Source organism: Krasilnikovia sp. MM14-A1259 (genome assembly GCF_047159535.1).
Taxonomy (GTDB): domain Bacteria; phylum Actinomycetota; class Actinomycetes; order Mycobacteriales; family Micromonosporaceae; genus Actinoplanes.
This window is the reverse complement of sequence record NZ_BAAGAJ010000002.1, coordinates 5,760,508-5,817,448: the sequence shown is the minus strand read 5'-3', so window position 1 is coordinate 5,817,448 and position 56,941 is coordinate 5,760,508. Positions and strand designations below refer to the sequence as shown.

Annotated in this window: 50 protein-coding genes and 1 tRNA gene (2 of these 51 running past the window's edge); 26 read left to right on the top strand and 25 right to left on the bottom strand. The window is 71.8% G+C overall.

Features of this window, described 5'->3' with window-relative positions; translation table 11 throughout:
• Positions 1-500 carry the 5' portion of a PP2C family protein-serine/threonine phosphatase gene (locus ACMCNK_RS26320; RefSeq protein WP_412739040.1) on the bottom strand. The gene continues 697 nt to the left of window position 1, outside the view, so the window shows 500 of its 1,197 coding nt (coding positions 1-500); its start codon is at positions 498-500; its stop codon lies beyond the left edge, outside the window.
• A complete protein-coding gene (locus tag ACMCNK_RS26315) occupies positions 497-997 on the bottom strand; it encodes a hypothetical protein (RefSeq protein ID WP_412739039.1) in 501 nt (166 codons plus the stop codon). Before ACMCNK_RS26315 ends, ACMCNK_RS26320 begins: the two co-directional genes overlap by 4 nt.
• Before the next feature lie 75 nt (positions 998-1,072).
• On the opposite strand from ACMCNK_RS26315, the gene ACMCNK_RS26310 reads away from it, so the two are divergent.
• Positions 1,073-3,481: a M28 family peptidase gene (locus tag ACMCNK_RS26310; protein ID WP_412739038.1), complete on the top strand. Its 2,409-nt coding sequence runs from the start codon at positions 1,073-1,075 to the stop codon at positions 3,479-3,481.
• A gap of 4 nt (positions 3,482-3,485) precedes the next feature.
• Here ACMCNK_RS26310 and ACMCNK_RS26305 read toward each other — a convergent pair whose 3' ends face one another.
• Complete coding sequence (locus tag ACMCNK_RS26305; RefSeq protein ID WP_412739037.1) at positions 3,486-3,770, bottom strand: Smr/MutS family protein; 285 nt, start codon at positions 3,768-3,770, stop codon at positions 3,486-3,488.
• Positions 3,771-3,900: 130 nt separating this feature from the next.
• On the opposite strand from ACMCNK_RS26305, the gene ACMCNK_RS26300 reads away from it, so the two are divergent.
• A complete protein-coding gene (locus tag ACMCNK_RS26300; protein ID WP_412739036.1) occupies positions 3,901-5,094 on the top strand; it encodes a PQQ-binding-like beta-propeller repeat protein in 1,194 nt (397 codons plus the stop codon).
• Between the two features lie 19 nt (positions 5,095-5,113).
• Here the strand turns inward: ACMCNK_RS26300 and ACMCNK_RS26295 are convergent, their stop codons facing one another.
• Entirely contained in the window at positions 5,114-5,500 is a 387-nt protein-coding gene (locus ACMCNK_RS26295; RefSeq protein ID WP_412740999.1) for a tetratricopeptide repeat protein, read from the bottom strand.
• 157 nt (positions 5,501-5,657) lie between these two features.
• Here ACMCNK_RS26295 and ACMCNK_RS26290 point away from each other — a divergent pair, with 157 nt between their 5' ends.
• The 4 genes from ACMCNK_RS26290 (at position 5,658) to ACMCNK_RS26275 (ending at position 11,507) form a co-directional block, all read left to right on the top strand.
• Positions 5,658-6,389, top strand: a complete 732-nt coding sequence (locus tag ACMCNK_RS26290) for a response regulator transcription factor (protein ID WP_412739035.1) — start codon at positions 5,658-5,660, stop codon at positions 6,387-6,389.
• The gene (locus ACMCNK_RS26285) at positions 6,367-7,983 is read left to right on the top strand and encodes a sensor histidine kinase (RefSeq protein WP_412739034.1); all 1,617 of its coding nucleotides are present in this window, start codon (positions 6,367-6,369) and stop codon (positions 7,981-7,983) included. Before ACMCNK_RS26290 ends, ACMCNK_RS26285 begins: the two co-directional genes overlap by 23 nt.
• A 216-nt stretch (positions 7,984-8,199) precedes the next feature.
• Complete coding sequence (locus ACMCNK_RS26280) at positions 8,200-9,264, top strand: 3-deoxy-7-phosphoheptulonate synthase (RefSeq protein ID WP_412739033.1); 1,065 nt, start codon at positions 8,200-8,202, stop codon at positions 9,262-9,264.
• Between the two features lie 131 nt (positions 9,265-9,395).
• A complete protein-coding gene (locus ACMCNK_RS26275; RefSeq protein ID WP_412739032.1) occupies positions 9,396-11,507 on the top strand; it encodes a PKD domain-containing protein in 2,112 nt (703 codons plus the stop codon).
• A 27-nt stretch (positions 11,508-11,534) separates the two neighbouring features.
• Here ACMCNK_RS26275 and ACMCNK_RS26270 read toward each other — a convergent pair whose 3' ends face one another.
• A complete protein-coding gene (locus tag ACMCNK_RS26270; RefSeq protein WP_412739031.1) occupies positions 11,535-11,933 on the bottom strand; it encodes a hypothetical protein in 399 nt (132 codons plus the stop codon).
• 176 nt (positions 11,934-12,109) lie between these two features.
• Between ACMCNK_RS26270 and ACMCNK_RS26265 the strand changes: the two genes are divergently transcribed.
• The 4 genes from ACMCNK_RS26265 (at position 12,110) to ACMCNK_RS26250 (ending at position 17,174) form a co-directional block, all read left to right on the top strand.
• Positions 12,110-13,300 carry a Fic family protein gene (locus tag ACMCNK_RS26265; protein ID WP_412739030.1) on the top strand — a complete coding sequence of 397 codons (1,191 nt, stop codon included), beginning with the start codon at positions 12,110-12,112 and terminating at the stop codon, positions 13,298-13,300.
• A 75-nt stretch (positions 13,301-13,375) separates the two neighbouring features.
• Complete coding sequence (locus ACMCNK_RS26260) at positions 13,376-15,679, top strand: ArnT family glycosyltransferase (protein WP_412739029.1); 2,304 nt, start codon at positions 13,376-13,378, stop codon at positions 15,677-15,679.
• Positions 15,680-15,735: 56 nt separating this feature from the next.
• Positions 15,736-15,876 carry a hypothetical protein gene (locus ACMCNK_RS26255; protein WP_412739028.1) on the top strand — a complete coding sequence of 47 codons (141 nt, stop codon included), beginning with the start codon at positions 15,736-15,738 and terminating at the stop codon, positions 15,874-15,876.
• Between the two features lie 65 nt (positions 15,877-15,941).
• Complete coding sequence (locus ACMCNK_RS26250; protein WP_412739027.1) at positions 15,942-17,174, top strand: glycosyltransferase; 1,233 nt, start codon at positions 15,942-15,944, stop codon at positions 17,172-17,174.
• Between the two features lie 22 nt (positions 17,175-17,196).
• Here ACMCNK_RS26250 and ACMCNK_RS26245 read toward each other — a convergent pair whose 3' ends face one another.
• The 7 genes from ACMCNK_RS26245 to mptB form a co-directional block, all read right to left on the bottom strand.
• The gene (locus ACMCNK_RS26245) at positions 17,197-18,288 is read right to left on the bottom strand and encodes a DNA glycosylase AlkZ-like family protein (RefSeq protein WP_412739026.1); all 1,092 of its coding nucleotides are present in this window, start codon (positions 18,286-18,288) and stop codon (positions 17,197-17,199) included.
• Between the two features lie 49 nt (positions 18,289-18,337).
• A complete protein-coding gene (locus tag ACMCNK_RS26240; RefSeq protein WP_412739025.1) occupies positions 18,338-18,949 on the bottom strand; it encodes a GNAT family N-acetyltransferase in 612 nt (203 codons plus the stop codon).
• Between the two features lie 106 nt (positions 18,950-19,055).
• A complete protein-coding gene (locus ACMCNK_RS26235) occupies positions 19,056-20,486 on the bottom strand; it encodes a glycosyltransferase family 2 protein (protein ID WP_412739024.1) in 1,431 nt (476 codons plus the stop codon).
• A 29-nt stretch (positions 20,487-20,515) separates the two neighbouring features.
• A complete protein-coding gene (locus ACMCNK_RS26230; protein WP_412739023.1) occupies positions 20,516-21,724 on the bottom strand; it encodes a HEAT repeat domain-containing protein in 1,209 nt (402 codons plus the stop codon).
• Between the two features lie 42 nt (positions 21,725-21,766).
• A complete protein-coding gene (locus ACMCNK_RS26225) occupies positions 21,767-23,788 on the bottom strand; it encodes a sensor histidine kinase (RefSeq protein WP_412739022.1) in 2,022 nt (673 codons plus the stop codon).
• Complete coding sequence (locus tag ACMCNK_RS26220; RefSeq protein WP_412739021.1) at positions 23,785-24,159, bottom strand: response regulator transcription factor; 375 nt, start codon at positions 24,157-24,159, stop codon at positions 23,785-23,787. The genes ACMCNK_RS26225 and ACMCNK_RS26220 overlap by 4 nt, the downstream gene beginning before the upstream one ends.
• A 304-nt stretch (positions 24,160-24,463) precedes the next feature.
• Entirely contained in the window at positions 24,464-26,116 is a 1,653-nt protein-coding gene (gene mptB / locus ACMCNK_RS26215; protein ID WP_412739020.1) for a polyprenol phosphomannose-dependent alpha 1,6 mannosyltransferase MptB, read from the bottom strand.
• Between the two features lie 222 nt (positions 26,117-26,338).
• Here mptB and ACMCNK_RS26210 point away from each other — a divergent pair, with 222 nt between their 5' ends.
• The 3 genes from ACMCNK_RS26210 to ACMCNK_RS26200 all read left to right on the top strand — a co-directional run bounded on the left by ACMCNK_RS26210 (position 26,339) and on the right by ACMCNK_RS26200 (position 29,949).
• A complete protein-coding gene (locus tag ACMCNK_RS26210) occupies positions 26,339-26,869 on the top strand; it encodes a PadR family transcriptional regulator (protein ID WP_412739019.1) in 531 nt (176 codons plus the stop codon).
• 66 nt (positions 26,870-26,935) lie between these two features.
• Complete coding sequence (locus ACMCNK_RS26205; RefSeq protein ID WP_412739018.1) at positions 26,936-27,628, top strand: ABC transporter ATP-binding protein; 693 nt, start codon at positions 26,936-26,938, stop codon at positions 27,626-27,628.
• On the top strand, positions 27,625-29,949 hold the full coding sequence (locus tag ACMCNK_RS26200) for an ABC transporter permease (protein ID WP_412739017.1): 2,325 nt from the start codon (positions 27,625-27,627) through the stop codon (positions 29,947-29,949). The genes ACMCNK_RS26205 and ACMCNK_RS26200 overlap by 4 nt, the downstream gene beginning before the upstream one ends.
• An 18-nt stretch (positions 29,950-29,967) precedes the next feature.
• On the opposite strand, the gene ACMCNK_RS26195 is transcribed toward ACMCNK_RS26200, so the two are convergent.
• Both ACMCNK_RS26195 and ACMCNK_RS26190 read right to left on the bottom strand, forming a co-directional pair.
• Positions 29,968-30,462 carry a GNAT family N-acetyltransferase gene (locus tag ACMCNK_RS26195; protein WP_412739016.1) on the bottom strand — a complete coding sequence of 165 codons (495 nt, stop codon included), beginning with the start codon at positions 30,460-30,462 and terminating at the stop codon, positions 29,968-29,970.
• A gap of 145 nt (positions 30,463-30,607) precedes the next feature.
• Positions 30,608-30,683: transfer RNA gene (locus tag ACMCNK_RS26190), tRNA-Arg, on the bottom strand.
• A gap of 189 nt (positions 30,684-30,872) precedes the next feature.
• Between ACMCNK_RS26190 and ACMCNK_RS26185 the strand changes: the two genes are divergently transcribed.
• Complete coding sequence (locus ACMCNK_RS26185) at positions 30,873-32,480, top strand: glycoside hydrolase domain-containing protein (protein WP_412739015.1); 1,608 nt, start codon at positions 30,873-30,875, stop codon at positions 32,478-32,480.
• Between the two features lie 33 nt (positions 32,481-32,513).
• Here the strand turns inward: ACMCNK_RS26185 and ACMCNK_RS26180 are convergent, their stop codons facing one another.
• The 7 genes from ACMCNK_RS26180 to ACMCNK_RS26150 all read right to left on the bottom strand — a co-directional run bounded on the left by ACMCNK_RS26180 (position 32,514) and on the right by ACMCNK_RS26150 (position 38,601).
• A complete protein-coding gene (locus ACMCNK_RS26180) occupies positions 32,514-33,434 on the bottom strand; it encodes a hypothetical protein (protein ID WP_412739014.1) in 921 nt (306 codons plus the stop codon).
• Entirely contained in the window at positions 33,431-34,261 is an 831-nt protein-coding gene (locus ACMCNK_RS26175; RefSeq protein ID WP_412739013.1) for a hypothetical protein, read from the bottom strand. The genes ACMCNK_RS26180 and ACMCNK_RS26175 overlap by 4 nt, the downstream gene beginning before the upstream one ends.
• A gap of 12 nt (positions 34,262-34,273) precedes the next feature.
• On the bottom strand, positions 34,274-34,885 hold the full coding sequence (locus ACMCNK_RS26170; protein ID WP_412739012.1) for a TetR/AcrR family transcriptional regulator: 612 nt from the start codon (positions 34,883-34,885) through the stop codon (positions 34,274-34,276).
• A 64-nt stretch (positions 34,886-34,949) separates the two neighbouring features.
• Positions 34,950-36,836: a glycoside hydrolase family 5 protein gene (locus tag ACMCNK_RS26165; protein ID WP_412740998.1), complete on the bottom strand. Its 1,887-nt coding sequence runs from the start codon at positions 36,834-36,836 to the stop codon at positions 34,950-34,952.
• Positions 36,837-36,950: 114 nt separating this feature from the next.
• On the bottom strand, positions 36,951-37,544 hold the full coding sequence (locus ACMCNK_RS26160; RefSeq protein ID WP_412739011.1) for a hypothetical protein: 594 nt from the start codon (positions 37,542-37,544) through the stop codon (positions 36,951-36,953).
• Positions 37,514-38,014 (bottom strand): macro domain-containing protein, encoded by a 501-nt coding sequence (locus tag ACMCNK_RS26155; RefSeq protein ID WP_412739010.1) that lies wholly within the window; start codon positions 38,012-38,014, stop codon positions 37,514-37,516. Before ACMCNK_RS26155 ends, ACMCNK_RS26160 begins: the two co-directional genes overlap by 31 nt.
• Positions 38,015-38,028: 14 nt before the next feature.
• Complete coding sequence (locus ACMCNK_RS26150) at positions 38,029-38,601, bottom strand: DUF4433 domain-containing protein (protein ID WP_412739009.1); 573 nt, start codon at positions 38,599-38,601, stop codon at positions 38,029-38,031.
• Positions 38,602-38,624: 23 nt separating this feature from the next.
• Here ACMCNK_RS26150 and ACMCNK_RS26145 point away from each other — a divergent pair, with 23 nt between their 5' ends.
• On the top strand, positions 38,625-39,980 hold the full coding sequence (locus tag ACMCNK_RS26145) for a hypothetical protein (RefSeq protein WP_412739008.1): 1,356 nt from the start codon (positions 38,625-38,627) through the stop codon (positions 39,978-39,980).
• A 98-nt stretch (positions 39,981-40,078) separates the two neighbouring features.
• Here the strand turns inward: ACMCNK_RS26145 and ahcY are convergent, their stop codons facing one another.
• Positions 40,079-41,539 (bottom strand): adenosylhomocysteinase, encoded by a 1,461-nt coding sequence (ahcY, locus tag ACMCNK_RS26140; protein ID WP_412739007.1) that lies wholly within the window; start codon positions 41,537-41,539, stop codon positions 40,079-40,081.
• Positions 41,540-41,974: 435 nt separating this feature from the next.
• Between ahcY and ACMCNK_RS26135 the strand changes: the two genes are divergently transcribed.
• Positions 41,975-43,597 carry a diguanylate cyclase gene (locus ACMCNK_RS26135; RefSeq protein ID WP_412739006.1) on the top strand — a complete coding sequence of 541 codons (1,623 nt, stop codon included), beginning with the start codon at positions 41,975-41,977 and terminating at the stop codon, positions 43,595-43,597.
• Positions 43,598-43,771: 174 nt separating this feature from the next.
• Positions 43,772-44,716 carry a zinc metalloprotease gene (locus ACMCNK_RS26130; protein WP_412739005.1) on the top strand — a complete coding sequence of 315 codons (945 nt, stop codon included), beginning with the start codon at positions 43,772-43,774 and terminating at the stop codon, positions 44,714-44,716.
• Between the two features lie 92 nt (positions 44,717-44,808).
• On the opposite strand, the gene tkt is transcribed toward ACMCNK_RS26130, so the two are convergent.
• On the bottom strand, positions 44,809-46,905 hold the full coding sequence (gene tkt / locus ACMCNK_RS26125) for a transketolase (RefSeq protein ID WP_412739004.1): 2,097 nt from the start codon (positions 46,903-46,905) through the stop codon (positions 44,809-44,811).
• 289 nt (positions 46,906-47,194) lie between these two features.
• Between tkt and ACMCNK_RS26120 the strand changes: the two genes are divergently transcribed.
• The 5 genes from ACMCNK_RS26120 to ACMCNK_RS26100 all read left to right on the top strand — a co-directional run bounded on the left by ACMCNK_RS26120 (position 47,195) and on the right by ACMCNK_RS26100 (position 52,946).
• On the top strand, positions 47,195-47,713 hold the full coding sequence (locus ACMCNK_RS26120; protein WP_412739003.1) for a hypothetical protein: 519 nt from the start codon (positions 47,195-47,197) through the stop codon (positions 47,711-47,713).
• 203 nt (positions 47,714-47,916) lie between these two features.
• Positions 47,917-49,311: an alkaline phosphatase PhoX gene (locus tag ACMCNK_RS26115; RefSeq protein WP_412739002.1), complete on the top strand. Its 1,395-nt coding sequence runs from the start codon at positions 47,917-47,919 to the stop codon at positions 49,309-49,311.
• Positions 49,312-49,414: 103 nt separating this feature from the next.
• A complete protein-coding gene (locus ACMCNK_RS26110) occupies positions 49,415-50,641 on the top strand; it encodes an ROK family protein (RefSeq protein WP_412739001.1) in 1,227 nt (408 codons plus the stop codon).
• Positions 50,642-50,757: 116 nt separating this feature from the next.
• The gene (locus tag ACMCNK_RS26105) at positions 50,758-52,407 is read left to right on the top strand and encodes a glycoside hydrolase family 30 protein (RefSeq protein ID WP_412739000.1); all 1,650 of its coding nucleotides are present in this window, start codon (positions 50,758-50,760) and stop codon (positions 52,405-52,407) included.
• Entirely contained in the window at positions 52,404-52,946 is a 543-nt protein-coding gene (locus tag ACMCNK_RS26100) for a carbohydrate-binding protein (RefSeq protein ID WP_412738999.1), read from the top strand. The genes ACMCNK_RS26105 and ACMCNK_RS26100 overlap by 4 nt, the downstream gene beginning before the upstream one ends.
• 11 nt (positions 52,947-52,957) lie before the next feature.
• On the opposite strand, the gene ACMCNK_RS26095 is transcribed toward ACMCNK_RS26100, so the two are convergent.
• Together ACMCNK_RS26095 and ACMCNK_RS26090 are read right to left on the bottom strand one after the other, a co-directional pair.
• On the bottom strand, positions 52,958-54,043 hold the full coding sequence (locus ACMCNK_RS26095; RefSeq protein ID WP_412738998.1) for a diguanylate cyclase domain-containing protein: 1,086 nt from the start codon (positions 54,041-54,043) through the stop codon (positions 52,958-52,960).
• Between the two features lie 86 nt (positions 54,044-54,129).
• Positions 54,130-54,423: a hypothetical protein gene (locus tag ACMCNK_RS26090; RefSeq protein WP_412738997.1), complete on the bottom strand. Its 294-nt coding sequence runs from the start codon at positions 54,421-54,423 to the stop codon at positions 54,130-54,132.
• A gap of 174 nt (positions 54,424-54,597) precedes the next feature.
• Between ACMCNK_RS26090 and ACMCNK_RS26085 the strand changes: the two genes are divergently transcribed.
• The 4 genes in view from ACMCNK_RS26085 to ACMCNK_RS26070 are tightly spaced (at most 17 nt apart) and all read left to right on the top strand, a layout consistent with a single transcriptional unit that may run on beyond the window.
• Positions 54,598-55,014, top strand: coding sequence for an RrF2 family transcriptional regulator (locus ACMCNK_RS26085; RefSeq protein WP_412738996.1), 417 nt, complete (start codon positions 54,598-54,600; stop codon positions 55,012-55,014).
• Positions 55,015-55,022: 8 nt separating this feature from the next.
• Positions 55,023-56,078, top strand: coding sequence for an ABC transporter substrate-binding protein (locus ACMCNK_RS26080; RefSeq protein ID WP_412738995.1), 1,056 nt, complete (start codon positions 55,023-55,025; stop codon positions 56,076-56,078).
• Between the two features lie 17 nt (positions 56,079-56,095).
• Positions 56,096-56,887, top strand: a complete 792-nt coding sequence (locus ACMCNK_RS26075; RefSeq protein WP_412738994.1) for an ABC transporter ATP-binding protein — start codon at positions 56,096-56,098, stop codon at positions 56,885-56,887.
• Positions 56,877-56,941: the 5' portion of an ABC transporter permease gene (locus ACMCNK_RS26070; RefSeq protein ID WP_412738993.1), read on the top strand. Its footprint extends 877 nt past the window's final position; the window shows 65 of its 942 coding nt (coding positions 1-65); the start codon lies at positions 56,877-56,879; its stop codon lies off the right edge, out of view. The genes ACMCNK_RS26075 and ACMCNK_RS26070 overlap by 11 nt, the downstream gene beginning before the upstream one ends.

The window sequence follows — 56,941 nt, the reverse complement described above, 5'->3', positions numbered from 1 at the left end:
TGCGGCAGCAGACCGCGTTCGAGCCGGGCGGACTCGGCCTGGCGCAGCTCCGCCTCGCGCAGCCGCCGGGAGTTCTCGTCGGCCCGCTTGCGCTCGACCGCGTACCGCAGCGCGCGGCTCAGCAGCACACCGTCCACTTGGCCCTTGACCAGGTAGTCCTGGGCGCCTTCGGCGACCGCCGCGACCCCCAGGTGCTCGTCGCTGCGGCCGGTCAGGACACAGACGGCCGCGTGGCCCGCGACCGCCAGCAACCGGCGCAACCCGTCGATGCCCTCGGCGTCGGGCAGCCCGAGGTCGAGCAGGACGCAGTGCACGCCGCCCATCTGGGCCCGCGCTTGACCCAGGGTGGTCGCCACCCGCAGGTCGAACGTGGAGTCGGCCTCGTTGAGCAGCTCCCGTACCAGGTACGCGTCGCCCTCGTCGTCTTCGACGAGCAGCACGCGCAGCCGTTCCGGCGGGCGTGCGGCCGCTCCCGTGGGGGCGGAACGGGCAGCCGTCACGGTCTCTGGTCACCCACGGCGTCGGCGGTCGCGACAGCGTCCGCGGAGCCGGCCTCGATGGACGCGAACGCGGCGCCGACGGTCGCGGCACCGTCGGTCGCGAACGTGGCATCGGCGGCTGCGCCATCGGTGGCTGCGGCATCGTCGGTCGTGGCGTCGGCGGGCGCGGTTTCGGCCTCGGCGACCCGGCGCGCATGCCGGGCGATGACCTCACCGAGGATGCCGTGCAGCCGCCCGCATTCGGGGCAGTGCAGGTTCTCGTCGAGGCGGCGGCTGCCACACTGGATGCACGTGCCGCGGTCTGCCGGGTCACGGTACGAGGCGAGCGCCCGGCACATCGCTCGCACCACGTGGTCGCCCACGGCGAAGGTGGCCTCCCCCAGCGCGGTGCGGACGCCGAGCACGGCGACCGGAGCGGCCTCGGGAACGGGGTCGAAGTGGGCCACCCGTTCGATGAAATCCGCGAGCACGGCGGCAGGGTCGAGTGGCTCGGTCACGCGTCCACGCTATGCCACAGACGCCGGTCATCCATCGGGTACCCGGCGCCAGTCTCACGCGCTTGGATGGTGGTCATGCGACGTCCTCCCGATCACTCCCTGATCAGTCCAGGTCACCGCGGTCTGGTCGCCGCGGCGGCCATGACGGTGCTGGTCGCGGTCGGCGCGGGCGCACTCGCGGGGCTGCGTACGCCGGCCCCGCGCGGCGTGGACGCCCCCGCCGGGCAGTTCAGCGCGGGCCGCGCCTTCGGTCACGTGCAGGCGATCGCGGCCGCGCCGCACGTGGCCGGCAGTGCCGCGAACGAGCGGGTCCGTACCCGATTGGTGGACACCCTGCGCGGTCTCGGGCTCGCCCCCGAGGTGCAGGACGCGGTGAGCGTGCAGGGCGGCAAGCCGTCGGCCGACGCGGGCGGGGTCGGGGTGGCCCGGGTCAGCAACGTGGTGGCGCTGCTGCCGGGCACGGCACCGACCGGCCGGGTCTTCCTGGTCGCCCACTACGACTCCGTGCAGGCCGGGCCGGGCGGCAACGACGACGCCGCGGGCGTGGCCACGGTGCTGGAGACCGCCCGGGCGCTGACCGCGGGCCCGCGCCTGCGCAACGACGTGGTGCTGGTGCTGACCGACGCCGAGGAGGCGTGCCTGTGCGGGGCGCAGGCGTTCGTCGACCAACATCCGCTGGCCCGCGGTGGAGGGGTGGCGCTGAATCTGGAGGCGCGCGGGCACACCGGCCCGGTGATCATGTTCGAGACCTCGGCGGACAATGCGCGCCTGGTCGCGGCGTACGCGCGGGCGCCACGGCCGGTGGGCACGTCGTTCGGGGTGGAGATCTACCGGCTGCTGCCCAACGACACCGACTTCACCTCGTTCCGGGAGGCGGGATTCGCGGGGTTGAACAGCGCGTACATCGACGGGGCCGCGGTGTACCACGCGCCTACGGACACCCCCGCGACGATGGATCGCCGGAGCCTGCAACAGCACGGCGACAACGCGCTCGCGCTGGCCCGGGATCTGGGGGGCCGGGATCTGGCCACCCTGCACGCCGGTGGGGACGCCACGTACTTCCCCCTGTTCGGGGCACTGATGACCTATCCGGGCTGGCTGACCTGGCCGCTGGCGGTGCTGGCCGCGCTCGCCGTCGGGGTGCTCGGATGGCTGGCCCGGCGCCGCGGCCTCGTTTCGGGTCGCGCACTCGCGGCCGGCGCCGCCCTCGCCCCGGTGCCGCTGGTGCTCGCCCCGTTGCTGGCCCAGGCGGGCTGGTGGGTGCTGACGCTGATCCGCCCGGGCTACGCGGCGCTGCCGATCGACCCGTACCGGCCGTTGTGGTTCCGGGTGGCGGTGCTCGCGCTGACCGCCGCGGTGACCCTCGCGTGGTACGCGCTGCTGCGCCGCCGGACCGGCCCCGCCACCCTGGCCGTGGGCGGCCTCGGCTGGCTGGCCGCGGTGGGACTGCTGCTGGCCGCGGTCGCGCCCGGCGGGTCGTACCTGACTGTTCTGCCCGCCCTGGCGGGTGCGCTCGCCGCGTGCGCAGCGATCCTGCTGCGGCCCGCCTGGGCGGGGATGGCCGCGCTGGTCGCCGGCGCGGCCGTGGCCGTGGTGGTGTTGCTCCCGGCGGTCGTGCTGCTGTTCCCCGCACTGGGCCTGGTCACCTCGGGCGGGGCGGCGTTGCTGGCCGCGCTGCTCGGTCTGGCCGCCCTGCCGATCCTCGACCTGCTCCATCCGTCCGAAACCGGCCGCCCCGAGTCCGCCACTGATGCGGACCGGGCGGCTCCGCGTGCCGCCGGGCGACCGGGCGGCCGGCGGGCCCGGGTCCGCGGCGCCCTGCCCGCCCTGGTCGCCGCCGTCACCGCCCTGGCCTGCGTGGGGCTGGGGTTGCGGCTGGACCGGTTCGACGCCGCACACCCGGCCCCCACCCACCTCATGTACGCGCTGGACGCCGACACCGGCCAGGCCCGCTGGCTCAGCCGCGAATCCGCACCCCGCGGCTGGACCGCGAACTACGTCTCCGGTGACCCCCGCAGCATGGCCGACACCCTGCCCGGCCTCGGCTCGGTGCGGTTGCTCAGCGGCCCCGCGCCCGCCGCAGACCTGCCCGCACCCCGGCTGACCGTGGTGTCCGACACCCGGGCGGGCGACACCCGCACGCTGCGGCTGCGGCTCGTGCCGCAGCGCCCGGTCCGCCTGGTCACGTTGCATGTGGACGCTGCCACCCCGGTCACCGCGGCCACGGTCGGCGGCCGGCATCTCCCGGTGGATCACCCGGGCCCGGGCCGCTGGGGCTTCGGCCTGGTGTTCCACGCGCCCCCGGCGGCGGGCATCGAGGCCACCCTGACCGTACGGGCCTCCGGCCCGGTGATACTGCGCGTGATGGACGGCTCGGATGGGCTCACCGGGCTGCCGGGCTTCCGCCCCCGCCCGGCCGACGTGGGGATCGTCGGCTCACACACCTCGGAGTTGGTGGCGGTCGCCCGTACGCTCACGGTGTGACGGGTCAGCGGCCGCGACGGCCGCGCCCGGCCGGTGAGTCGAAGCGGAAGTGCACGAACAGGCGACCCCAGTTGTCGCCGTCCTTCTCGACCCGGTGGTAGAGCTGCTTGATCTCCTTCTGGTCGAGGAAGCGCAGCACCTTCTTCTTGAGCTGGCCGGACCCCTTACCGGGGATGATCTCGACCAGCGTCGCCTTCTTCTGGATGGCTTCGTCGATGATCCCGCGCAGCGCGCGGTCGATCTCCTGGCCTTTGTTGAAGATGTCGTGCAGGTCCAGCTTCAGCTTCACGGCCCGATCCTATGCGGCCGTGTTCACGTGTCCTCTGGATGAGTTCCAGGTCCCGAAACCCGCCGCGGCGACCCAGCCACGGGAATACGTTCATCTGGTCGCAATCAGTAACGAACCTGCAGGAGATCCCATGTCCCGGACCGCAAGAATGCGCTCGGCCTCGATGCGGATCGTGGCCGCCGCCTTGATTCTCGGCACGGTCGCCGCCGGTGCGGTGCCCGCCCAGGCGGCCGCCGGCGACTGGAAGCAGGAGGGCTTCGGCGCCGCCCGCACCTTCTCCAACCCCAACGAATCGATCATCACCGCGGCCAACGTCGGCGCGGCGCGCCTGCGCTGGTCCGTACGTCTGCCCGGTGAGTGCGGATTCCCACCGTTGTTGCCGACCGCACCGCTGGTGGCCGGCGGGCGGGTGTTCGTCCCGGACAACACCAAACTCGGCGCGTACCGTTCGACCACGGGCCGACTGCTGTGGAGCCACACGTGGCCGGCGCTGCTGGGCAGCGCACACGTGGCGTTCTCCAGCGGGCGGCTGCTGGCCGTCACGACGGGCTGCACGAACCACGGACAGGACAACGTCCTGCTGGCCCTCGACCCGACCACGGGCGCCGTGCGCTGGCAGGCACGGACCACGGCCCCGATGCGTTCACTGGTCGCCGACCGCGGGCTCGCGGTGGTCTCCGGATCCTCGGCGTCCGCCACACCGGCGGTAACTGCCTTCCGGATCACGGACGGGGCGCGTATGTGGCAACGCTCCGGCTTCCTGTCGTCCGGTGTCTCCGCGGGCGGCCGGATCCTGCTGAGCCGGGTCGGTGCGGCCGGGCTGACCGCGGTGTCGGCCACCACCGGCGCGACGCTCTGGAACGCCGCCCACGCATGGCAGGCGCTGGCCGCCAGCCCCGCCGGTGATCTCGTGTACGTCAAGGAGGGCTCCACCACCCTCGTGTGCCTGCGCGCGACCAACGGATCGGTGGTCTGGCGGGTACGTGATGCGGCCTTCCTCGGGGCACTGGCCACCGACGGTCGCCGGGTCTACGAACTGATCGTCAACGGATTCACCGCACGCCATGCGCGGACCGGCGCCCGGCAGTGGAGCGTCGACCTCGGGCAGGACCCGGGCCAGCCCAGCCTGGCCGGCGGCCTGCTGTACGCCAAGGACGAGAGCTCCGGACTCGCCATCCTGAACGTCACGAACGGCCGGGTGGTGGCACCTGGCGACCGGTTCGGGGTGTTCGACGAGCAGGAGCCGCAACCCCCGTCGGTGGCCAACGGCTGGCTCTTCCTGGACTCCGGCGTCACCGGCCAACTGGCGGCCTACGCGCCCTGACCTTCGCCGGCCGCGGGCGCTATGCGGCGCCCGCGGCCCGGCCGCCGTGCTCGCCCACCCACAACTGGACCCGGCGCAACGCCTCGGCGTAGTCGTCGTGCTGTTTCATCGCCGCGGCCAGCCGCAGGTGCGGCAGTGCTTCGGAGAACCGGCCCGCCCGCTCCAGGGTGCGGCCGAGCACGTGGTGGGCGTAATGGTCGGACGGATCCCGCTCGATCAGCACCCGTAACTGGGCCTCGGCTCCGCCCAGTTGCGCCGAGTTGAAGTACGCGCGGGCCAGCAGCTGCCGCACGGCCGCGTTGTGCGGCTCGGCCTCAAGGATCGGTTCGAGCAGGCGTGCGGCGCCGGCCGGGTCGCCGGACTCGAAGGCGAACGTCGCCCTGCGGTACTCGTCGAGTAGGTCCACGTCCACGCTCCCCACGCTCGCGCCAGAGGTGTCAACGCTGGCACAACAACCGGCGTTCGGCGAGTGTTCCGCCGAGCGGCGTCACAGCCCGGCAACCCACAGGTGCTACACAGGAACCGGAAAGTGCACGCATAGTTCGGCCGCCGACAGTGGGGGCATGACGATGGCGAACACGGACACCGAGCTGCGCCGCGCCGACGGCAGCCCGGTCCGGGTCCTGGTGGTCGACGACGAGCCCACCCTGGCCGAGCTGCTCTCGATGGCGCTGCGCTACGAGGGCTGGGAGGTGCGCAGCTCCGGCGACGGGCTGTCCGCGGTGCGGACGGCCCGCGACTTCCACCCGGACGCCGTCGTGCTGGACATGATGCTGCCCGACATCGACGGGCTGGAGGTGCTGCGCCGGCTGCGCGGCGAGGCGCCCGACGTGCCGGTGCTGTTCCTGACCGCCAAGGACGCGGTGGAGGACCGGATCACCGGGCTCACCGCGGGCGGCGACGACTACGTCACCAAGCCGTTCAGCCTCGAAGAGGTCGTGGCGCGGTTGCGCGGGCTGATGCGGCGCACCGGGCGCGGCGCCCTGCGTACGGAGTCGCAGCTCGTCGTCGGCGACCTCTCCCTGGACGAGGACAGCCACGAGGTACGCCGCGGCGGCGACCTGGTCACGCTCACGGCCACGGAGTTCGAGCTGCTGCGCTATCTCATGCGTAACCCGCGCCGGGTGCTCAGCAAGAGCCAGATCCTGGACCGGGTGTGGAACTACGACTTCGGCGGCCAGGCCAACGTGGTCGAGCTGTACATCTCGTACCTGCGCAAGAAGATCGACGCGGGCCGTGAGCCGATGATCCACACCATGCGCGGAGCGGGCTATGTCCTCCGGCCCGCAGGCTGAGGTGACGGCGGGACGGTGGCGGCATCCGTCCGGCTGGTCCCTGCGGGCCCGGCTGGTCGCCATCATGATCGCGCTGCTTACGGTGCTCGGCCTGGTGGTCGGCGCGACCGCGCAGATCTTCCTGCACAAGATCCTCTACCACCAGGTCGACGCGCAGCTCAGTGAGGCGGCCCAGCGCGCCGTCGGGGGTCCCCAGCGGGGACGGGAGGGCCGGTTCAACCCGACCGAACTGTGGGCAGACCAGCCACCGCCGGGAGCGCCGCCGGGCTCGATCGTCGTGGTCGTCGCCCCGCCCACCGCCGCGGCTCCCCCGGCTCCCGGAGCGGCTAATGGAACGGGCACCGCCACCGTCGTCGGCGGCGGGCGCGTGCAGTATCCCCAGGATCCCCAGGACGAATCGGGCACCGGTGGGCCTCGGGTGCGCGGGATCTACGCGGACCTGCCGGATTCTGCAAAGGCCACGCTCGCCCAGGTCGTCCCTGGTGAGGACCCCACCACGGTCGACCTGGACGAGCTCGGCTACTACCGGGCCGTGTCCGTGCCGACCCCGGACGGGGCGATCGTCACCGCCCTGCCGCTGGCCGGCACCCAGGAGGCGCTGCTCAAAGTCGCCGCGGTCACCGGCGTGGCGGTGCTCGCGGCGCTGCTGGCCGCCGGGTGGGCGGGCGCGATCATCGTGCGGCGCAACCTGCGCCCGCTGGAACGGATGGCGGCCACCGCCACCCGCGTCTCCGAACTGCGGCTCGACCGCGGCGAGGTGGAGCTGGCCCAGCGCGTCCCGGACACCGACACGGACGCGCGGACCGAGGTGGGCCGGGTCGGGGCGGCACTCAACCGGATGCTCGACCACGTCGGCAACGCCCTGGAGGCCCGGCACGCCAGCGAGATGCAGGTACGCCAGTTCGTCGCGGACGCCAGCCACGAACTGCGCACCCCGCTGGCCGCGATCCGCGGGTACGCGGAGCTGAGCCGCCGCAGCCGGGAGCCCGTACCCGAGGAGATCGGTCACGTGCTGCGCCGGGTCGAGTCGGAGGCGCAGCGGATGACCACGCTGGTCGAGGACCTGCTGCTGCTGGCCCGCCTGGACGCGGGCCGCCCGCTGGCCCACGACCCGGTGGACCTGACCGCCCTGGTCGTCGACGCGGTCAGCGACGCGCACGCGGCCGGGCCCCGGCACGACTGGCGGCTGGAGGTGCCCGAGGAGCCGGTCACGGTGCTCGGCGACTCCGCCCGGCTGCACCAGGTGCTGGCCAACCTGCTCGCGAACGCCCGTACGCACACCCCCGAGGGCACCGCCGTGACCGTCGCGGTGAGCGCGACCACCGACGGCGCCGTGCTGCGGGTGACGGACAGCGGTCCGGGCATCCCGGCCGAGCTGCAGCCGCACATCTTCGAGCGGTTCGCCCGGGGCGACAGCTCCCGGTCGCGGGCCGCGGGCAGCACCGGGCTGGGCCTGTCGATCGTGCACGCGGTGGTGACCGCGCACGCCGGCACGGTGGCCGTACGCAGCGAGCCGGGCCGCACCGAGTTCACGGTCCGGCTGCCGCTGCTGCAGGTGGCCGACCAGCAGTACGCCGCCCAGGCCCCCCGCTGACGACGGCACCGGCTATGCTGTCGGCGTGTCCCGTTGGTATTCGTGGTTTACGAGGCCGGCTCCCGCCGGTGCCTCGGCCATGACCCCATGACCTGAGACACCACGCCAGAGCCGGCCGAGGCAGCGACCACGTCGCTGCCTTTTCGTTTGTGACGAGCATGCCGGCTCGCGCTCGGGGCGCCGGCCCCGCGAGCGCCCGGCGGAAGGAAGACTGTCGTGACCATCCCCGAGGTGCAGCGGGTCCGGGACCAGCGCATCGAACAGGTCGTGCCGCTGATGAGCCCGGCGCTGCTGCACCACGAGCTGCCGCTGGTCGCCGACCTGCACGACACCGTGCTGGACAGCCGCCGCCAGGTCGAGGACATCGTCGAGGGCCGTGACCAGCGCCTGCTGGTCGTCGTCGGCCCCTGCTCGGTGCACGACCCGGACGCCGCCCGGGAGTACGCGGACCGCCTGCGCCACGAGGCGGCCCGGCTCGCCGACGACCTGCTGATCGTCATGCGGGTGTACTTCGAGAAGCCCCGCTCCACGGTCGGCTGGAAGGGCCTGATCAACGACCCGGCGCTGGACGGCACCGGCGACGTCGGCACCGGCCTGCGGGTCGCCCGGTCGCTGCTGCTGGAGGTGGTCCGCCAGGGTCTGCCGGTGGCGGTGGAATTCCTCGACCCGATCACGCCGCAGTACATCGCGGACACGGTGGCCTGGGGTGCGATCGGCGCCCGTACGGTCGAGTCGCAGGTGCACCGCCAGCTCGCCTCGGGGCTGTCGATGCCGATCGGCATGAAGAACCGCCCCGACGGCAGCATCTCCACCGCGATCGACGCGATCAACGCCGCGGCGGTGCCGCACGTCTTCCCCGGCATCGACTACTCGGGCACCCCGGCGATCCTGCACACCCGCGGAAACCCGGACTGCCACCTGGTGCTGCGCGGCGGGGGTGGCAAGCCGAACTACGCGGCGGCGGACGTGGCCGCGGCGCTCGCGCTGCTGGCCAAGGCGGGGCTGCCAGAGCGGCTGGTCATCGACTGCTCGCACGGCAACAGCGGCAAGGACCACCTGCGCCAGCCGTTGGTCGTCGACGACGTGGCCGCGCAGATGGAGGCGGGGCAGCACGGCATCGCCGGGGTGATGCTGGAGAGCTTCCTCGTACCGGGGCGCCAGGACCTGGGCGGCGAGCTCACGTACGGGCAGTCGGTCACGGACGCGTGCATGGGGTGGGAGCCGACCGTGGCGGTCCTGGACCGCCTCGCCCAGGCGGCCGCCAAGCGCCGCACGCTCTGACGTACCCCGGCCCGGTGATCAAGGTCATCGCCGGGCCACTGCGGCCGGGCCGCCACCTCAGCGTGACGACAGCCGCACCACGGGTGGGCGCCTCAAGGTGAACGACTCCAGAAGAACGTCTGAGGAGTCGCATGAAGAAGACACTGGCCCGCCTGCCGATCGCGACCGGCGCGGTCGTGGCGGTGCTCGCGTCGGTGGCCGGTCCCGCAGCCGCGACCGTGGTGGTGCCGCCCACCGCCCGCTCCGGCAGGCTCGTGCAGGTCGGCCCGATCGCCGACCACGGGTTCCCGACCTGGTTCCGGGACAGCAACAACGTCCGGCTGGAGGCGTGCATCACGCCGGACGACCCGCTGTGCCCGGCGCCGCCCGGGTCGGTGCCGGACCCGGCCCGGCCGGTGTCGTTCCCGGACAACTTCCCGGACGAGTTCTTCTACCAGCTCGGCGGTGCGAACCTCACGCTGCCCGGCGGCGTGAAGGCCACGATCGGGCTCGACCTGGAAGGCGCGTTCGCCACCGGGCCGGTCATCCCCGGCGACCAGGTGACGTTCGGCCGGGTCCGGATCCGGTTCGACGCACCGGCCGGGGCCCGCTACCGCATCACCCACCCGTACGGGGTCGACGACGTGGTCGCCGACGCCAAGAAGGGGGTGAACGTGACCGAGGACATCGGCCTGAGTCCAGGCGTTTTCGCGCAGGCCCTGAACAGCCGCATCGGCCCGTTCCTGACCTGGGATCCCGCGGTGGCACCCGCCGCCCCGGCCGGGTACGTCGGTGACCCCGCCGTCAACCACCAGGTCGTCGGGAGCCCGTACGGCACGAACTTCGTGCGCATCGAACGGCTCGATTCCACCGGCGCGGTGCTCGGCCAGGTGGGCTACACCGACCTGTTCAGTGTGCAGGGCCGGTACGCGACCCACGCGGGCGTGGACGTCGACCAGGCCACGTACAGCCGGGATCCGGACGGGACCGGCATGGTCGAGGTGCACGCGAGCAGCGAGGCCGACCAGGACATCCAGGTCATCGGGGATCCCTCGGCCGGATACGGCACCACCTCGCTGCGAGGCACCGGCGGCCACTACTACGGGCGGCTGCCGTTCACCGGCACGCTGACGCCGGGTGCCGCGGTCGATGTGGTCAACCTGACCGACCAGCCGGTCGCGACCAAGCGGCACGCCCTGACCGACGTCGTGACCGTCTACCAGGTCGACTACGACGCCGACGCGCAGACCCTGCGGGTGTTGGCCGGTTCCAGCGACCGGATGGCGCCTCCCACGCTGTCGGTGGCCGGGCTGGGGCCGATCACGGACGCCCCGTTCACCGGTGTCGCCGTGCCGCCCGGCATCGTGACGGTCACCTCGTCCGCGGGTGGGTCCGCGTCGACGCCCCTGGCCGGTTCCGGCGGTGGTTTCCTGCCGAAACCGCCGACGGGTGCGGCGACGGCGGTCTCCCCCGCGCGGACCGGTCAGACGGTACGCCTCGACGCCACCGCCTCGGCCGGAGTGATCTCCGGTTTCACGTGGACCCAGACCGCCGGTCCGGCCGTCACGCTGGCGGATCCGAACCGTCCGGTCGCCACGTTCGTCCCGGCCGTGGGCGGCCTGTACACGTTCGCGGTGACGGTCACGGGTCCCGGCGGCGTCGCCGCTCCGGTGAGCGTGTCCGTCGGGGTCAGCGGGGCCACCGCGAACGCGGGCGCCGACCTGACCGTGATCCGTGGCCGTCCGGTCACGCTGAACGGTACGGCCTCCACCTCGGCCGCCACCTGGTCGTGGCGTCAGGTGTCCGGCCCGGCGGCGCGGTTGACCGGTACGGCGACCGGCCGCCCCGCCGTCACCTACCCGGCGCTGACGCTGCCCGCAGCACCCGGCGGACGCCCGTTCACGTACCGCAACGACCCGGTGGTGATGGAGCTGACGGTCCGGGACGCGTACGGCGCCGGCACGGACCGGGTGGTGCTGCGGCCGCGGGCCGAGACGCTGTCGGGGCTGACGGTCCGCTACCGCAAGGGGACGAAGCAGTGGCAGCTCTCGGGCCGCAGCAGCCTGCATGCGGGTCAGCGGGTCGTGGTGGTTCTGGGCAGCAGGCTGACCGGCCGGGTGATCGGGCGAGCGGTGACGGTGCGTAGTGACGGAACGTTCAGCCTGCGGGCCACCGGCCCGTCGTGCGGCTCGCTGCGTACGGTCAGCCTCGTCACGACCACCGGCGGCGTGCGTCTCGGAGTCCGGGTCACCGTGACCCGGTGAACGGGTGAGTGGCGGCCCGGTAGCAGGTCATCCGAAGAAGAACCGGCGGACCTCCGCGCGGCAGAGGTTGACCGAGATCCAGGCCGCCACCACGAACAGGATGATTGCCGCGACGCCCACGAACGGGCCGAACAGGATGGCACCGGCGACGATCGACAGCATGACCAGCTCCGCGACGACCGCGAAGTACCAGCCCAGCGGCCGGCCGAGGCGGAACATCCGGGCCGACAGCACGAGCAGGATCGTGGCGCCCACCAGCGCCACGTAGATCGCGAAGAACATGGCGCTGCGGGACTCGCCCAGAACACGGGACAAAAACGACATCATCATCGTGACGATCGACAGGACGATCAGCGTCAGATACAGCTGAAGCAGCAGCATTGCCCGGGTCTGCTCGACAAACCGCGGTAACTCCGGTCGGGTCATGGCGAGTGAATGTAGTGGAGCCGGAGCGTCCGCGGGGGGCACGGTCACGCGTACCGCCATCAGGGCGAACGGACTCACAGAGGCAAGGGCCAAGGAACGGCCGAGCATGTGGCGATGTGACTATCAAAGCAACACGACCGAGTAGAGTGTCGCTATGATAGCTACATCGAGTGCCGATGATTTACGCTAGCCCGCCTCTGACCAGCGAGGACTCGACAGTCCTCGCAGAGATCCACGAGATGCGGCGGCATCTGGCAAGCGTGCTTCGCGCACCCCGCCGTTGGCAGGGCGGTCTGCGCCGAACGATGCTCGCGCGCGCCATTCGAGGATCCAACAGCATCGAGGGCTACGTGGTCGCGGAGGACGACGCAGCCGCCGCACTCGACGACGAGGCGCCGCTGAGCGCCGACGACCGGACCTGGGCGGAGATCCGGGGATACCGGCAGGCCCTCGGCTATGTGCTGCAGATGGCCGGGGATCCCCATTTCACGATCGACACATCGGCGATCCGTGGGATGCACTTCATGATGCTCGCCCACGACCTGAGCAAGAGCCCCGGCCAGTACCGGAGCGGTCCGATCTTCGTCCACGACGAACGCCACGACGCCGTCGTGTACGAGGGGCCGGACGCCGGCCGCGTGCCCGCCCTCATGGCCGAACTGGCCGACACGCTGCAGGCGGACGCCGACGTCGACCCCCTGGTCCGCGGCGCAATGGCCCACCTGAACCTCGTGATGATCCATCCGTTCCGCAACGGAAACGGCCGGATGGCTCGCGCACTGCAGACCCTGACCATCTCGCGGCAGACGATCATCGAACCGGCCTTCTCCAGCATCGAGGAGTGGCTCGGACACAACACCGACGACTACTACCAGGTTCTCGCGATCACCGGCCAGGGCTCGTGGCGGCCCCGCGCGGACGCGGGGTTGTGGTCCGCGTTCAATCTCCGGGCCCATCACATGCAGGCGCAGACCGTGGCGCAGCGGGTGGAGGAGGCGTCCGAGATCTGGAGCGAACTCGACCGGCTCGTCGACGGGCACCACCTCCCCGACCGGGTGACCGGGATGCTCTACGAGGCGGTGCTCGGCTACCGGGTGCGCCGGTCCGGGTACATGCGGATGGCCGAGGTCGAGAAACACACCGCAACCCGGGATCTCGGCCGCCTCGCCGAACTCGGGCTGCTGCAGGCGCAGGGCGAGACCCGCGGCCGGTACTACACCGCGGGAGAAACGCTCCGCGGAATTCGTACGCAATGCCGTGAGCGCCGCCGGCCCATTGCCGACCCGTACCCCTGGATGCGGTCCCGGCTCGCCGCGGGCGGCCGGCCACGGCCCAGCGGCGGGGACGGACTCACAGGAGGCGCATAGGGAGGGCACAAGGGCGGGACAGCGGGCGGGCCGAGAGTCATCACGTACGCATCCGCTCATCCCGGAGGATTTCCGATGACCTCGACGTTGCCCGTTCCGCCGATGGCGGCCCCGGTGGAGTCCCCGCCGCCGCCCCCGACGGACCGTCACCGCTCCCGGTGGTCGGCGTTCCTGCGCGGACCCGCCACCGACCCGGCCTGGGCCCGGCCCACGCTGCTCGCCCTGCTCGCGGCCACCGCGGTGCTCTACCTGTGGGGCCTGGGCGCGTCCGGCTGGGGGAACGCGTTCTACTCCGCCGCGGCCCAGGCCGGCTCGGTGAGCTGGAAGGCGTTCTTCTACGGCTCCTCCGACGCGGCCAACTCGATCACGGTCGACAAGACGCCCGCCTCGCTGTGGGTCATGGCGCTGTCCGTACGCATGTTCGGCCTCAGCTCGTGGAGCCTGCTCGTCCCGCAGGCGCTGATGGGCGTCGCCACGGTCGGGCTGCTGTACGCCACGGTGCGCCGCTGGTTCGGCCCGGCCGCCGGGCTGATCGCCGGGGCGGTGTCGGCGCTGACCCCGGTGGCCGTGCTGATGTTCCGGTTCAACAACCCGGACGCGCTGCTCGTGCTGCTGATGGTGGCCGGGGCGTACGCGACCGTGCGGGCCATCGAGCGCGGCGCCACCAAGTGGCTCGTGCTGGCCGGCGTCCTGGTCGGCTTCGGCTTCCTCACCAAGATGCTGCAGGCGCTGCTGGTGGTGCCCGCGTACGCGCTGGCGTACCTGATCGCCGGGCCGCCGCGGCTGGGCAAGCGGATCGGGCAGCTCCTGCTGGCCGGGCTCGCGGTCGTCGTCTCGGCCGGGTGGTACATCGCGATCGTGGAGCTGGTGCCCGCCTCGATGCGCCCGTACATCGGTGGGTCGCAGAACAACAGCCTGCTGGAGCTGACGCTGGGCTACAACGGGCTGGGCCGGTTGAGCGGCAACGAGACCGGCAGTGTCGGCGGTGGCGGCGGGCCGGGCGGCGGCGGCTGGGGCGAGACCGGGCTGCTGCGCATGTTCGACGCCGACCAGGGTGGACAGATCTCCTGGCTGCTGCCCGCGGCGCTGATCGTGCTCGTCGCCGGGCTCGTGCTGACCGCCCGCGCGGCCCGGACGGACCAGCGGCGCGCCGGACTGGTCCTGTGGGGCGGCTGGCTGTTGGGCACGGGTCTGGTCTTCAGCATGATGCAGGGCATCTTCCACGCGTACTACACCGTCGCGCTGGCCCCGGCCGTGGGCGCGGTGGTGGGCATGGGCGCGGTCATGTTGTGGCGCGCCCGGCACCACGTGTTCGCGGCGGGGGCCCTGGCCGCGGCGGTCGCGGTGACCGCCTGGTGGTCGTACGTCCTGCTGGGCCGCAGCGCCGACTTCCTGCCCTGGCTGCGCTGGGTGGTGCTGGTCGCCGGGCTGGCCGCGGCGGCGGGTGTCTTCGGTGCGGCACTGCGGCTGCCCGCCCGGATCGCGGCGGTGAGCGCCGGGTTCGCGCTGGCGGCGGTGCTGGCCGGTCCGGCCGCGTACGCGGTGCAGACCGCCGGGCAGCCGCACACCGGTTCGATCCCGACGGCGGGACCGGCCGTGGCGGGTGGCGGCTTCGGCGGGCCGGGCGGCGCACGGCGCGCCGGGCGCGGCTTCCCGGGCGGCGGCTTCCCGGGCGGAGGCTTCCCCGGCGGCGGGTTCCCCGGCGGCGGCAACGGTCCCGGCGGGTTCGGTCCGGGTGGGTTCCCGGGCGGCTTCGGGCCAGGCAACTCCCAGGGCAACTCTCAGGGCGGGACCGCACCGGGGGGCACCGGCGGGTTCCCCGGCAACGGGACGGCCCCGCAGGGCGGGACCGCGACCACCCCCGGCGGCGGGACCACCTCTCCAGGCGGCACGACCGGCGGATTCCCGCGTGGCGGCATGCGCGGCGGCGGCCTGCTCGACGCGGCCAACGTCAGCGCCGAGATGAAGTCGCTGCTGGAGGCGAACGCCGACTCGTACACGTGGGTGGCGGCGGCGGTGGGCTCGCAGAGCGCGTCGGGTTACCAGCTGGCGACCGGCAAGCCGGTGATGCCGGTCGGCGGCTTCAACGGCAGCGACCCGTCGCCCACCCTGGCCCAGTTCCAGCAGTACGTCCGCGAAGGGAAGATCCACTACTTCATCGGCGGTGGCGGCTTCGGCGGCCCCGGTGCGCAGACGGCAGGCGCCGGCACAAACGGCGGGACCACGAACGGCGGGACCACGCCCGCCCGGGGTGCCGGGCAGAGCGGTGGCAGCCGCGCCAGTTCCGAGATCGCCCAGTGGGTGGCCGCGAACTACACCGCCCAGACCGTCGGCAACACCACCGTGTACGACCTGACCGCGCCGGCCACGGCCTCGTGACGACGCACCACACCGGCCCGCAGGCGGCTCCCGTTATCGGGGGCCGTCTGCGCGGCATGCCCGAAGTGGACGGCAGGGTCGACCTGGGCGGCCGGGTCGACCTGGGCGGCCAGTTCGACCCGGGCGGCCGGGTCGACCCGGGCGGCGGGTCGACCTGGGCGGCCGCGGGGACGTGGAAGGCGGGGTCGCAGCGGTGAGCACTCACAGGGCCGGCACAGCATCGGCACACTTGGGGCAAAGCACCGCCGCCGACCGTAGGGGCATGAGCCTTTCGACGACGCTTCCCTCCGCCGCGGCCCCCACCACGCCGCTGACCTCCCCCGTACTCGACGTGGTCGTCCCGGTCTTCAACGAGGAGATCGATCTGGAGCCGTCGGTGCGCCGCCTGCACGCGCACCTGGCCACCCAATTCCCCTACCGGTTCCGGATCACGATCGCGGACAACGCCAGCACCGACGCCACCGCGGACGTCGCCGCCCGGCTGGCCGCCGAACTGCCCGGCGTCGCCTCGGTACGGCTGGCCGAGAAGGGCCGCGGCCGCGCCCTCAAACACGTGTGGAGCGGGTCGGACGCCGCGGTGCTGGCGTACATGGACGTGGACCTGTCGACCGACCTGGCCGCGCTGCTGCCGCTGGTCGCGCCGCTCATCTCGGGTCACTCGGACCTGGCGATCGGGTCCCGGCTGTCGCCCGGTTCCCGGGTCGTACGCGGCGCCAAGCGCGAGTTCATCTCCCGCAGCTACAACCTGATCCTGCGCCGCACGCTGTCGGCCCGGTTCTCCGACGCCCAGTGCGGCTTCAAGGCGATCCGTGCGGACGTCGCCGCCCGGCTGCTGCCGCTGGTCGAGGACACCGGATGGTTCTTCGACACCGAGATGCTGGTGCTGGCCGAGCGGTCGGGGCTGCGTATCCACGAGGTGCCGGTGGACTGGGTGGACGACCCGGACAGCCGCGTCGACATCGTGGCGACCGCGGTCGCCGATCTCCACGGCATCGTCCGGCTGGCTCGCGGCCTGGCCTCCGGGCGCCTGCCCGTGGCGACGCTGCGCGAACAGCTCGGCCGTAATCCGCTGCCGGTCGCGGGTGTCCCGGCCGGGCTGACCGGTCAGCTGCTGCGGTTCGCCGGGGTCGGCATCGCGAGCACCCTGGCGTACCTGGTGCTGTATGCGCTGCTGCGGGTGGTGGTCGACCCGCAAGCGGCGAACCTCGTCGCGCTGCTGGCCACCGCGGTGGCCAATACGGCGGCGAACCGGCGGCTGACGTTCGGGGTCCGGGGCACCGACCGGGTGTGGCGGCAGCAGGCGCAGGGCCTGCTGGTTTTTGCGATCGGTCTCGGGCTGACCAGCGGCGCGCTGGCGATGCTGGGCACGGCCGACGGCGGGGCGTCACGGGTGGTCGAGCTGGCCGCGCTCGTGGTCGCGAACCTGGTGGCCACGGGCGTGCGGTTCCTGCTGATGCGCATCTGGGTGTTCCGCGCCGCGCGGGCGGAGGGCTAGGTGGACGGCGATCGCAGAGCGGTCAGGTGTACCGTACGGTCGCCTCGGGCACGGCCCGGGCTCGGGCCACGGCGGCCGCCTCCGCGTCCAGCTGCCGGCGAGCCGCGGCGTTCAGCCCACCGAACGGCGTGACGGTCAGCTCGACCCGTTTGGCCGCCAGCTTGGCCCGCCACACCCCGGCGATCTCACCGTCCAGCAGCACGGCCCCCGGATTGCCCAGCACCCGCCACACCTCCCGCTGCTGCTTGCGGTCGGGGACCAGCACGTCGCGGTCGCGCGCCTGCAGCAGGGCGTCCATCGGGGGCAGCAGCCGCACCCCGGGCGCGGGGGCGGCCTTGCGCAGCGCGGCCACCCGATCCTCCGGCAACCACACGGTACGGCCGTCCACCCGCACCTGGGCGAGGCCGTCCGGCCACACGGTACGCAGTTCGGCCGTGGTGCTGCCGAGGTACTTCGCCACCGCCGCGGGCGCGGCCGGGCCGAGCAGCCGCAGGTACGTGGTGATGAGCTCGCCGATCCCCGCATTGGCCGTGGGGCGAGCGGGGCCGCCCGGGATCGGCCCGAGCATGGCGTCGCGCCCGCGGGACTCGACCTGCACCCCGCCCGCGAGCCCCGCGTGCTGGAACACCGTCCCGGCGATGTGCCGGGCCCCGCAGGCCCGGCAGTCGTACGTGAGCGAGCGCGGCACCCGCGCGCTGACCTGGGTGCTGACCTCGCCGCGCGGCATCGTCTCCGTGAGCACCTCGCGGAACGCGTCCGCGGTGGCCACGAACGCGGCGAGGCCGAGCTTCATCCCCTCGGGAATCTGGCCGCTGGTGATCCGGGCGGTCGCGTCCGCGTCGCTGACCGGCCACAACTGGGCGACCAGGGCGGGCAGATCGGTACGCCGGTGCAGGTGCGGGGCACCGCGCGCGGCCCACACCAGGATGAGGCGGTCGTCGTCGAGCTTGGCGGTCGTGCGGGCGGCGAGCCCGACCCGTGCGGAGTCCGGCGTGTACTCCTGCACGCCGAGGTCGAGCACCGCGAGGTCGGCGGGACGCTTCCGGCCGCGGGTGGCCAGTCCGAGTGCTTCGACCCGGAACGCCATCACCTGGCCACGGTCCACGTCGAGCACGGCGGCCTCCCGCAGACGGGGCGCTCGCCGCGTTCGCCGAGCGCAGGGTTCAGGTGCGCCGACCGTAGCGCCGGGCGGCGACGTTGCGCAGGCGTTCCAGCCGACCCGGGCCGCGGGCGACGACGAGTTCCCACGTGTCGAGGCTGCTCGGGCCGTACGGGCCTTCCTGCAGGATCGGCGCCTCCCCGGTGAGCCGGTACCCGCACCGGCGGGCCACCGCGGTGCTGGAGATGTTGCCGGGGTCGATGCGCAGCAGCAGCCGGCGCAACTCCAGCGTCTCGTGCGCGTACCCGGACAGCAGGGTGAGCGCGCGGGTCGCGAGCCCGCGGCGGCGGTGGTGCGCCCCCACGAGGTATCCCAGCTCGGCCTCGCGCAGTCCGGCGTCCACGCCGAACAGCAGGACCTCCCCCAGCGCCGCGCTGCCGTCCGCGGTGATCGCGAGCTGGATCCGCTGCCCGTTGATCCGGCCCTGGTGGGCCCGCTTGAGGTATGCCTCCCCGGCCTCGGTGTCGAACGGGGACGGCATCGGTGTCCACCGTGCTACGTCCGCCTCGTCCAGCAGCGCCACGAGATCGTCCAGGTCCTCGGGCCGCCATTCACGCAGCGTGATGCCGTCGCCGGTCAGGGTGATCGGATGAGGCAGTCGGCCGGGGGTGGTCATGGCCCGATCCTGCCCGTAAAGGGCGGGTTCCGGCCAGTAGCGGTGACGCGGATCAGCGTGAATGAGCGCTCACGTTCATCCTTAGGCTGATCCGGGGCAGGGCAGGTCAGGACGCCGGGGTGTCGAACCCGGCCCGTGTCATCCGGCCCCAGGTCGCCTCCTTGCCCCGCCACGCCTGCCACGCGCCGCGGACCTGGAAGTAGGCCATGGCCTGGCGGTACCCGAGGCTCTCCAGGAACGCGGCGGCCAGTCCCTTGCCGATGTCGCTCCAGCGCGGATACCGGTGGAACGACATCTCCTCCAGCAACAGCGCGGCCATGCTGACCAGGATCCCGTAGCCGTAGGCCGCCAGCGCGAAGCGCCACGCGAAGTCGATGTTCACCGCGCCGAGCAGCAGGCCCAACGGAACCAGGACCAGCGCCACCGCCTCGACGAACGGCGCGAGCAGCTCGAAGAACACGTAGTACGGCAGCGCGAGGAGCCCGACCCGGCCGTACCGGGGATTGCCGATCATGGCGCGGTGGTTGCGCAGGACCTCGGCGAGGCCGCGGTGCCACCGGCGCCGCTGCCGCCCGAGCACCCGCATGGTGGAGGGCGCTTCGCTCCAGCAGACCGGCTCGGGTACGAACACCAGCTTGTAGTCCTCCTTGGCGGCGCGCAGCCGCCGGTGCAGCCGGACGACCACCTCGGCGTCCTCACCGACGGTGTCCAGCGCCATCCCGCCCACGCCGACCAGCAGGTCGCGGCGGAACACACCGAACGCGCCCGAGATCACGACCAGCCCGCCGATGCGCGACCATCCGGTACGGCCGGTCAGGAACGCCCGCAGGTATTCCACCACCTGGATGCGTACCAGCCACCGGCGTGGCATCCGCACCTCCACGACGCGGCCTCCCACGATTTTGCAGTCGTTGGCGATGCGAACGACACCACCGGCCCCGGCAACGCGTAGCGGGTCGTCGGCGAACGGCTTGACCGCCGCCAGCAACGCGTCGTGGTCGAGCACGGAGTCGGCGTCGATCATGCACACGAGGTCGTTTCCGGCGAGGTTGATGCCGACGTTCAGGGAGTCGGCCTTGCCGCCGTTCTCCTTGCGTGCCACGACCAGGGTGTCGGGTTCGGAGCGGGCGACGTGCACGGAGCGGACGGCACCCCGGTGCGGCACGTCGCCGGCCACCACGTACGGCAGCTCGACGAGGTCGAACTGCTCACGCAGCCGTTCGAAGGTGTCGTCCGTCGACCCGTCGTCGATCACCACCACCTGGAACCGCGGGTAGCGCAGGGCGAGCAGCGCCTGGATCGCGGGGACGATGACCGGGCCCTCGTTGTGCGCGGGGACGAGCAGCGACACCGACGGGGTCAGCGGGTTCCGGAACAGGTCGTCCGTCCCGGCGACCGGGGCGCGCCGCAGGGACTGTGCGAACTCGACCGCCGCCAGCCCGATCAGCGCGAGATAGCTCGTATTGATCAGGATGAAGTAGCCGAAGATCAGGTGGTCCGCGAAGTCGACCGCGGCCCGCAGCCACGCGCTGTCCACGCCGGTCCCCTACTCGAACCCGGGTCGCTTCACCGGGTGGGGCCGGTTCGGACCGGCGGCGCGGCCGGTGCCGGGGCGGCGGCCGGTGCCGGCGTGACGGGCCGTCCCGCCGGGGCGCTCAGCGCGGCCAGCGCGAGTGCCTGCCGGGCGTGGGCGGCCGGCATCGAGATCGGCTCGCTGCCGATCCCGACGACGCCGCCGGCAGATCCGGGTACGCCCGTTTCCACCTGCTGTCGCTCTGCGTGGCGCCCGGGACGGTCGTCGGCGACCGCGGTCAGGTGGGCGATGCCGGCCGGGCCGACCCGGCGCAGCGCCTGGGCGGCCTCGTGGGCGACCGGGTACGACGGATCGTCGAGCAAACCGGCCAGCGCGTCGCTCGCGGACGCCGCGCCGATGTCGCCGAGCGCCCGGGCGGCGGCGGCGCGCAGCTGGTCCGTATTCCCGAGCTCGGTGACCTCCAGCAGCGGCGCCACCGCGGACCGGCCGCCGAGCCGGCCGAGCGCGCGTACCGCCGCCAGCCGGACGTCGGGGTCCTGCTCGTCGTGCAGCAGCTCGGTGATCCCGGGAACGGACCGGGTCGCCCCGATCAGTCCCAGCGCGTCCAGCGCGGTGGTGCGGATCAGCGGCTCACGGTCGCGCAGCGCGGCGTCCAGCGCGGGCACCGCGCCCGTACCGATCCGGGCGAGGGCGTGCGCGACGAGGTGGGCGGGCACCGGCCGGGTGAGGGAGGCCAGCAGCGGGCTGGCCGCCGCGGGTTCACCGATGGCGCCGAGCGCGCGGGCGGCCACCACCCGTACGTCGGGTTGGCGGTCCGCGAGCAGCCCGCAGATCTCCGGCACCGCGTGCAGGCGGCGCAGGTGGCCCAGGATCTCGGCGGCGCGGGCCCGGCGCACCGGGTCACGGCTGGTGAGCTGCGCCAGCGCCCGGTCTCCGACGCCGCGCTGCTCGAACACGTCGGCGAGAGCCCGATGGGCGTCCCCGCGTACTTTGCCGAGTAGTTCGACGGCGGCCGGCTCGACGGCCTGCCAGGCGCGCGGCGGGATCGCCAGCAGTTCGTCGGTGCCGCTCTCCCCGCTGTCCGCGACGAACGCGAGCAGCGCCCGGCGGGGGGCCGCTGCCAGCCGGTCCCGGCGGCGCTGCCGCATCTTGCGGATCACGCGAATCAACGCGGCGGCGATGATGAGGACCGCGATGGCTCCGGCAAGTACGAGGATGGCGACGGTCACGGCGTTTTGCATTATGGGCGATGATATCCGCGCTTATCGCAGTTCATGGTTGGTTCAGGATTCCTCCGCGGCGGCCGGTTCCCCGGGCAGCCGTACGGTGATCGTGGTCCCCTGCCCCTCGCGCGTGTCGACCCCGATCGTGCCGCCGTGCCGGTCGACGATCGCGGCGACGATCGGCAGCCCGAGGCCCGTGCCGGCGATCTCCCGCTTGGTGGCGTTGCTGGCCCGGAAGAACCGGGTGAACAGATGGGGCACCTCGTCGGCGGGGATGCCGATGCCGGTGTCCCGCACGGTGATCACGACGTCGGGGCCGTCCGCGCGGCCGCTGACCGTGACGGTCCCGCCGTCCGGCGTGAACTTGACCGCGTTGGACGTCAGGTTCATCAACACCCGATCCAGCTGGTCGCGGTCCGCGCGCACCCGCAGCGGCCCGGCTGCCTCGCACACCACGGTCACGCCGGCCTTCGCGGCCGCCGGTTCGAACGCCTGGCGCATGGCGGCCACCAGCTCGGCGACGTCGACCGACACGGTGTTGAGCGTGAACGTGCCCGACTCCACCCGCGAGACGATCAGCAGATCCTCGATCAACGCCCGCAGCCGCTCCGAATTGCGCTCGATCACCCGCAGCATCCGCTCCTGGGCCCCGTTGAGCGGACCGGCGTCCTGATCCAGGAGCACCTCCAGGTAGCCGGCGACGCTCGTCAGCGGGGTGCGCAGCTCGTGCGAGACAGTGGACAGGAACTCGGTCTTGGCGGCGTCGACCTCTTGGAGCTGGGTCACCAGCCGGTGCTCCCGCTCGAACAGCCGTGCCTGCGTCAGCGCCCGGCTCAATGCGCCCGCGACCATCGTCACGAGCTGCACATCGAACGGCACGAACGCGGGCCGGCCGTCGCGCCGCACCACCGTGACGTGGCCCGCCGGGACGACATCCTCGCCGAACGCCACCGTGATCACGGGTCCCGCCCCGGCGGCCCGCAGCGCGGCCCGTTCCGCCTCCGGTGGGATGTCGCCGGTGTCCGGGACGGTGGCCGCGACGAACGCCCGGCCGTCCGGCAGCGCCCAGTCCACCGGCGTCCGGGCGAGCGCGGCGGGATCGCCCACCGCGTCCGGCGCGCTCCAGACCTCCGCGACCGGCTCCCCGCCCTCGTCGGCCTCCCGCATGATCACGACGTGGTCCGCGTCCAGCAGGTCGCCCAGTCCCTGCGCGGCGGTGGCCACGGCCCGTGTGCGGGACATGTGCTCACGGATCGCCACGCCAAGCCCCTGGGACTCCCCCAGCATCCGGCGTTCCTCGAACTCCTGGCCGGCCGCCTTGTTGACCGCCGCCGCGACCGCCATGATCTCCACCGGCGCCCCGGTGAACGTGACCCGCGCCTCGTCGTGACCGCGACTCAGCTCACCGATTGCGCTTGCCACCTGGCCGAGCGGGATGGTGATGCGCCGAGTGACCACCGTCCCGATCACGGCGACCACCAGCATGCCGAGCAGCGTCAGCACGGACAGACCGACCAGCGCACCCACGTTGAGCCTGTTGACGGTCCGGAACAGCAGCGCCGCCCGCTCCGACAGGCGGCTGTCGATCGCCTGGCTGGACGCGATCACCTGCGCGTAACGGACCTGCGTCGCCGCCACCGCACCGCCCGAGGGCTGCGCCCCCGGCGGCGCCACCATCTGCAGATCCGTCAGCGCCCACCAGTCCGCGCCGTTCTGCTGCAGGTCCTCCACGTACGGGGCATCCCGCGGGGCGGCGCTCTGCGCCAGCCGGGCGGTCGCGCTCACATAGGCGCTCTTCGCGAGCTGGTACTCGAAGCGGTACGGCTCCTCGCCGGTGAGCTGGTATCCGTACAGTGCCAGCGCGGCGCGGGCGAGGGCCGCGCGCACCTCCTGATTCACCGACCGCGTCCGGACCGCATCGGCAAGCTGCAGATTCACCGCACGGTAGGCGGGTCCGGCCGCGACCACGCCGACCGTCCCGCCGATCACGATCACCCCGACCAGGGCGACGAAAGCTCTCTTCAGCAGCCCGGCCACCGTGACCGGACGCCCCCGGCGCCGGCGCAGCGCCGGCACCCTCACGTCTGTGCCCTGCTCAGCATCGTCTGAACGCGGGACACCAGCTCTCTCGGACTGAACGGTTTCGTGACGTAGTCGTCCGCCCCGGCCGCGAAGCCGTGCTCGACGTCCTGCTCCTGCGCCCGCGCGGTGAGCATGAGCACCATCGTGTCGGCGATGTCCGGATCAGCGCGGATCATGCGGCACACGTCGATGCCGGACAGCCCCGGCATGGAGATGTCGAGAATCGCCAGGGTCGGGTGCCGCTCCCGGACCGCCGCCAGGGCGGCCGAGCCGTCATCCGCGGTGATCGCCTCCACGCCGAGCTGTTCCAGTTTGAACGTGACCAGATCGCGGATGTCAGCGTCGTCGTCCGCCACCAGCACCAGAGTCATCACACCTCACCAACCTCGTCACCTCGCTGGACCCATGAACGGGTCATGACCGTGGAGGTCGCAGGCCGGTCCATCCCGTGGCATCGGCCGTCCGGGATGGGTCCGTGCGGAGATCGGACCAGCGAGGCGGCGCCCCCGCCAGGATACGGGCGACATCACCTGGTTGCTGCCGGTTTCACCCGAATGCCGCCGCGTCGGCGACGACCTCACCGCGCCCGGGAGCTACCACGTCGCGTGGAAATCTGCGAATGCCGCCGCGTCCTCACCGGTCAAACGATGTGTGCCAGGCGGCCGGCCAGCGCGGTCACGACGCCGCCTGGTACTCACCGGCCCTTCGAGGCAGGCGCTCCACCGGGGTCCACTTCGGACTGCGGCTGAGCGTACGGAGACGGTGATCGCCGGCCGGGACACACCTTCGGGCGAGGACAACGACACCGAACGCGACCGCAGCGGCCAGATACCCTGCGACGAGCGCGCCGACACCGGCGGCGAGTGGCGGCAGCAGCATCGCGACGACGGCACTGACGGCCGCCACGATCGAGCGTTCCCGGCGCCCGCGCGCGGTCACGGCCAGCGGCAACACAGCCCAGAGCAGGTACCAGGGCTGCACGACGGGACCGCACACCAGGGCGGCCACGAAGATCAGACCGAGTGCCCGCAACGGATGGGCCCGCCCGCGATGGACGGCTGCCAGCAGTCGTACCACGACCGGGACACAGATCGCGACGCCGACGAGGTTGCCGATGGTGACGGCGGTGGCCGTGACATGCGCGCCGACCAGCGCACCGATCAGCAGGCCGATCGCGGTGGTGGGCGCCATCCAGCTGTAGACGGTCGCGCTGCTGCGTACCGCGGTGAGCCAGCCGAACCCGGCGACCGCGGACAGCAGCGCCGTACCGGCCACGGCACCTGCGAGCAGGACCAGGGCCGGGCGGACGTGTCGGCGGGCGATCGCCACGGCCAGGCAGCACACCGCCACGGCCGCCACGATCTTGATGTTGGCGGCGATCGTCAGCAGCGCCGCCCCGGCTGCGAACCGCCCCCATCCGTGCGTCTTCGCCCGAGCCGCCAGCCCGGCCGGCCACAGCCCGGTGTCTGTTCCGAGCAGGGCAGTGGCGGCGCGGCCCCGCGCCGGCGCCGCCGATCCGCACGACAGGCCGTGCGCCGGCGACACGCCCGGGCCGCGCCGCGCAGGCCCGGCGCCTCGTGCGAGCTCCGGAACCATCCGGTCCCGGCCGGCGAGGGCGAGTTCCAGGCCGGTGAGCATCAACCCCAGCATGATCGCGTCGTTGTGCGCTCCAGCCACGAGATGCCAGAGGACCAGCGGGTTGAGCAGGCCCAGCCACAGGGCCACGGTCGGGGACGTGCCCACCCGCCGCGCGAGTCGCGGCAACGCCCAGGCGATCAGCACGACACCGGCGACGGCGATCAGCCGGTAGAGCAGGACACTCGCGGCCAGCCGTTCGCCGGCGACCATGGCCACCGCCCGGGAGATCGTGAGCCACGCCGGACCGTACGGTGCCGGGGTGTCGACCCAGTAGTGGCTGACGTGCTGCGTGACCGCGGAGGCCGAGCCGAGAGCCCGCGCAGGCCCGAGCCGGTACGGATCGAGGCCACCCGCCGCGGTCAGCCCCTGCGCGAGGTAACTCCAGACGTCGCCGCTGAACAACGGCCGGGCCACCGCGAGCGGGAGGGCCCAGGCGGCGGCCAGGCCGTACATGTGGGTCTCGGTCAGGGCCGTGAGTTGGCGACGCACGGTGAGCCAGGCGAGCACCAGGCCACCCATGGCGACAAGGCTGACCGCGACCACGAAGGCCGTCGGGGCGAGCAGGCCCGAGGTGGCCACCGTGAGAGCCGCCGCGGCGACGGTGCCTGCGGCGGCGGGACGCCGCCACGGGGTGCCGCCGATCCGGGTACGGGTCACCGGGCGGGCGGCGTGATGCAGGGCGGCGGTCATTTATACCCTCCATGTATACACACTGTTCATAGGCCGCTCCGATCATGGCTGCCGATCGACCGGCGCACCTCTCTCCGAGGACCGGCGCGGGGTGGCCGACCGGCGGACCCCGGCGCCGCCACGCATCTGCCATTCGGCCGAGTGCACCACCTCTGACCTGCGGTTTTATCGTCGACTACGCGGTAGACACCGAGTGTGTACACGGCGTGTATAGTGGCCCGCATGTCGGTCGGCTTCGCCCTGCTGGGCCTCCTGGAATCCGGTCCCCGCCACGGTTACGACCTGAAGCGGACCTACGACGAGCGCTTCGGCCACGGCCGGGCCCTGCACTACGGCCAGGTGTACTCGACCCTGGCGCGGCTGCTGAAAAGCGGGCTGGTGGCGGTCGAGTCCGAGCCCGGCGACGGGCCGGATCGCAAGCGCTACGCGATCACCGAGGCCGGGGTCACCGACGTGGCGAGCTGGCTGACCCGGCCGGAAAAGCCGGAGCCCTACCTGCAGACCACGCTCTACACCAAGGTCATCCTGGCGCTGCTCACCGGGCGCGACGCCGACGACCTGCTCGACGTCCAGCGGCGTGAGCATCTACGGCTGATGCGCGAGCTCACTCAGCGCAAAACCACCGGCGACCTGGCCGACCAGCTCATCTGCGACCACGCCCTGTTCCACCTGGAGGCCGACCTGCGCTGGCTGGAGCTGACCGCCGCGCGACTCGACCGGCTCTCCGACCAGGTTCGGCAACCGGTCCCCTGACCGGCGGCCGATCAGCCCGTCCCGACCCGCCCCGCGATCTTCCCCTTCCCCCCGAGGAGACGACTCATGGCCGGCCGCACCAGCGAGCCCCTGCTGACCGGTGAGGATCTGACGCTCAGCTTCGGCCCGACCCCGGCGCTGGATTCCGCGTCGATCAGCGTCCGCGCCGGTGAAGTGCTGGCGTTGATGGGGCCATCGGGCTCCGGAAAGTCCACATTGCTGCATTGTCTGGCCGGGATTCTCGCCCCGGATTCGGGCCGGGTCACGTTCGACGGGCGCGACCTGTCGACAATGTCGGATTCCGAGCGCAGCGCTTTGCGGCGCAGCGAGTTCGGGTTCGTCTTCCAGTTCGGGCAGCTCGTGCCAGAGCTGACCTGCCTGGAGAATGTGGCGCTGCCACTGCGGCTGACCGGGGTGCGGCGCCGCGCGGCGCACCGGGCCGCAGCCGAGTGGCTCGAACGGCTGGAGGTCGCCGACGTCGCCGACAAGCGGCCCGGGCAGGCGTCCGGTGGGCAGGGGCAGCGGGTCGCCGTGGCCCGGGCCCTGGTCACCCGGCCCCGCGTCATCTTCGCCGACGAGCCCACCGGCGCGCTGGACTCGCTGAACGGCGAACGCGTGATGCAGCTGTTCATCGCCGCCGCTCGCGACACCGGAGCCGCGGTCGTCCTGGTCACCCACGAGGCACGCGTCGCCGCGTATTCCGACGTCGAAGCGGTCGTCCGCGACGGCAGGGTCCGCACGCAGGAGTTCGCCCGATGACGGCCGGTGCGCCGGAGCGACCGCGGCCGATCGGGCGCGCGGGCTGGGTCAGCGACCTGGCCCTGGGCATGCGGATGAGTGTGGCCGGTGGCCGGTCCGGCTGGGCCCAGCTGGCCATGATCTCGCTGGGGGTCGGCCTCGGGGTGGCGATGCTGCTCATCGCCACGACCATCCCGACCGTGATCGCAGCGCGTGACCAGCGGGTCAACGCCCGCGCCGAGGAGTCCGGGCAGGAACTGCAGCGCGGGGCCGACACGACGCTGGTCGCCCGCGCGGACACCCAATTCGGCGACCGCTCGATCTATGGACGGCTGCTGCAACCCGAGGGGGACCGCGCGCCGCTGCCACCCGGGGTGACCCGGCGTCCCGGCCCGGGCGACATGGTCGTCTCCCCGGCACTCGCCACGTTGCTGGCCTCGCGGGACGGCGCTGTGCTGCGCGATCGGTGGGATGCCCGGGTGGTCGGCGAGATCGGGCCGTCCGGCTTGGCCGGCCCCGCCGAGTACGCGTTCTATCTGGGCACCGACCGGCTGGACGGCGACACCGGTACGCGGGTGCGATCGTTCGGCCGTTCAGACGCCGAGCAGGGGTTGCCGCCGGTGTTGCTGCTGCTCGGTTCCGTCGCGTTGGTGGTGCTGCTGTTGCCGGTCGCCATCTTCGTGACGACCGCCGTGCGGTTCGGCAGTGAAGCCCGCGACCGGCGCCTCGCCGCGCTACGCCTCGTCGGAGCGGACGCCGCGACGACCAGCCGGATAGCCGCCGGGGAGACCCTGGCCGGAGCGATCGCCGGGCTGCTGATCGGCGGGGCGCTCTTCGCTGCGTCCGCACTGCTTGCGAGCGGGCTCGTCCCGGCGAGCATGAGCTTCTTCGACACCGACGTACGGCCCGTCCCGGCGCTGTTGGTGCTGGTCGCCGTGCTCGTGCCCGTGGCGACCGTGGTGGTGACACTGTCCGCGCTGCGACGGGTGGTGGTCGAGCCGCTGGGTGTCGTGCGCCGCAGCGGTGAGCAGCACCGGCGGCTGTGGTGGCGACTCGTCCTCCCGACTTCCGGGCTGGTGTTGCTCTGGCCGCTGTACGGCGGATTCTCCACCGGTTCGGACAGCGCCGCGTATCAGCTGATCGCGGGACTGGCCGCGCTCCTGACCGGTCTGGCCCTGCTGCTGCCCTGGCTGGTCGAAGCCACGGTGCTGCGCCTCGGCACCGGCGGGGTCTCCTGGCAGCTGGCGGTGCGTCGGCTGCAGCTCGACAACGGCACCGCGGTGCGGGCGGTGTCCGGCATCGCCGTGTCGGTCGCCGGCGCGATCGCGCTGCAAGGCCTGTTCGCCGCCGTGCAAGCCCAGTACGCGCAGGAGAACCACGGCGGCGCCGAACAGTTCCAGATCGCGGTGCTCACCCACGACGCGGAGGACGCGGACGACTGGGTCACGACGCTGCGGCACCTCGCAGGTGTCCGCGCGGTCGAGCCACTGGCTTTCACGACCGCCGTCCCGGCCGGATCCGCCACGGGCGAAGGTCCCGAGACCACGGTGCGCGTCGGCGACTGCACGGTGCTGCGCCAGTTCGGCCGCTTCGGCGGCTGCACCGACGGGGACACGTTCCTGGTGGGCGCCGGGCTGCCCCAGCCCGGGACCACGCTCACCCTCGGGGAGAGCTCCCGGCCCGGCGCCGCGGCGACCTCGCGGTGGACGGTGCCGGCCGCCGCCCGCACCGTTCCCGCCGTCGACGAGAACGACCCGTTCTCCGGGGGGACGATCCTGGCGACGCCGGGGGCCATCCGGGGCAGCCTGCCCGCGCAGCGGACCGTCGACGTCTACGCCGGGCTGGATCCGGCCGCGCCCGACGCGCTCGAACTGCTGCGCAACGCCGCCGCTCACCGCGACCCGACGGCCATCGTCATGCAGTTGGAGAACCGCCCGCTGGAGTCGACCCTCGCGACCATCCGGCAGGCCCTGCTCGCGGGTGCCGTGGCGCTGCTGGTCCTGATCGGCGCGAGCATGCTGGTCAACGTGGCCGAGCAGCTACGCGAGAGGCGCCGGCTGCTGGCCGTACTGGCCGCCTTCGGCACCTCGCGGTCGACCCTGATCGGTTCGGTGTTCTTCCAGGTCGCGATCCCGGTGCTGCTCGGCATGGCACTGGCCATCGGTGCCGGCACCGGGCTCAGTGCGATATTGCAGACGGCGGTCACCTCGCGGGTGCACTTCGACTGGCTCGGCATTGCCGTCACGTCGGCGGCCGCCGCGCTCGTCGTCGTGCTGACCACCATGGCCAGCATGCCGCTGCACCGTCGGCTCACCCGTCCCGGCCTGCTGCGCTCCGAATAGCAGCTGTAGGAGCAGACGTCAGTCCCGCGGAAGGGTGCGATGGAATCGGCGGTAGTTGTCGAACGTCGCCACGACCTCGAAGCCAAGCCGCTCCAGCAACGCATCGCTGCGTACGTTGCCATGGGTCACCCCGGCGAAGACGTCGGTGCCGTGCAGCTCCGTGCCCGCGTAGTCCAGCAGTGCGGCGACGGCGCTGGTGGCCAGTCCACGGCCGGTGGCGTCCTCGCTGAGCCAGTAGCCCAAGCCGTACTTGGGTGGGTCCACGGGCACGAGATCCACCCGGCCGACGAGTTCACCATCGAGGAAGACGCCGAAGCGGACCGGCGCCGTGACCGGCTCGGCGAACAATTCGGCGAACTCCTCGGCCCCGGCGGCCACCTCTTCCTGGTAGTCGCCCAGCTTGGTCAGGTGGGCGACGTTGCGCTGGACGAGCTCGTGATAACCGGCCGCGTCCTCGCGGTGAAGCTCCCGCAATTGCAGACCCGGGACCGCCGTGGGCAGTATCTTGGCCACCCCGAACTCCCTTCGACTCCGGCGCGCGCCGGCCGATGATCCACGCCGCGAACAGCCCACCAACGTCATGACGGGGGGCATGAGGAAGAGGTTATGGGGCGGGCCCGTGACACGCTGCCACATTCGGTAACCGGTGGCTCGGGATTGGTGGCCCAGGCGCGATTCGAACGCGCGACACCCGCTTTAGGAGAGCGGTGCTCTATCCCCTGAGCTACTGGGCCCTCGGGTGAGGGTACCAGCACGGGATCGGCCCCCTCATCGAGCACAGTCGGCGGGCCGGCCATCGACGGAGCGTATCGGCGGCCCGGGAATCATCCCTTTGCCCGGCGGAGATCATCCGTTCGGCCCTCGACAGCATCCACGACCTGTTGCTTGGCTCGGGGGTCCTGCCCGGTTCGAGAAAGGCTCACATGCGCATCCTGGCGCCGACGCGTCGCAAGCTCCTGGTCCGCGCGGTGTTCGGGGTGGCGGCCGTGCTGCTGTCGACGACCCTCGCCCGGGCGGACGCCACGACCACGACGAGCTGGAGCACTGTTCAGCCGGGCACGTTCGTCGGAGAGGCGTTCGACGCCTGCACCGCACCTCCGGACGCGTCGATGGCGGCGTGGAAGTCCGCGTCGCCGTACAAGGCGGTGGGGATCTACATCGGCGGAGTCAACCGGGGCTGCACCCAGGCCAACCTGACCGCGACGTGGGTCCGGACCCAGGTCAGTGCCGGATGGCACCTGCTCCCCCTGTACGTCGGTCCGCAGGCGTCCTGCACCGGGGCGAAGAACAAGAAGAGCCTGATCGACAACGGCCAGGCCGCGACGCAGGGCGCCGCGACAGCCCGGGACGCTGCGGGCCAGGCCCGCACGTTGGGTCTTGCCGCCCAGAGCGTGGTGATCTACGACATGGAGGCGTACGCGACCAACGACGCCGACTGCCGTCGCGGGGTCCTCGCGTTCATGAGCGCCTGGACCGCCACGCTGCACGACCTCGGCTACCTGTCCGGCTTCTACAGCAGCGTGGGCTCCGGTGGCGCCGACCAGATCGCCAACTACACGGCCCCCGGGTACGTCCGCCCGGACTACATCGACTTCGCCCGGTGGGACCAGGTGTCGACTGTCTCCGACCCGGCGATTCCCGCCGCGTTGTGGTCGCCGCACCGGCGGATGAAGCAGTACCGCGGCGGGCACACCGAAACATACGGCGACGTCACGATCAACATCGACAACAACTACGTCGACTTCGCGCCGCTGCCCTCCGCGACGTTCGCCGACTTCAACCGCAACGGCTGGTCCGACGTACTGGCCCGCACCGCCAGCACCGGCAACCTGTTCCTCTACCCCGGCAACGGCACATACGTCGACAACAACGCCCGCCGCCAGCTCAACGGCGGGTGGAAGGCGTACAACGCGATCGTGCGGATCGGCGACCTCAACCGCGACGGGTACGAGGACCTCGTGGCCCGCCGGAGTTCCGACGGCTACCTGTTCCTGTTCCCCGGCAACGCGACGGGCGGTGTGGGCGCGGCCAAGCTGATCTCCAAGAGTTTCGGGAAGATGCGCGAGATCACCGCGATCGGCGACCTGAACCGGGACGGCTACCCCGACCTGATCGCGGCGCAGACCAGTAACCACAACCTGTACCTGTATCCGGGCGCCAAGGGCTCGAATCTGGGCACCCGCAAGGTGATCGGCAACGGTGGCTGGCACACCATGTCGGAACTGGCCGGGGTCGGTGACTTCAACCGGGACGGCTACCCCGACCTGATGACCCGGGTCACCTCGACCGGCGACCTTTATCTGTGCCGGGGCGTCAAGGGTGGGCTGGCCAAGAAGACGCGCGTGGGCACGGGCTTCCAGGCGTACCGGGATCTGGTCGGCGTCGGCGACTTCGACCGCGACGGGTTCACCGACCTGGCGGCGGTGCAGAAGTCCACCAACGACCTGGTGCTGTTCGCGGGCACGGGAACCGGGTTGCGCCCGGCTGCCCGGTTGGCCACCGGATTCGGCGGCCGTTCCCCCCTGCTCTGATCGCCACCCGGGCGGGTGACCGCCCCCACGGGGTCAGTCGGCGCGCCGGGGGGTCGTGGCTCCCGCGCTGCCGAAGAGCGCGGCCACGACGTCGGCCGCATCCGGCCGTGCGGCCACGGTGAACCGCACCCCCGGCGGCCCGACGGTGATGCCGAACGTGAAGAACGAACAGCACGCGTACTCGGCCGCCGCGAGCCGGGCCAGCTCCACGGTCACGGCCGGGTCGTACGCGAAGGTCAGCGTGACCCCGCCGGCAGCAGGTTCCCGCCCGGTGGCGGTGGCGAGGACGGCCTGCCATTCGCCGACCCGCGCGTGCATCGCCTCGGCGCCGCCGGCGATGGTGCACACCAGGTCCGAGTCGCCGGTCAGTGCGGCGCGGCTCGCCGGGATCCGGGGCGTGATCTCAGCGGCGCCGACCGTCGCGCACGGGCACGCCTCGTCACATGCGCCCTGTCCCGGCGGCTCGGCCGCCCGAGGAAGGGCTGCCTGCGGCTCGACCAGAGAGGGAGCTTGGGTCTCGGCCAGCCGGTGCGCGGCCGCCTGCAGCCGCGCCACCTGCGCGGTCAGCTCCGTGACCGCCCGTTGCTGGTCCGCCGTCGAGGCCGCGTCCCCGGGACCGTTGCCGCCCGCCCGGGCGGCGTGCTCGATCTGTTCCACCACGCGCAGCTCGGCGGCGGCCAGCAGCCCGTCGACAATGTGCGCCGTCCGGCGCCGCACGGCGGCACAGTCCCCGCGCTCGGCGAGCGCCTCCAGCTCGGCCAGCTCGGCCCCGCCGATGCCCAGCCGCGTGGCCCCGGCCACGAGCCGGGCCCGCACGTCGCCGGCTGAGCCACGGGCGTGCTCGGTGTCCGTCGCCGGCGCACTCTCCGGGCCGGTGAGGCAGCACCGGCAGCCCCCGACCTGCCTGTCATCCGCCACGGTTTCCCACCCGGCATCGGCCTCACGCACCGTCATGCATCGACGGTAAGGCCGTACCTGGGTACCGGATTCAAGGCCGCGTCGGAACCGGCGAGGAAGGGACGAGCCAGCAGCCCGCCCACGCTGCGGGGATGCATGACCGCCACCACGAGTACGGTCACCGCGGCCACGCCGAAGCCGGGGCCGAGCAGGGTCAGCAGCACCGCGGCGGCGACCGCCGTGCCCAACCCCAGACCGAAGACCGCGAGCAGCACGAGCCCGGCGATCCGCGCCGGCCCCGGACCCGGCACGCCCACGGTACGCAGGCCGCGCGCCCACCAGCTCGCCTTCATCCACACCAGCAGCGGTACGAGGACGACGCCCATGGCGTACAGGGTCAGTGCCACGTCGCTGGAGAGGAACCCCACCGGATCGAATCTGCCGGATTGCCAGTCCTCCGTCGTCGCGGCGAAGAACCGGCGGTATCCCGTGCCGTCCCAGCCGTACGCAAGAACGAAGAACATCGCGAGATAGCCGAGCGGCATCTGCAGCCAGGCCAGGTAGTGGTGGCCGCGCCGCCACAGCGTCTGGGCGACGACGTAGCCGAGCACCCCCTGGGTGATGTTGGTGATCGCGAACGCGGCAACCAGCCAGCCGGGCAGGTCGGTGTGCGTGTCCGCCGCGTGCATCGTCTCCCAGCCGGGGAAGCTCCACAGCAGCCAGATCCCGCTGGGCGCGAACACGCAGCCGAGGAACAGCACGGTGGCGGTGAGCCGACGGTCGGTCAGCAGTTCGCGGGTGGGTTCCCGCAGCGTCTCGCGGGCGGCGGCGGCACCGCACCCGGCACCGATGGCGTATGACCAGAACACGTCGACCTGGACCATGACGGTTTCCTCTCAGGGGGTGGGGGCGGCGAGGCCGTCGAACATCAGGGTCACGACGGCCCGGATCCAGGCGTCGCGCAGTGCGAGCGCGGCGGGGTCACGGGCCACCTGGGCGGCACCCTCGAACACCATGCCGTTGACCACCCGCGCGGTGACCTCGACGTCGAGGTCGGCGCGGAGGAAACCGCGGTCCACCCCGTTTCTCAGGTACGCGGCGGTGAAGTCGGCGAAGCGCTCGAGCGCTTCCCGGTGCCGCCCGCGCAGGTCGTCGTCGACCGTGGCGAGGTCGAAGAAGACCAGCCGGCCGAGCGCGGGATCGGCGGCGAACAGCTCGTACAGGCGGTGGCCGATGCGCCACACCTGAGCGCGGTACTCGTCGAGGGTCTCGGTGGCGTCGGGCAGTTCCGCGGCGACCACCTCGGCGATGCGTCCCAGTGCCCGTTCGAGGACGGCCGAGGCCACGTCACGCTTGTTGCCGAAGTACCGGTACACCGTGCCGTGGCCGATGCCGAGCTCACCGGCAAGGTCGGCGATGCCTGCGGCGGCGTAGCCCTTGCGGGCGAAGACGGTGTGCGCGGCGTCCAGGATCGCGTCGCGTCGGCCGGGTTCTGCGGTTCGAGCCATTGATGAATGACACATCATTCCGGAATCGACGTCAATACCCGTCGATGAAACTCGGGGGCTCCGATCAGCGCAGGCTGCGGCAGTACAGGGCGTCCGGCGTCCGCGACGAACCGAACCGGCCCGTGTACGCGATCCCCGCGGCGTACTCCTGGCTGCCGCACTGGCCCTTGTACCGCCCGTACGCAAAGTCACCGCCGGCCCCGTCCGAGGGCCGGTTGTCGCCGCGGTCGAACCAGACCGTGCGCCCGGCGGTGCCCAGCGCCACGCCGGACGCCGCGCACAGGACGCTCGACACCGCGGCGCCGCGGACGGCGTAGCCGACCAGGAAGGACCCGGACGGGCACTGCAGCTTGGTGTAGCCCGACGCCCAGTCGCCAGCCGGCGGTACGTACCGCTCGTCCACCACGACCGTGTACGCCCCCGACGACGACCACAGATCGCCCGCAGCGGTGTCGGTGCACAACCCCCGGTTGCCGGAGTGGGCCACGCCGGTGAGCCGCTGCCCGTCCGGGCAGGCCGCCTTTCGTGCCCCCGGATCCCAGTCCGGGCGGGACCGCATCCGCAGCGACTGGATGAAGTCACCGTGGTCGGGACTCAGCATCGACCAGCGTGGCACCGGACCGACCTGCCCGGTCCGCCCCGCGGAGCCGACCAGCCGGGCCCAGGCATCGGCGCGCCAGTCGCCGCCGCCGAACACGTCGGCGCGCCGCCCGGCCCGGTCCCAGAACAGCAACCCCCACCCGTTGTTACCGCGGTTCTCCAGCCACCCGACCAGCGGCCAGTACGCGAAATCCGCATCCGTCCGAATGAGATAGTCGACGAAGTTCGCGAACCAATCCCGCGAGATCTGCGGCGTCCCCGGATTCCCGTCGACGCCGAACTCACTGATCCACACCGGCGCGGTGAAATGCCGGTCGGACTCGGCCGCCACGTAGAACGCCTGCTGATACAGCACGTCGTAGAGCTGGTCACGGCTCAGGTCGCGGTATCGCGGGTCGCTGGTCTCGCCGATACCCGTGGCCCCGCTGTGGTTCGGCCCGGTGTAGTCGTAGAAATGGGCCGAGTAGACCAGCTTGCCGGACACCACCAGGGTGTGCGACAACGACCGCACCGGCGTCAGGGTGGGGCGCCCGTGCGGGAAACCGTCGACCGGGATCCCGGTCCAGTTGATGCCCTCGACGACGATGAGCAGGTTCGGGTTGGCTTCCTGCAGGATGCGGTCGCCGACCCGTTGCGACGCGGCGAACCAGTCGTGATCGTCCCCCAGTCCCCAGTTCGGGTCGTCCCACACCGACCGGCGCACCTCGTTGTAGAGATCCGCGCCGACCACCCGCGGATTGTCGCGGAAGCGCCGGGCCATGAACAGCCAGTCGTCCTCCCACGCCGAGGTGGCCTGGCTCGCGTTCCATCGCTCGTTCCCGTCGACCCCGCAACACCAGCGCGTGGTGTTGGTGTGATTGTTCAGAATCACCGCGAGACCGGCTCCGGTCAGCGCCGCGACCACCGCGTCGTACACCTGCAGCGGGGTCAGCCCGCGCCACTGCGGATTGGCCGCCACGGCCGCGTCCGTCACCGGCTGACGGTCATGCACCATCTCGTTGGAGAACGGCAGCCGGATGCTGTTGATGCCGAGGTCCTGGAAACCGGCGACGATCTGGGCGATCGGGGCCCGGTCCAGACCCAGGGGAATACGACCGGAATTCTCCCCGGCGTGGTGGTTGGCGTCGTCGTTCACATCGCCCGTGCCGGTCCAGGTGCCGCTCGCACCATGCCAGTTGCCCGACCGCAACCTGAACCGTTTCCCGGTGGCATCCACGATGTACCGGCCGCGGGTGCTCAACGGCGGCGTCCACGCCTCGGCCGCGGCGACCGCGTGCGGTGCGGCATGCGGGCTCCGCGGAACGGGCGCCGGGGGCGAGGGCGCCAGCGCCGCGACGATCGCAGGAATCACCAATGACCGAACCGTCAAATGACCCATGGCCAAGATCCTCGCGGCAGGAATCGGCAGAGATCTATGTCTATCACGCCGCCCGGAGGGATTGAAGAGATCACAAGGCGGATTGAGCTACGCGGGCAGGAGACGGTGCTCGGCGAGCCGATTCGCCGCAAGCTGGACGTGCTCATCGGTGAACAGGCGGGCCTTACGCAAGCTCCATGCCGCGACACGTGCGGCCAGCTCCGCGACGTCACCGGTCGCCGGCTCCTGGACCGCCGCAAAATGCACCGTGGCCAGCAACTCCAGACTGTACGGCGCCTCGAACCCGTCGACGAGGTCAAGGACCGCATCGAGACGCGCACGTTGCTCGGGATGTTGCTCGACCATCTCCATGGCGGCCTCGTGACCACCCGGCAGAGGCTTGATCGGCGCGAACTCGGTCACTCTGGCCGACCGGTCGCCGAGGCCGGTGAGGTAATGCCCTTCCAGGGCGGTCAGAACACCACCGAGACGATCGGCAAACGGACCGTACCGACCCCGGACGAAACAGAGATTGAACGGCGCACCAGCGAGCTGGAGGAAGTAAGCAAGCTTCTGGATTTCGAGCTCGCTGACCCCTTCCCGAACCTCTTGCAAGCGGGCACGGCGAAGGTATGCACCGACCGTGGCCAGCAGCAAGGCACGTAGCTGCGTCAGATCCGGGCGCGGAGTGGCGTCGGGCATGCTCTCCGGTGCGGGCGCCCCCTCGGGAGGGAACACGACGACCGAACCCGTGGCATCGCGGCAGCGGCGGCCTCCACCAGCGGCCGGACCTCGCCCCAGGTCAAACCACCGTTCCCGCAGCCGAGCGCAGGGACGGCGACGGAGGAGACCTCGAGGCTCCGGACTACCTCGACAAGATCGCCCAGGCCGACCCGGATGTCATCGAGCCGGGACGCGCTGCGCCAATGGGCCTTCGTCGGAAAGTTGATGATGAACCTTCGGGGGCCGATGATCCCGCGATCGAACACGAACATCCGACCGAGCTGCACGTCGCCCCGACCGCACGCTTCGCGGTAAGCACGATAGTTGTCCGGGTGTGCCCGCTTGAACTGCAGAGCAATCCCCTTGCCCATCACCCCGACGGTGTTCACGGTGTTGACGATCGCGTCGACGTCGGCCTCAAGCAGATTGCCGTGGCTCTCCTCGATCATCCTCAACACCTCCTTCACCCGAACCCGTAGTACCAGTCGGGTCTGACAACAAGTCGCTTCGCCACCGGATGCCCACCCAGGGCCACGCGGGCTTGGGCGGCATACTCGGCAATGTACGCCGCCACCTGGTGAAACACCTGAAGAGGGACCTCGCGGCGCACGAGGAACTCGGCCATACGGCGGCGCTGACGGTCCGGATCGTCCTCGGTGTTGTTCCACCGCCCGGCCCGCATCAAGGTCCAGTCGACCATCCTGTCGAGCTCGCCCAGAGCGGTGGTGAATCTGGTGGTGGCATTCGCCGCATTGCCGTCCGTCGCGACCCAGACCGAACCCGCGGCGACGACGCATCCCACAGTGGTCACCAGATACACCAGTGGGCGATCACCAATGGCCATCCACAATGGTCGCCGGTGGAGGGTTCGTTGCCGCAGGAGGCGTTCCGACACGACGAACACAACGCCATTGACGCCGGGGGCGGGTGCGTTGACCTCACCCGATATCGAACAGGTACATTGGCGAGCCTCACCAATCGTAGGTACGGTCGGCGACATCGCCTCTCGGGGGAAGGCGCTCAGGCGCAGACTCATTCCCCTATCCCCGAAGGACTCTCATGGACACCTACACCATCACGATCACTCCCCATCATGACGACGGTGTCACGACGACTCTTGTCGTCGGCGCGACGGACGGCCACGTCCGTATCACCGATGTGCACCTGCATTCCGCCGACGGTCTCCACGGGGAACGGCAGATGCCCACCGTCGACGTCGGCCTGCTGCTCCAGGCCATCAGCGTGGCCGCCCCGCATGCCGACCACGCGGTGACCGCCGGTACGCCGGAAGCCCCCGCCTCCGCCATCGGCGCCGCGGCACCCACCACCCCGGTCGACGTGGAGCCAGAAGCCGACACTGCCGCACCGGCGGAGCCCGCGGCGACCACGGAAACCGTGGACGCCACGGACGCCACGGACACCGTGGCCGCGGCCGACACCGCGGTCACCGCGGAACCCGAAGCGACTCTGGCAGCCGACCACATCGCTGAGGAATCGACTCCCGCCGACACCGTCGCACCGGCGGCCACCACGGTCGCGGAACCGGCGCCCGCAACAGTTACGGCGGAAACCGAGGCACCGGCAGCCGACACCGACGCGTCCGCGCCGGGCGGCGATGCAGCCGCCGCGGCACCCGCCACGACCGGCCGCGGCGCCACGCGGAAGGCGACGGCCGCTCCCCGCAAGGCGGCGAAGAAGGCGGCCCGCCGGGCCACCGCACGCAACGCAGCGGCGAAGGTAACGGACGCCGAAAGCACCCACGACGCGGCCGAGGAACCCACTGGCCCGACCGGCACGCGCCGGGCCAGGAAGGCGTCAACTGCAGCCAAGAAGACAACGGGCCCGGCCGGCACACGCGCCGCGGCCAAGAAGGCAACCGCCGCCTCCAAGACGACGACCGGCCCGGCGAGCACGCGAAGCGCGGCGAAGAAGACGACCGGCCCGGCGAGCACCCGCGGCGCAGCGACGAAGACGACCGGTCCGACCGGCACCCACAGCACGAGGAAGGCGGCCGCCAAGGCACCGGAGGTGACCGCCGAGGCCACCACGCCGGCGACCGCCACGCCGGCGAAGACGGCACGGCCCTCCACGAGCGACATCAAGGCCACGACGAAGGGGGAAACCCCCAGGACGGCTGCGCCGCGGAAGAGGGCCACGAAGGCGGCGTCGCGGAAGGCGACCGGCAACAAGGCCACCGCGACGGGTACGGCGGGCACCTCGCGCAAGAAGGCCGCCGCGAGCGACACCGCCGCGTCGTCGTCCAGCCGGGCGTACCGGCGGGCACCGGAGGACCTGGCTGCCGTCCTGGAACGGCTCGGCAGCACCTCGGCCGTGGCCGCGCACTACGGCGTGCCGCGACACACGGCCGCGGGCTGGGTACGCCGGCTCCCCGCCACGTCCAGCGGCCGGGACTGATCACACAGCCGAGGGTGGGCCACCGATGCTGGTGGCCCACCCTCGGCTGTTTATGCCAGAAAGGCCGGACCTGGCCCGACAGCGGGCCCGCCTTGTCGTCAGTACCGGTAGTGCTCGGGCTTGAACGGGCCCTCGACGTCCACGCCCAGGTACTCCGCCTGCTTCTTGGTCAGCGTGGTCAGCCGGACGCCGAGCGCGTCGAGGTGCAGCCGGGCGACCTTCTCGTCCAGGTGCTTCGGCAGCACGTAGACCTGCTTGTCGTAGTCTCCGGGCTTGGTCCACAGCTCGATCTGGGCGATCACCTGGTTGGTGAACGAGTTCGACATGACGAAGCTCGGGTGGCCGGTGGCGTTGCCGAGGTTCATCAGGCGGCCTTCGGAGAGCACGATGATCGCGTGCCCGTCCGGGAAGCGCCACTCGTGGACCTGCGGCTTGACCTCGACCTTCTCGATGCCCGGCACCTTGGCGAGGCCGGCCATGTCGATCTCGTCGTCGAAGTGGCCGACGTTGCCGACGATCGCGTTGTGCTTCATCGCGGCCATGTGCTCGGTCGTGATGATCTCGGTGCCGCCGGTGGTGGTGATGAAGATGTCGGCCTCGGAGACCACGTCTTCGAGCCGGGCGACCTGCATGCCGTCCATCGCCGCCTGCAGCGCGCAGATCGGGTCGATCTCCGTGACCACGACGCGGGCGCCCTGGCCGCGCAGCGTCTCGGCCGAGCCCTTGCCGACGTCGCCGTAGCCGCACACCACGGCCAGCTTGCCGCCGAGCATGACGTCGGTGGCCCGGTTCAGGCCGTCGACCAGCGAGTGGCGGATGCCGTACTTGTTGTCGAACTTGCTCTTGGTGACCGAGTCGTTGACGTTGATCGCCGGGAAGAGCAGCTCGCCGGTCTTGGCGAACTTGTAGAGGCGGGCCACGCCGGTGGTGGTCTCCTCGGTGACGCCGCGGATCTCGGCAGCGATCTTGGTGAACCGCTGGCCGTCGGACGCCAGGCTGCGGCGCAGCGTGTCGAGGATGATCGTGTACTCGTGGTTGTCCTCGGCGGTGGTCGCGGGGACCGCGCCGGCCTTCTCGAACTCGACACCCTTGTGTACGAGCAGGGTGGCGTCGCCGCCGTCGTCGAGGATCATGTTCGGGCCGAGGCCGTCACCGAAGTCGAAGAGCTGCTCGGTGCACCACCAGTACTCCTCCAGCGTCTCGCCCTTCCAGGCGAAGACGGGGGTGCCGGAGGGCGCCTCGACCGTGCCCTCGGGGCCGACGACGATCGCCGCGGCGGCCTCGTCCTGGGTCGAGAAGATGTTGCAGGACACCCAGCGGACCTGGGCGCCGAGCGCGACCAGCGTCTCGATGAGCACGGCGGTCTGGATGGTCATGTGCAGCGAGCCGGCGATCCGTGCGCCGCGCAGCGGCTGCGCGGCCTTGAACTCCTCGCGGATGGACATGAGGCCGGGCATCTCGTGCTCGGCGAGGCGCATCTGGTGCCGGCCGAAGCCGGCCAGCGAGAGGTCGGCAACCGCGAACTGGACCCCGTTGATCTCTTGCAGCTTGGCGCTCATTGCGTCCCTTCCATGTGCCTGAGCCGGCTGGGCCGGCCACGTGCGTGGGCCGGGCGGACCGGCCGGTGGCTTCCATGTACCGGGAGATGCAGAAAGGGCACCTCCGGGTAGGAGGCGCCCTTAGTGATTCGAAGCCATTGGGACGAGCGTGGCGGACCCGGCCCGCTCTCGCGGATCGGTCCGTCGCAGCGCCTCTCGACCCTGGCGTGCGCGCAGCGTGGCGCACATTTCTCACTGAGTTGCGAGACTAGACGCGCTTTGGGCGGACTGTCAATCGGCCCCGCCTGGCACCGGCCGGGCCGTGGGCACCGGTGTGACCGCGGTCTCAAACCCGGCCCGACCGGACCCCGTTGCGCTCAGGTCGCCGTCCGGGCCGTCGATGTGGTGTCCGCAAATGGGCATGTGAGCACGCTGGGTACGAGGGGGAGGAACGCGATGGACGTGTCGGCCACGAATCGGCCGGTCGCCGCGCCCACCAACTCCGACGACCACGCCGCCCGGGTGGCCTCGGACCTGTCCGCGCGGCTCGACGAGCTGGAGAAGAGCGGCGGCTACGACGTCGACAGCACCCTCTCACTGGTCGCGGACGTGGAACAGGAAGCTGCCGCGGCCGGGGCGCACATGCAGATGTGGCGTGCCCGGTTGCTGCGCGCCGACCTTCTCGAGCGCCGCAGCGCGCTGGCCGACGCGATGAAGATGATGTGGCGGGTCCACGCGTGGGCGCGCGACAACGACTGCCGCCCGATCCTCGCGCGGGCGCACATGCTGCTGGCCCGTGCGCACACCACGCTGGGTGACCTGAACGCCAATCTGGATCACATGATCCAGGCGGTGGACGCGCTCGACGAGAACACGCCGCCGGACAAGCACATCTCGTACCTGGTCAAGCTCGCCGACGCGCTGGCTGACACGGGTTCCATGCCCGAGGCCCGGGAACGGTACGAGCAGGCCGAGCGCGCAGCGATCGCCCTGGGTAATGTGAGCTGCCGCACCATGGCGCTGAACAACTACGCCTACAAGGAGTGCACGCTCGGGGACGCCCGGCGCGCCCAGGCGGTCCTGGAGCGGCTGCAAGCGGTGAGCGTGGCGTACGGGTGGGAGCTGGACTCCTCGGAGCTGGACACGTTCGCGCACGTGGAGTTGCGGCTGGGCGACTACGACGCGGCGGAGCGGATGGCCCGGCAGGCCCTGGAGCGGTACGCGACGGAGAAAGAAGACACCGACGCCGAGGCGGAGTTGCTGCAGACTCTCGCCACGGCCCAGCGGTGCCGTGGCGACCTGCACGCCGCCCAGTCCTCGCTCGACAAGAGCCGGCAGCTGTGCCAGACCCACGGGCTGCGCCTGCGATCCGTGTTCGCACTGCACGAGCAGTCCGAGCTGTACGCCGCGGCCCGGGACTTCGAGAACGCGTTCCTGACGCTGCGCGAGTACCACGCCGCGGAGAAGGCCCTGCACTGTGAGCAGCGGGAGGCCCAGGCCCGGAACCGGCAGGCCGTGTTCGAGGTCAAGGAGGCCCGCCGCCAGGCCGAGTGGTTCCGGGAGCAGGCCCGCCACGACCCGCTGACCGGTCTGCAGAACCGCCGTGCGGTCGACGAACGGCTGCCCGCGCTGCTCGCCCACGCGGCGGCCGACGGTACCGAGGTCATCGCCGCGCTGCTCGACCTGGACCACTTCAAGAACGTCAACGACCTGCGCTCGCACGAGACCGGCGACCGGGTGCTGGTCACGGTCGCCGGGCTGCTGGAGAGCATCGACACCGGCCCGTCCGGGTTCGTGGCCCGGCTCGGCGGCGAGGAGTTCCTGGTCGTCATCGCGGGCGCCGACCTGGCGGGGGCGGCGTTCCGGCTGGAAGACCTGCGCCGCGCGGTCGCCGACCACCCGTGGGCGCGCATCACGAACGGGGTGCCGGTCACGGTGAGCATCGGCGTCGCGAGCGCCGAACCGGACAGCACGCCGTCCACTCTGCTCGCGCGCGCCGACGAGGCGCTGTACTCGGCCAAGGGCGCGGGCCGCAACCGCGTCTGCGTCGGCGCGCTCAGCCAGGCGCTCGAAGGCTGACCGCGCGCACAGGCTCTTGAGCCAGATCTGATCATGGCTTGAGTCTCGGTTGAGTTGCGCATCCGACTGATGGAGCGATCGCCACCAGCGTGTCCCGACGGCACGGAGGAGGTCGCCCGCGGCACGCTCGCGGAGGGCCACGCCGGCGATCCCGGATCACGGAGGGCACAGCATATGCACAGGACTTGGACTCAGCGGCTGGCACTGCTGACGGGCGGGGCCGCGATGGTCGTGGCGGCCGGCGCGGCACCCGGCGTCGCTCCGGCCCTGGCGGCGTCCCCCGCCGTCAAGGCGTGCGCCACCCAGGCGCCCAGCGAGACCCGCCTGGCCCGCGGTGCCCAGGTCCCGGACCCGGAGCTGTACGGGTCGACCGAGGCCAAGGTGTACGACGGCATGAAGAACTCGCGCCGGCTTCCGAACGGCAGCGTCACCGTCCCCACCGTCTTCCACATGATCTCCGACCACGCGTACACCGCGGCCGAGAAGGCCCGCTGGCAGCAGATGATCACGGCCCAGGTGAAGGTCCTCAACGACTCGTACTCGGGCCGCACCGCGAAGAACGCCTCGGACACCCCGTTCCGGTTCAAGCTCAGCGGTACGACGTGGACGGTGAACGCGGCCTGGTACAACATCGAGCCGGGCAAGGCCGAGAAGGCCATGAAGAACGCCCTGTACACCGGGAACGCCCGCACGCTCAACGTGTACGCGGCCAACATCGCGGACGGTGTGCTCGGCTGGTCGTACTTCCCGAAGAAGGTCACCAAGCCCGGTCGCGCGTTCATGGACGGGGTCGTGATGATCGGCGAGACGATGCCCGGCGGCACGGCCGGTGACTACTCGCAGGGCGACACCCTGACCCACGAGACCGGGCACTGGCTGGCGCTGGAGCACACGTTCGAGAACGGGTGCAAGAAGAAGGGCGACCACGTCGACGACACGCCGTCGGAGGCGACTGCCCAGTTCAACTGCCCCGAGGGCGCGGACACGTGCTCGGCACCGGGGCTGGACCCGATCCACAACTTCATGGACTACACGCAGGACTCGTGCATGAACATGTTCACCCCGGGTCAGGCCAAGCGGATGAGCGACGCCTGGGTCGCGTTCCGCGCCAACGGCTGACCCGGCCGGCCGCGCACCGGCGCCGCAACTCCGGTGCAACGGCCACCGCACGAAACATCCGCCCCGCGTCTGCGGGGCGGATGTTTCGCATGTCAGCCGTGGTCCGGAGCACTGACCGCGGAGGCGTCCCCACGGTGCCGGGCGATCTGCTCGCGGGCCTTCTGCACCACCGCCTCGGGCGTGAAACCGAACCGGGTGAGCAAGGCCTTCAGCGGCGCCGACTCGCCGAACGTGGACATCGCCACGATCGCGCCCTCGGTGCCCGCGTACCGCTCCCAGCCGAACGCGGACGCCTGCTCGATCGCCACCCGGGCGGTCACCGCGGGCGGCAGCACGCTCTCCTGGTACTCCTTCGACTGGCGGGCGAACAGCTCCCACGACGGCAGGCTCACCACGCGGCTCCGCACCCCGCCGGCGGTCAGCTCCTCGTGCGCGGCGACCGCGAGCGACACCTCGCTACCGGTGGCGATGAGGATGACCTCGGGGTCGCCGCCGGGCGGGTCGGCCAGCACGTACGCGCCGCGGACCAGGCCGGAGGCCGGGGCGTACCTGGTCCGGTCCAGGGTGGGCAGCGCCTGGCGGGACAGCACGAGCGCGACCGGTTCGTGGCGAAGCGGCATGAGGAACCGCCACGCCTCGGCGACCTCGTTGGCGTCCGCCGGCCGGATGTCGATCATGCCGGGCATGGCCCGCAGCGAGGCCAGGTGCTCGACCGGCTGGTGGGTGGGACCGTCCTCGCCGACCCCGATCGAGTCGTGCGTGTAGGTGTGGATCACCGGCAGTTCCATCAGGGCGGAGAGCCGGACCGCGCCGCGCTGGAAGTCGTGGAAGATCAGGAACCCGGCCTGGTACGCGCGCAGCTTCGACAGCGCCAGCCCGTTGGCCACCGCGGCAGCGGCGTGCTCGCGGACCCCGAAGTGCAGGTTGCGCCCGTCGTACGAGCCGGGCTCGAAGGAGTCCTCCCCCTTGAGCAGGGTCTTGGTGGACGGGGCGAGGTCGGCCGACCCGCCGACCAGCCAGGGCACCCGCCCCGCGACCGCGTTGAGCACCCGCCCGTTGGACTCGCGGGTGGCCAGCCCCTTCGGGTCCGCCTCGAACGTGGGAATGTCGGCGTCCCAGCCGTCCGGCAGGGTCCGCTTCTGCATCCGGTTGAGCTCGTCAGCCAGGTCGGGGAACTGCTGGGCGTACGCGGCGAACTCGGCCTCCCACTTGTGCCGCAGTTCGCCGCCGCGCGCACCGACGCCGTTCGAGAACTGCGTGTACACCTCGGCGGGCACGTGGAACGCGGGCTCGGTGGGCCAGCCGAAGAACTCCTTGGCGGCCCGGACCTCGTCCACGCCGAGCGGTTCGCCGTGCGCCGCCGCGGTGCCCTGCTTGGTGGGCGCGCCGTACCCGATGTGGCTGTCGACGATGATCAGGGTGGGCCGTGCCTGCTCCTGCCGGAACACGGTGTAGGCCCGTTCGAGCATGGCCAGGTCGTTGGCGTCGCCGACCCGGGTGACGTTCCAGCCGTACCCGATGAAGCGGGTCGCCACGTCGTCGCTGAACGCCAGACCGGTGGCGCCCTCGATGGTGATCCGGTTGTTGTCGTAGATCCAGCAGAGGTTGGCCAGCCGCAGGTGACCGGCGAGGCTGGCCGCCTCCTGGCCGACGCCCTCCATCATGTCGCCGTCGCCGCACACCGCGTACACGTCGTAGTCGAACAGGCCGAAGCCCGGCTTGTTGTACCGGGCGGCGAGCCAGCGCTCGGCCATGGCCATGCCGACGCTGGTGGCGATGCCGGTGCCCAGCGGCCCGGTGGTGGTCTCCACCCCGGAGGTCCACCGGTACTCGGGGTGCCCGGGGCACTTCGATTCGAGCTGCCGGAAGTTGCGCAGGTCGTCCAGGGAGACCGCGGGCTGCCCGATCGTCTCGTAGTCGGCGTTGATCGCCTTGACCCCGGACAGGTGCAGGAGCGAGTACAGCAGCGTGGACGCGTGCCCGGCGGAGAGCACGAACCGGTCCCGGTTGGCCCAGATCGGCAGCTCCGGGTCGAAGCGCAGGAACTTCTGCCACAGCGTGTACGCCACCGGCGCCAACGCCATCGGGGTGCCGGGGTGCCCGGAGTTCGCGGCCTGCACCGCGTCCATCGCGAGTGTGCGGATCGCGTTGACCGACAGTTGGTCGAGGTCCGTCGAAGTCGCCGTCATGTCCGTAGTCTCCATCCGGCCACGGGGTCGTGCATCCGATTCGGCCAGGTCTGAGCCGCGGCAGCCCCGGACCTACCCACCGGTAACTTGCCGCAGCGAGGCGACCTCATGATCAAGATCCGCTCTGCTGTCCACAACAGATCGATGCGTCGAATCCACGAAGGACATACGCGCCGCGTGTCGGATCAAGGACCCGGCGCCGATTCCGGTGGAATTGCACCCTTTCCTCGCCACCCTGGAGACCCAGCGCCCGGCAGGGGGGTCGCGGCGCGGACCAGAGGGGGATCGCATGTCCAGGCTCGCAAAGATTCTCACGGCGACAGCCGCAGCCGCGGCGGTCGTGCTCACCGGTACGGTCGCCCACGCGGTGATCACCGCACGGGTCGGCACGTTCACCGAGCAGCAGCAGTTCGTGCATCAGACGGACGCCTGGTCCACCAGCGCGGCCGCGTTCGTCAACGTGCCCGGCGCCACCACCACTGTCGTCGTTCCGGCCGGCACGCGTCGGATGCTCGACGCCCGGTACACCGCGGAGTCGTTCTGCTCCGGCGGCGGCTGGTGCTCCGTACGCATCATCGTGATCACGCCTTCGGGCGGGGTCATCGAGCTGAGCCCGGTGGTCGGCACGGACTTCGCGTTCGATTCGGGCAGCACCGCGGACAACTGGGAGAGCCACGCGATCGAGCGCACCTCGCCGTTCCTCGCCGCGGGCACGTACCGCGTGCAGGTGCAGGCGGGTGTGGTGGCCGGGGCGACCAGCGTGCGCCTCGACGACTGGACGCTCGCGGTCGAGCGGATCCGCCCGTAGCTCTGCCGCAGGTTGCCCGGCACGCGTTCCGGTCGCGTGCCGGGCACTCGCGCGGGAAACGACCGTCCGGCCATGGCCGACTACGGGCCGCACCCGACCCTTCACGCAGTGTTCATCGATCGGTCGCCCGGCCGGGGGAGACACGGCTGTCCCGGTTCGCTTGCGTACGGGGCACCGTCCACCCGTACTCCATGGAGGAACCCATGAGCAGTGCCCTCCCCCGCCGCGACGTCCTGCGGGCCGGCATGGCCGGCGGTCTCGGCATCGCGATCGGCGGCAGCCTCGACGCGATCGCCGGTCCCGCCGAGGCCCAGGCCGCCTGCCGCCCCGCAGCCGGGTACGGCCCGCTCGTCCCGGACCCGAAGGGCCTGCTCGCGCTGCCCAAGGGCTTCCGCTACGAGGTCGTCGCGCACGCCGGTGAGACGCTGCTCGAAACGGGCCAGCCGACCCCGAGCGACGCCGACGGCACGGCATGCTTCCGCTCCCGCTCCGGCTGGGTCCTGGTCAACAACCACGAGATCAACGGCAGCGAGCCGTACGGCGTGCCCGCACTGCCCGGCCTCACCTACGACCCCGGCGCCAAGGGCGGCACCACCACCATCGACGTGGACTCCCACGGCGCCCGGGTCCGCGAGTACGTGAGCCTGGCCGGCACGCACAACAACTGCGCGGGCGGCATCACCCCGTGGAACACGTGGCTGACCTGCGAGGAGACCGAGCAGCGCGCGGGCGGGGTGTTCCAGAAGGACCACGGGTACGTCTTCGAGGTCGACCCGGTCGACCGGGAGGCGAACCGCGATCCGCTGCCGCTGCGCTTCCTCGGCCGCTACGCCCACGAGGCGGTCGCGGTCGACCCGCACACCCGCGAGATCTACCTGACCGAGGACGCCAACACGCCGCTCGGGCTGTACTTCCGGTGGACGCCGCCGCGCCGGTTCCGCGGCGGCAAGGGCGCGCTGCGGGCGCTGGCGCTCAGCCCCGGCGGTGACACCGCGGGCACCCTGGAGGCGATGCGCTGCACCCGGGACGGGCAGCACGTGGCCGACCTGTCCGAGGCCACCGAGCCCGGCACCCGCTACGACGTGACCTGGGTCGACGTGCCGGACCGTCTCGCGGCGACGGTGTCGGTGCGCAAGCAGTTCACCGACGACCAGATCACCCGCAGCCGGAAGCTGGAAGGCCAGTGGTACGGCGACGGCGGCATCTACTTCGTCGCGTCGTACGCCCGCAAGGACGACGGCAGCCGCAACGAGCACGACGGCCAGGTCTGGTTCTACGACCCGCGCCACGCCACGGTCACGCTCAAGACCATCTTCGGGGTCAACCCGGACCCGGCCGCGGAGGGCAACTTCGACGGTCCGGACAACATCACGGTGTCGCCGCTGGGCGGGCTGATGATGGCCGAGGACGGCGAGGGCCTGAACCACCTGATCGGCCTGACCGAGCGCGGCGAGGCGTACCCGATGGCCCGCAACGAGCTCAACGACAGCGAGTTCACCGGCCCCACGTTCAGCCGGAACGCGGACATCCTGTTCGCGAACATCCAGGACCCGGGCCTGGTCTTCGCGATCACCGGGCCGTGGGGCCGCCGCCACTGACCACGGACACGGGTGCTCCGGCCGCCGGCCGGGGCACCCGTGCGATGGACTGACCGGCCGCCGCGGTGTAGACATGTCCGCAGGTAGCGGCTGTCGGAGGCATATGGGCGTCAGTTTCACCTCGGGGCGGGCACGGTTCGCCGTCCCGGAGGCATCCACGGTGACGTCGCTGCGCCAGCGCAACCGCTCGCTCGTGCTGCGGCACATCATCCTGGCCCGCGAGACCACCCGGGCCAAGCTCGGCCAGGTCTGCGACCTGTCCCCCGCCTCGGTCACCAAGCTCGTCGCCGAACTGATCGGCGAGGGTCTGGTGCAGGAGAACGGCTCGGTGTCGTCGCGCGGCGGGCGTCCGATCGCGCTGATCGGCCCGCGCCCGGAGTCCGCGTACTCGATCGGCGCCGACGTCGGCGAGAGCGGCGTCACGGTCGAGCTGTTCGACCTCACCATGCAGCGGGTGGACCGCGAGTTCCGCGGCGGCCGGCACGAGGAGTCCGCCGAGACGATCGCCCAGGATCTCGCGGACGCACTCGCGGCGCTGCGCGAACGCAATCCGTATGCGTGGCCGCGCCTGCTCGGCATCGGGCTGGGACTGCCCGGCCTGGTGGAGACGGTCGCGGGCGACCGCCAGATCCTGTACGCGCCGACCCTGCCGTGGCCGCCCGTGCCGGTCGACGAGCTGCTCTCCGCGGACGTGCCGGTGTTCGCCGAGAACGGCGCGAAGACCCAGGCCAAGGCGGAGCTGTGGTTCGGCGCCGCCCGCGACGTGGAGCACTGCCTGGTCGCGCTGCTGGGCCGCGGCGTCGGTCTCGGCCTGATCAACGAGGGCCACCTGACCCACGGGTACGCGTCCAGCGCGGCCGAGTGGGGGCACACGAAGGTGCAGCGCGGCGGCCGGCTCTGCCGCTGCGGTGGCCACGGGTGCCTGGAGGCGTACGTCGGGTCCGACGCCATCCTGGACGGGTGGCGGCAGGCCGGTGGGGCCGTGGACGGCACCGGCTGGCAGGCGATCGGCGCGTTCCTTGACGCTGCCGAGACCGACCCGGCCGCGGCGGCGCTGCGCGACGAGGTCGTCGACACCGTGGGCATGGGCCTGGCCAACATGGTGAACCTGACCAACCCGCAGCGCATCATCGTCGGCGGCTGGGTCGGGCTGCGGCTGATGGAACGCCTCGCGGAGCCGCTGGAACGGGCTGTCCGCAGGCACAGTCTGGCCCGGCCCGGCGCACAGTTCGACCTGCATCCGTCCACGTTCGGCGGTGACGCGGTGGCGCTCGGCTCCGCGATCATGCCGGTGGAGGCAATGATCGCCGCCGATACCGGTACCGCCTGACCGCACTAAAGTTACGCCTTGACTTAAGTCGGAACAGCGGCGCAGACTCCGTCCATCAAGGACGCTCGCTTCCGGCCCCACGGGGCCGGCAAGACCAGCACCGCCGAGGAGGCGCCGTGCGCCGTTCCCGGATCGTGGCACTGATCGCCGCATCCACCATCGTCTCCGCGCTGACGGGCCCGCCCGCCGCGGCCACCCGACCGGAATCCCCGCAGGTCACGGGCACCTACTCAACCGGCGCGCACCACGCCTGGCAACCGCTGGCCGCCGTACGGTCCGGCGGGCCGGCGGACGCCACCGTGGTCGTCGACCCGAGCCGGACCCGGCAGCGCTACACCGGCATCGGCTTCTCGCTGGACGAGACCAGCGTGTCCAACCTGTGGAAGCTCAGCCCGGAACGGCGGGACGCCGCGATCCGCCTGCTCGTCGACCCGCGGACCGGCGCGGGCCTGGACCGGTTCCGGATCACCATCGGCAGCCCCGACCTCATCGAGCACCTGCCGTTCTGGTCGGCGGACGATCTGCCCGAGGGCGTCACCGAGGACTTCGCGCTGCGGTACTTCTCCCTCCGGCGCGACCTCGACCTGCACATCATCGACACGATCAAGCTGATCCAGCGGTACAACCCGCGGGCGACGTTCTTCGCCTCCGCGTGGAGTGCGCCCGCGTGGATGAAGACGAACCACAGGTTCCTCGGCGAGGTGGCGCTCAAGCCGGGCAGCACCACGGACTACTACCAGGCCGGCAAGCTGCGCGACGACTGCATCGACGTGCTCGCCCGGTACTACGTCACGTTCGTCCAGGCGTACGCGCGGCACGGCATCCGCATCGACGCGCTGACGCTGCTCAACGAGCCCGGCATGGACGTCGTCTACCCGGCCATGGACATCGACGTCACGCAGCAGCAGCACCTCGCGGTCGCGATCGACCACGCGTTCGCCGCGGCCCGCCTCGACACGCAGCTGTACGTGCACGACTTCAACTTCTGGGACTGGCGCGACCCGCACGGCACCACCACGAAGAACTACTACCGGATCCTCGACGACCCGCGGGCCCGGCAGGCAGCCGACGCGATCGCGTTCCACCCGTACTGGGGGGATCCGGCCGTCATGCGCGACGCCTACGAGCAGTACGGCAAGCCGGTGCACCTGACCGAGACCAGCGACCTGTCCCCGGCCACGGTGCTCGCCGACTTCCGGCTCGACGCGTCCTCGTACGTGCTGTGGGCGCCCGCGACCGACCAGGACGGCGGCACGCTGCACTGGACCCCGGCGCGGGACAACAACCTGGACTGGGACGAGGTGGCCCGCACGACGACATGGCCGGACCGGCTGGTCACCGTGGACACGAGAACCGGGGATTTCCGGGTACGTGACGAGTTGTCCGCGCTCGGCCAGTTCGCCCGCTACCTGAACCCCGGTGACGTCCGGGTGGAGTCCAGCGCCACGACCGGCGGGATCGCCAACGTCGTGTACCGGGACGGCGACCGCTGGACGGCGATCCTCGGCAACTCCCACGACACCGACGCCGCGGTCCGGGTCGTGCTGGCCGGACGGTCGTTCGTGGCGACCGTGCCCGCGCACGCGTACGCCACGCTGCGCTGGCGGGCCCCGCTGCCACCGCACCCGCGCAACCACCCGCCCGCTCCCGCCCCGGTGCCGGACGTGACCGCGGACCAGTACGGCACCGTACGGGTGCCGCTGTCGGCCACCGATCCCGACGGTGACCGCTGGCGTTCTACGCCACCGACCTGCCGGACGGCGTGAGCGTCGACGCGGCCACCGGGGTCGTGACCCTGCACCCGACCGAGCCCGGCGAACGCGACCTGCGGTTCACGGTCACCGACGGGCGGGCCGCCACCGACGTGCGGGTGCACCTGACCGTCCGGCCGCACGGCGCGCCGATCGGCGAGAAGGTCGAAGCCGAGGCGTACGTGGCGCAGCACGGCTGGGCCGAGGGCGGCGCCGACTTCGTGGAGAACACCCCGTCGGCCAGTGGCGGGCGCGACGTCGGCTGGACGGCGCCCGGCAAGTGGCCGCGGTACCGCCTCGACGTGGCCTCGCCCGGCACGTACGACCTGGAGCTGCGGGTCGCCAACGGCACCGGGGCCGACGCGCCCGGCGCCGTCTCGGTACGCGACGCGGCCGACCGCACCCTGGCCACCGTGTCCGTGCCCGACACCGGGGGATGGGCGTCGTACCGGTCGGTGCACGCGAGCGTCGTGCTCGACGCCGGCCCGCAGGACATCACCGTGTACTGCGAAACCGGCGGGTTCAACCTCGACTACTTCCGGCTCACCGGCTGAGCCGGAAGGAGTCAGCGCGGCGCCGGCTCCGGGGCGAGCCGGCGTCGTTTGGCGCGGTACATCTCCGCGTCCGCGACCGCGAGGAGCTGGGCGAACCCGTCCGTCACCGTTCCGATCGCGCACCCGACGCTGGCGGTGACCCGATGTGTCCCGGTGCGCCCCACGACCGGCTGGGCGACCACCGCCCGGAACCGGGCGGCCGTCTCGTGCACCGCCTCGTCGACGTCGACGCCGACCAGCACGGCGACGAACTCGTCGCCGCCCATGCGGGCCAGCAGGTCACCCTCGCGCAGGTGCCGCTGCATCCGCCGGGCCACCACCTGCAGCACCTCGTCGCCCGCTTCGTGACCGGCGGCGTCGTTGACCCACTTGAAGCCGTCCAGGTCGACCACCATGACCCCGATCCGGGTGGGCGGCTGCCGCAGCAGCGCGTCGACCCGGGCGCGCAGGCAGGCGCGGTTGGGCAGCCCGGTCAGCGCGTCGTGGGTCGCGGCGTACTGCAGGCGGGCCTTGCTGCGCTCCAGCGAGGAATGCATCCGGGCGTGCAGGATGGCGATCGCGGCGTGCTCCGCGAACAGCGACAGCACCTCGATCTGCTGCGGGCCGGGCCGCACCCCGCCGTCGGGCAGGTCGACGCTGAGCACCCCCACCCACTCGCCGGACGGCGCCGTCAGCGGGGCGAACAGGCAGTCCTGCGGGTGCCAGCCGTCCGGGTCGTCGGGCTCCGGGATGTCCGGGATCCAGGTGCACAGGTCCTCCGGGATGCCCTTGCGGTGATCGACGAAGTACAGCGCACCCCAGCGCTCGGCACGCCGGAACAGCTCCAGCCAGTGCTCGGCGCTGCCGCGGGTGCCCACCATCGACCGGCGCAGCTCGTCGCTGCCCGCGGCGGAGACGACCGTGAAGTCCCCGTTCGGCTCGGTGAGGTTGACCACAGCCAGGCCGAAGCCGGCCGCCTCGACCACCCCCTCGGCCACCGCGTCGAGAGTCTCGGTCAGGTCGAGGCTGCTGTGTACGCGCTTGCTGACCGCATTGAGCGCCCGCAACGCCTGCAGATGCCCATCGGTGTCCCCCCGTACGCTCACACCGTCCAGCATGGAACAAACTGTAATCGCAGAAATCCATTGCGGACGATGAATTGCCGGATGGTGGACTGGCCGGCTCCCGCGCGTGCGGGCCGGCGTCAGCCCAGCAGCTCGGTACGCAGCTCGTGCGCCCCGTCCGCGCGGGTGGCCTCGTAGTAGATCCGGTGCCGGCCCCCGGCAGGCGCCAGAGTCAGGTAGCGCAGCCCGTGCGGCGGGTACGGCGACCCGATCGGCGGCTCCGGTTCCGCCGCGAGCGGCCCGAACGTCCCGTCGTCCGCGAGCCGCCCGCGCGCCACGCCGGTGCGCTCCTCCCAGTTCTCCTCCGCGCTGGCCCGCCCGTCGTACGCGGCCAGCAGCTCCTCGCCGGCCTGGAGCACCGCGGGCAAGGGCATGGCGCCTCCTCCGCGGAGGAATCTCTACTGAACACGTAGGATTGGTAGAGGGCAACCCGATCGAGTGACAGCACTCGCTTGACAGTCATACCCTGCATCATCGAGTATTCCCATCAACCAGATCGAGATTGCGGAAAATTGGATCTCGACCGTCGGGGAGAGGACGTCACCACCGTGTACGTCTCAGCGCGCACCGACTACGCCGTCCGGGCCATGCTGGCCATCACCGCCGCTCACCCGCGGCTGGTGAAGGCCGCAGAACTCGCGGCGACCCAGGACATCCCGCTCAGCTTCCTGCACGGCATCCTGCTCGATCTGCGTCGCGCCGGGCTGCTGCACAGCCACCGCGGGATGGAAGGGGGCTACGCCCTGACCCGGTCCCCGTCCGAGATAGCGGTCGGGGACGTCGTCCGGGCGACCGGAGGTGCACTGAGCTCCGTACGCGGACAGCCCACGGAGGTCGCCCGTTACCACGGGGCGGCCGCCGGTCTCCGCGATGTGTGGCTGGCCGTCCGGGACGCCATCGAGGGCGTGCTGGACACCACGACCCTGGCGGATCTCTCCGCCACCAGCACAGTACAAATCACCTAGGAGTGCACATGAGCTCCCGTATAACCCGCGCCTTTGCCCTCGCGGCGGCCGCCCTGGTCACCGCGACCGCATTGAGTGCCTGCAGCGACGACAATTCGGCCGACTCCACCGGCGAGGCAGCGACGCTGCGCCTCGGCTACTTTCCGAACATCACCCACGCCCCCGCCCTGGTCGGCGTGAAGAACGGGCTGTTCACCCAGGCGCTGGGCACGACAAAGCTGGAGGCGAAGACGTTCAACGCCGGCCCGGCCGCGATCGAGGCGCTGTTCTCGGGCGCCATCGACGCCACGTACATCGGGCCCAACCCGGCGATCAACGGGTGGGCCAAGTCCAAGGGCACCGCGTTGAAGATCATCGCCGGGGCCACCTCGGGCGGCGCCGCGCTGGTCGTGCGGCAGGGCATCAACAGCGCCGCCGACCTCAAGGGCAAGAAGATCGCCACCCCGCAGCTCGGCAACACGCAGGACGTGGCGCTGCGGTACTGGCTCAAGAGCCAGGGTCTCAACGCCGACCATCAGGGCGGCGGCGACGTCTCCATCCTGCCGCAGGACAACGCGACCGCGGTGCAGGCGTTCGCCCAGGGCGCCATCGACGGCGCGTGGGTGCCGGAGCCGAACGTCGCCAAGATGGTGACCGACTCCAAGGGCAAGGTGCTGGTCGACGAGAAGACGTTGTGGCCCGGCGGCCAGTTCGTCACCACCCACCTGATCGTGTCGCAGAAGTTCCTGGACAAGTACCCGACCACGGTCAAGAAGCTGCTGCAGGGCCACATCGCCGCGGTGAACTTCCTCAACGCCGACAAGGCCGCCGCCGAGAAGGCCACCAACGACCAGCTCGCCGCGCTCACCGGCAAGCCGCTCAAGGAGCCCGTCCTGCAGTCGGCGTTCGCGAACCTGACGTTCACGGTCGACCCGATCGCGCCGTCGCTCTACGGCAGCGCCAAGCACGCCAAGGAGGTCGGGCTGCTGCAGCCCGTCGACCTCAAGGGCATCTACGACCTCGGCCCGCTCAACGAACTGCTGACCGCCTCGGGCAAGTCCGCGGTCAGCGGCGACGCGGCCTAGCAGGAAAGGCAGAGTCCATGAGCCTCACCGCTCAGGACGCCCGCCCGGCGGACGACCAGCGTACGAACGCGGTCGTCCGCCTGGACGGGGTGTCCAAACAGTATGGTCGCGGCGCCGGCGCCCTGCTCGCCCTCGACCGGGTCTCCCTCGACGTGTACCCGGGCGAGTTCGTGTGCCTGCTCGGCGCGTCCGGGTGCGGCAAGAGCACGCTGCTGTCCCTGGTCGCCGGGCTGGACCAGATCAGCGGCGGCACGCTGGACACCGGCGGCCGCCGGGTCGCCCTGATGTTCCAGGAGGCCGCGCTGTTCCCGTGGCTGTCGGTCGCGGGCAACGTGGAGATCGCGCTGCGCCTGCGCGGGGTCGGCCGCACCGAACGCCGCGAGCGGGCCGCCCAGCTGCTGGAGACCGTACGTCTCAAGGGGTTCGGCGAGAAGCGGCCGCACGAGCTGTCCGGCGGGATGCGGCAGCGGGTCGCGCTGGCCCGCGCGCTCGCCCAGGAGGCGGACGTGCTGCTCATGGACGAGCCGTTCGGCGCGCTGGACGCGATGACCCGCGACATCCTGCACGACGAGCTGGAACGGATCTGGCGCGAGCGCGAGCTGACCGTCCTGTTCGTCACGCACAACGTGCGGGAGGCGGTCCGGCTGGGCGACCGGGTTGTGCTGCTGAGCAGCCGGCCCGGCCGGGTCATCGAGGACTACCCGGTGGACCACGAGCGGCCCCGGCGCATCGACTCCCCCGAGGTCGCCGGGCTGGCCGCGACCATCACCGACCGACTGCGCGCGGAGGTCTCCCGTCATGCCCACTGACATGACCGAGCGCACCGAGGGCCACGAGGGCAGGTCCGGCCGGCACGACGCGCC

Excerpts from the sequence above, each read along its gene's own strand:
- ACMCNK_RS26310 (WP_412739038.1), top strand. The coding sequence starts at position 1,073 with ATGCGACGTCCTCCCGATCACTCCCTGATCAGTCCAGGTCACCGCGGT.
- ACMCNK_RS26300 (WP_412739036.1), top strand. The coding sequence starts at position 3,901 with ATGTCCCGGACCGCAAGAATGCGCTCGGCCTCGATGCGGATCGTGGCC.
- ACMCNK_RS26290 (WP_412739035.1), top strand. The coding sequence starts at position 5,658 with ATGACGATGGCGAACACGGACACCGAGCTGCGCCGCGCCGACGGCAGC.
- ACMCNK_RS26285 (WP_412739034.1), top strand. The coding sequence starts at position 6,367 with ATGTCCTCCGGCCCGCAGGCTGAGGTGACGGCGGGACGGTGGCGGCAT.
- ACMCNK_RS26275 (WP_412739032.1), top strand. The coding sequence starts at position 9,396 with ATGAAGAAGACACTGGCCCGCCTGCCGATCGCGACCGGCGCGGTCGTG.
- ACMCNK_RS26270 (WP_412739031.1), bottom strand. The coding sequence starts at position 11,933 with ATGACCCGACCGGAGTTACCGCGGTTTGTCGAGCAGACCCGGGCAATG.
- ACMCNK_RS26265 (WP_412739030.1), top strand. The coding sequence starts at position 12,110 with ATGATTTACGCTAGCCCGCCTCTGACCAGCGAGGACTCGACAGTCCTC.
- ACMCNK_RS26260 (WP_412739029.1), top strand. The coding sequence starts at position 13,376 with ATGACCTCGACGTTGCCCGTTCCGCCGATGGCGGCCCCGGTGGAGTCC.
- ACMCNK_RS26255 (WP_412739028.1), top strand. The coding sequence starts at position 15,736 with ATGCCCGAAGTGGACGGCAGGGTCGACCTGGGCGGCCGGGTCGACCTG.
- ACMCNK_RS26250 (WP_412739027.1), top strand. The coding sequence starts at position 15,942 with ATGAGCCTTTCGACGACGCTTCCCTCCGCCGCGGCCCCCACCACGCCG.
- ACMCNK_RS26240 (WP_412739025.1), bottom strand. The coding sequence starts at position 18,949 with ATGACCACCCCCGGCCGACTGCCTCATCCGATCACCCTGACCGGCGAC.
- ACMCNK_RS26230 (WP_412739023.1), bottom strand. The coding sequence starts at position 21,724 with ATGCAAAACGCCGTGACCGTCGCCATCCTCGTACTTGCCGGAGCCATC.
- ACMCNK_RS26220 (WP_412739021.1), bottom strand. The coding sequence starts at position 24,159 with ATGACTCTGGTGCTGGTGGCGGACGACGACGCTGACATCCGCGATCTG.
- mptB (WP_412739020.1), bottom strand. The coding sequence starts at position 26,116 with ATGACCGCCGCCCTGCATCACGCCGCCCGCCCGGTGACCCGTACCCGG.
- ACMCNK_RS26210 (WP_412739019.1), top strand. The coding sequence starts at position 26,339 with ATGTCGGTCGGCTTCGCCCTGCTGGGCCTCCTGGAATCCGGTCCCCGC.
- ACMCNK_RS26205 (WP_412739018.1), top strand. The coding sequence starts at position 26,936 with ATGGCCGGCCGCACCAGCGAGCCCCTGCTGACCGGTGAGGATCTGACG.
- ACMCNK_RS26200 (WP_412739017.1), top strand. The coding sequence starts at position 27,625 with ATGACGGCCGGTGCGCCGGAGCGACCGCGGCCGATCGGGCGCGCGGGC.
- ACMCNK_RS26185 (WP_412739015.1), top strand. The coding sequence starts at position 30,873 with ATGCGCATCCTGGCGCCGACGCGTCGCAAGCTCCTGGTCCGCGCGGTG.
- ACMCNK_RS26180 (WP_412739014.1), bottom strand. The coding sequence starts at position 33,434 with ATGACGGTGCGTGAGGCCGATGCCGGGTGGGAAACCGTGGCGGATGAC.
- ACMCNK_RS26175 (WP_412739013.1), bottom strand. The coding sequence starts at position 34,261 with ATGGTCCAGGTCGACGTGTTCTGGTCATACGCCATCGGTGCCGGGTGC.
- ACMCNK_RS26170 (WP_412739012.1), bottom strand. The coding sequence starts at position 34,885 with ATGGCTCGAACCGCAGAACCCGGCCGACGCGACGCGATCCTGGACGCC.
- ACMCNK_RS26160 (WP_412739011.1), bottom strand. The coding sequence starts at position 37,544 with ATGCCCGACGCCACTCCGCGCCCGGATCTGACGCAGCTACGTGCCTTG.
- ACMCNK_RS26155 (WP_412739010.1), bottom strand. The coding sequence starts at position 38,014 with ATGATCGAGGAGAGCCACGGCAATCTGCTTGAGGCCGACGTCGACGCG.
- ACMCNK_RS26150 (WP_412739009.1), bottom strand. The coding sequence starts at position 38,601 with ATGAGTCTGCGCCTGAGCGCCTTCCCCCGAGAGGCGATGTCGCCGACC.
- ACMCNK_RS26145 (WP_412739008.1), top strand. The coding sequence starts at position 38,625 with ATGGACACCTACACCATCACGATCACTCCCCATCATGACGACGGTGTC.
- ahcY (WP_412739007.1), bottom strand. The coding sequence starts at position 41,539 with ATGAGCGCCAAGCTGCAAGAGATCAACGGGGTCCAGTTCGCGGTTGCC.
- ACMCNK_RS26135 (WP_412739006.1), top strand. The coding sequence starts at position 41,975 with ATGGACGTGTCGGCCACGAATCGGCCGGTCGCCGCGCCCACCAACTCC.
- ACMCNK_RS26130 (WP_412739005.1), top strand. The coding sequence starts at position 43,772 with ATGCACAGGACTTGGACTCAGCGGCTGGCACTGCTGACGGGCGGGGCC.
- tkt (WP_412739004.1), bottom strand. The coding sequence starts at position 46,905 with ATGACGGCGACTTCGACGGACCTCGACCAACTGTCGGTCAACGCGATC.
- ACMCNK_RS26120 (WP_412739003.1), top strand. The coding sequence starts at position 47,195 with ATGTCCAGGCTCGCAAAGATTCTCACGGCGACAGCCGCAGCCGCGGCG.
- ACMCNK_RS26115 (WP_412739002.1), top strand. The coding sequence starts at position 47,917 with ATGAGCAGTGCCCTCCCCCGCCGCGACGTCCTGCGGGCCGGCATGGCC.
- ACMCNK_RS26110 (WP_412739001.1), top strand. The coding sequence starts at position 49,415 with ATGGGCGTCAGTTTCACCTCGGGGCGGGCACGGTTCGCCGTCCCGGAG.
- ACMCNK_RS26095 (WP_412738998.1), bottom strand. The coding sequence starts at position 54,043 with ATGCTGGACGGTGTGAGCGTACGGGGGGACACCGATGGGCATCTGCAG.
- ACMCNK_RS26090 (WP_412738997.1), bottom strand. The coding sequence starts at position 54,423 with ATGCCCTTGCCCGCGGTGCTCCAGGCCGGCGAGGAGCTGCTGGCCGCG.
- ACMCNK_RS26080 (WP_412738995.1), top strand. The coding sequence starts at position 55,023 with ATGAGCTCCCGTATAACCCGCGCCTTTGCCCTCGCGGCGGCCGCCCTG.
- ACMCNK_RS26075 (WP_412738994.1), top strand. The coding sequence starts at position 56,096 with ATGAGCCTCACCGCTCAGGACGCCCGCCCGGCGGACGACCAGCGTACG.